This window comes from Streptomyces sp. NPDC048504, assembly GCF_043200035.1.
Classification (GTDB): domain Bacteria; phylum Actinomycetota; class Actinomycetes; order Streptomycetales; family Streptomycetaceae; genus Streptomyces.
The window spans coordinates 286706-342772 of record NZ_JBICXA010000010.1 but is presented as its reverse complement, the minus strand read 5'-3'; the positions used below and the strand labels follow the sequence as shown (position 1 = coordinate 342772).

The following is a 56067-nucleotide window of genomic DNA, read 5'->3' as shown; positions in this document are numbered from 1 at the left end:
CACGGAGCTGCCGGGTTCGGGGAAGAAGAAGTCCGCCCCGGTCTGCGCGCACAACGCCTCCTGCTGCCAGTCCAGGTCGGGCGAGGTGATCGTGTCGATGTGCATGGCCAGGATCGTGCCGCGCGGCGAAAAACGTTCGATCAACGCGGGATCAACGCCGCGCTCCGAGGCCTCCGGCCACCCCGATGGTGGCGCCGCGCCCGCACCGGCGCACGGCGGCGCGCGGAAACGGTAGGAAAACACGGAGAACTTCAGCGGTCACCGAGGGTAATCAACGCCATATCCGGGAACCGCTTCCGCGCCCCGGCAGCGATTGTCAGTGGGCGGTGCAAGACTTCGCAGTGCAGAGAACGGGACCCTTCAATGAGGAGGGCAATGATGCTCACCACCCGTTTCGTCAACGGCGCTCCCAACTGGCTGGACGTCGGCTCGCCCGACATCGACAGCGCCATCTCCTTCTACGGCGGTCTCTTCGGCTGGCGGTTCCAGTCGGCGGGACCCGAGGCCGGCGGCTACGGCTTCTTCCAGCTCGACGGCAGGACAGTCGCCGGCGGCATGCCACTGCAGCCGGAGCACGACTCGTCCGCCTGGACCGTGTACTTCCAGAGCCCGGACGCGGAGGCCACGGCCAAGGCGGTGGAGCAGGCGCACGGCGCGGTCCTGTTCCAGCCGATGGACGTGCTGGGCCAGGGTCACATGGCGATCCTCAGGGACCCCGCGGGCGCCGCGTTCGGCATCTGGCAGCCGGGCCGGATGAAGGGTGTTGACGTCGCGGGCGACCCCGGTTCGCTGACCTGGGTCGAGCTGTACACGCCGGATGTCGCCGCGGCGGCGGCGTTCTATGACGCCTCGCTCGGTCTGGAGACCTCCGCCGCCCCCATGCCGGGTGGCGACTACACCTGCCTCAACCCGTCCGGTGCCGGTGAGGACGCGATGTTCGGCGGTGTCGTCCCGCTCGACTTCGACCCGAACGGCGCGGCCTCGGGGGCGTACTGGCTGGCGTACTTCGAGGTGGCCGACGTGGACGCCACGGTGGCCAAGGCGCTGGAGACGGGCGGCAAGGTCACCATGCCGGCCACCAGCATGGAGGGCGTCGGCCGCATGGCCCAGCTCACCGACCCGCACGGCGCCCGCTTCGCGATCATCAAGAGCGAACCGCCGCAGAGCTGACGGCGCCCCGGGCCGGCGGGCCAGTCCTACGCGGACGGGCACGGCACCGCTCACGCGGAGGCGCGGTGGACCAGTGTGGTCGGCAGGATCACGCTGGACGGCGCGCCTCCGACGCCGTCCCGCACGCCCCGGCGGTCGAGGCCGCGCAGCAGCAGGCGGGCCATCAACCGGCCCATCTCCTCTATGTCCTGACGGACCGTCGTGAGCGGCGGGTCGGTCTGCTCGGCGACCGGAAGCATGTCGTCGAAGCCGATCACCGCCACGTCCTCGGGCACCCGCAGCCCCTCCTCGCGCAGCACCTTCAGGGCGCCGTAGGCGGTGAGGTCGTTGGCGGCGAACACGGCGTCCACGTCGGGGCAGTTGTCGAGGAGTTCCCGCATCGCGCGCTCACCGCCGCCCGGGGTGAAGTCGCTCTCGACGATCAGTCGCGGATCCACGTCGACCATGACGTCCCGGAACCCGTCGAGCCGGTCCACCGCTGAGGTCTGGTCGAGCGCACCGGTGATGTGCGCGATCCGGGTGCGGCCGAGCCCGACGAGATGCCGTACGGCCTCGCGGGCGCCGCCCCGGTTGTCGCAGTCGACGTAGACCGTGGGTCCGGAGGCGCGTGTCCCCTCGCTCCAGCAGGGCCGGCCGCCGAACACCGTCGGGACACCGGCCCGTTGGATCAGCCCGGGCAGCGGGTCGTCGAGGTGCAGGGAGAAGACGAGCGCGCCGTCCACATGGCCGCCGGCGAGATAGCGGCCGACGCGGGCGTGGTCGTCGCGGCCTTCCGTGAGGAGCAGCACGAGTTGGGAGTCGTGGGCGGTCAACTCCTTGCTGATACCCCGGAGTTGCATGGCGAAGAACGGGTCGGCGAAGACACGGGTCTCGGGTTCGGCGATCACCACGGCGATGGCGTCGTGCCGCTTCGTCACCAGGCTCCGGGCCGCCTGATTGGGGACGTACCCGAGTTCGTCCACGGCCTGCCGGACCCGCTCGACGAGCGATTCCCGCACCCCGTCCCCGCCGTTGACCACCCGGGAAACGGTGGCCCGGGACACCCCCGCCCGCGCGGCCACGGCCTCCAGCGTGGGACGCGGTGCTGTCTCGGTCACGTCTGGACCCCTCCTCGATGATGCGGATCAGGATAGCCGCGGCGGAACCGGACGGTGAGAGCGCTCCCACCGCGGAGTGCGCCCTCGTCGGCCTCGGCCGACCCCACCACACACGCCGACAGACCCACCGGCACTCACCTCCGCAGTCCCACCCGCGCCCTCACCCCAACAGATCCACCCGTCGCCCCACCCCGTCCCGCTCCGCCCGCTCATACGCCAGCCACGCCAGCGCCAGGTCCTGCCACGGCAGCCCGACCGGGGCGTAGACCGAACGCGCACCGGCATCGGTCCGCCCCGGATGGTCGCCGCGCAGTACGTCGCCGAGCGTCGTGTCGATGTCCGTCGAGGTCAACACGCCCACGGACTCGACCAGTTGGCGGTCGTCGACCACGACCAACGCCGCGTCCAGCAGGTCGGCGGCGAGTTCCCGCTTTCCCGGCTCGTCGGCGCCCAGGCTGGTGAGGTGCTGTCCCTCCCGGGTGTCCGCGAGGGACAGCAGCGGGGTGCGGGACCAGGTGGCCAGCAGGACGATGTCGGCGGCCGCGGCGATCTCCTTCGGCGAGCCCAGCACCCGGCCGCCGTGTCGGGCGGCGAACTCGGTCGCCCGGTCCAAGTCCGTGTCGTGGACGAGGAGTTCGCCGTGCGGCCGGAGCGCGCCCAGGCCCCGCACCATCAACTCGGCCTGCGCGCCCGAGCCGATGACCCCGATCACCGCATCCTCCGCCGCCCCCGCGAGGGCATACGTGCCCAGGGCGGCCGCGAGCCCCGTGCGCCACGCGGTCACCGTCGCCGAGTCCAGCAGGGCGAGCAACTCGCCGTCCACGCCGCTGTGCAGGCACAGCACGCCCCTCAACGCGGGCCGTGCGTCGGGGAACTTGGCGTTGACCTTCACGGTGTAGGCCTCGATGCCGGGCAGCAGTCCGGGCAGCAGGGCGGTGGCCGTTCCGGGGAACGGCAGGTCGGTGCGCACCCGTTGGCCCGGGATCGCCACCGGGGCCCCTACGGCGAGGAAGCCGGCCCGCAGCGCGGCGAGGCAGGCCGAGGGGTCCAACAGGGCGCCCAGGTCGCTCCGGGTCAGCAGGCGAGTCATGCGTTCATGATCCGTCAGAAGCGGAGTCGGGGGCGGAGTCGGCGGAGGCACCGGTCGCGGAGTCGGCGGCGGAATCTGCGGCCGCGGCGGCCTTCTTCGCCCGGCTCGGCTGCACCCTCTTCGGCTCCCCCGGCATCTTCGGGTACTCCGGCGGATAGGGCAGATCGCCCAGCCCGTGGTCGTGTTCGTCGCGGCGGGCGAGTTCGAGGAGGGCGTCAAGGGAGTAGCGGTGGTCGTCCATGTCGGCGTGCACGTCGCCGAGTTCGGCGAAACGGGCCGGCATGGTCGCGAGGTCGAAGTCCCGGGGGTGCGCGACGGGGACCTCGTCCCAGCGCAGGGGGGCCGAGACGGGGGCGTGCGGGCGGGGTCGTACGGAATAGGCGGAGGCGATGGTGCGGTCGCGGGCGGTCTGGTTGTAGTCGACGAAGATGCGCTCGCCGCGCTCCTCCTTCCACCACTTGACCGTCACCTGGTCCGGCATCCGGCGGGCCAGCTCGCGGCCGACCGCGATGGCCGCGCGGCGGACCTGGGTGAAGGTCCAGCGCGGTTCGATCGGCACGAAGACGTGCAGGCCGCGTCCGCCGGAGGTCTTGGGGAAGCCCTTCAGGCCGCCGAACTCGTCGAGTACGGCGCGGAGTTCGTGGGCGGCGCGGACCGCGTCGTCGTAGTCGGTGCCGGGCTGCGGGTCGAGGTCGATGCGGAGTTCGTCGGGGCTGTCGACGTCGTCGCGGCGGACCGGCCAAGGGTGGAAGGTGAGCGTGCCGTACTGGGCGGCCCACAGGACGGCGGCCTGCTCGGTGGGGCACATCTCGTCGGCGCTGCGTCCGCTGGGGAAGGTGATGTGGGCGGTCGGGATCCAGTCGGGCATGTTCTTGGGCGCCCGTTTCTGGAAGAAGTTCTCGCCCTCGACCCCGTCCGGATAGCGCTCCAGGGTGGTGGGTCGGTCGCGCAGTGCCCGGAGGATTCCGGGGCCGACCGCGATGTAGTACCGGGCGAGGTCCAGCTTGGTGAAGCCGCGCTCCGGGAAGAAGATCTTGCCTGGGCTGGACAGCCGTACGGTCCGGCCGCCCGCCTCCAGTTCCACCGCTTCGCCCATGCGAGCCACCGTAGGCCCGGCGCACAGACCTCGCACACCGGGCGGCGAGCGACGGACGAGCGCAGAATCGGGAGCATGGATCTGCCGGTGATGCCGCCCGTGAAGCCCATGCTCGCCAAGTCGGTGGCGAGGATTCCGCCGGGCATGCACTACGAGGCGAAGTGGGACGGCTTCCGGGCGATCGTGTTCCGTGACGGCGGAGAGGTCGAGCTGGGCAGCCGTACCGGAAAGCCGCTGACCAGGTATTTTCCCGAACTGGTCGAGGCGCTGACGGAGCGCGTCCCGGAGCGGTGCGTGCTGGACGGCGAGATCGTGATCGCCCGGGACGGACGGCTCGACTTCGACGCGCTGAGCGAGCGCATCCACCCGGCCGAGTCGCGGGTGCGGACGCTGGCCGAGCGGACCCCGGCCTCGTTCGTCGCCTTCGACCTGCTGGCCCTGGCCGACGAGTCACTGCTGGACGTCCCGCTCGGCGACCGTCGGGCGCTCCTCGAACGGGCACTTTCCGGCGCGACCGCACCCGTGCATCTGGCGCCCGCGACCACCGACATCGAGGTGGCGCGGCGGTGGTTCGAGCAGTACGAAGGCGCCGGGCTCGACGGTGTCGTGGCCAAGCCGCTGGACCTGCGCTACCGCCAGGACGAGCGCGCCATGTTCAAGATCAAGCACGAACGGACCGCGGACGCCGTCGTCGCGGGCTACCGCCTCCACAAGAGCGGCCCCGTCGTGGGCTCGCTCCTTCTCGGCCTCTACGACGATCAGGGCGCCCTGCAACACGTGGGAGTGTCCGCCGCCTTCACCATGAAGCGGCGCGCCGAGCTCATCGAGGAACTCGCGCCGCTGCGCATGAACGACCCGACCGGGCATCCCTGGGCGGCCTGGGCGGAGGAGGCCGCGCACGAGTCGGCCCGGCTGCCGGGCGCCCCGAGCCGCTGGTCCGGCAAGAAGGACCTCTCCTGGGTGCCGCTCAGACCGGAGCGGGTGGCCGAGGTGGCGTACGACCACATGGAGAACGGCGCGCGCTTCCGGCACACGGCGCGTTTCCGCCGCTGGCGCCCCGACCGCACGCCCGAGAGCTGCACGTACGCACAACTGGAGGAGCCGGTCCGCTACGACCTCGCGGAGATCCTCGGCCCGCAGGATCCGCCGGACTGACCCCTTCCGCATCTCGCAGTGGGCCGATCGGCGCAATCAGCGCGCACAATCACAACCAAACGGGTATGGCCATCAATGAACTTATAAGCGCACAATCGAAAACACAGACTGGTGGCCACGGTGGGCATGGGACAAAGGGCGCCTCGGCGGCGCGGCGCGACAAGAGCGGCGCTGCTGGCCGCCACGATGACGGCCTCCCTGGCGGTGGGCTGCACGGCACATCACGGCAGCTCCGCCGACGACGGGCGCGGACAGAGCCGGCCCCCAACGCAGACCCCGGCCCAGAGCCCGAGCGCTGACGGCACGGCCGCGCCCGCCGCCGGTCCACTGCTCGCGGTGAAGATCGACAATGTGCCCGCGGCCCGCCCCCAGACCGGTCTGGACTCGGCGGACATCGTGTACGCGGAGCAGGTGGAGGGCGGGCTGAGCCGGCTGATGGCGGTGTTCGCCACCAAGCTGCCCAAGTCCGTCGGCCCGGTCCGCAGCGCCCGCGTCTCCGACCTGGAACTGCTGCGCCAGTTCGACGACCCGACGCTCGCCTTCTCCGGTGCCCAGCACAAACTCCTCCCGCTGATCGCCAAGGCCCCGCTGCGATCGGCGTCGCCCGACGAGGTGTCCGGTGCCTACTACCGGGGCGTCGACAAGTCCGCCCCGCACAACCTCTACCTCCGCCCGGGCAAGCTGCTCTCCTCCGCCCCGGGTGCGGCGGCCCTGACGACCGGCTTCCACTACGGCGCGGCCCCTACGGGCGGCAAGCCCACCGCCTCCCGTACCGTGCGCTACCCGGCGGCCCGCTTCACCTTCACCTGGTCCGGGAGCAAGCACCGCTGGCAGGTCAGCGAGGACGGCACGCCCACCGTGTTGACCAGCGGCAAGCGGCTGGCTCCGGCGACGGTCGTCGTGCAGTACGTGAAGATCCGCAAGTCCAAGTACCACGACGTCCTCGGCAACAACACGCCCTACACGGAGACCGTCGGCTCCGGGAAGGCGGACGTCCTCCGTGACGGCCGTACCTTCAGCGTCAACTGGAAGCGGCAGAAGGCCACGGACGGAACGGAGTTCACGACGCCGGACGGAACACCGGTGAACTTCGCGAAGGGCCAGGTCTGGGTGGTGTTCGCGAAGGCGTGACGCGGGCTCATCTGTGGGCCGCGAGGGGCTCCCCTGGATTGCGGAGCCCCTCCGCCGCGTCCGAGACCCGTTGGATGAGGTCGAAGAAGACGGTCTGTTCCTCGGCGGAGAGCGGAGCCAGGAAGACCTGGTTCATCCGAGCCGTACGCACGACCAGCTTGCGGTGCACCCGCGTGCCGTCGCCGGTGAGCCGCAGCAGAAAACGCCGGCCGTCCTGCGGATCACGCACCTTGTCGAGCAACCCGCGCCTGATCAGCCGGCTGATCACCTCCGCGATGGTCGACCGGTCCAGGCCCACCCGCTCCCCCACCGTGCGCTGGTCGAGCCCGGGCTCGTCGGCGAGCGCGTTGAGCACCGCGAACTGCGGGGAGGTGATCTCCTCGGAGACCATGGTGTTCCACAGCAGATAGTGCGCCTGCTGGAGTCGCCGGGCGAGGTGCCCGGGGTGGGTGGTGAGGTCCACCGCGGCCATGTGCCCTCCTGACGTCATATTCATCCGTGCACTGAACGATACCTGGAGGCTCTGAGGGTGAGCCCAGTCTCGTGCGGCGACAGGTCTCCGCACTTGACCTCGCACGTCTCCCAGGTCTTGACGGCGGGCCCCCGCGGTGACAGCGTGAAGGAAACTTCACCGAAATGCTCAGTGCCCTGATTACCTGCTGACCGGGCGCTCGAACGGGACGGAGCTTCACGGATGGACAAGGTGGTCGCCACAGCCGACGAGGCCGTGGCCGATGTGCCGGACGGAGCAACGCTCTCCGTCGGCGGCTTCGGGCTGAGCGGTGTGCCGAACGTGCTGATCCAGGCCCTGTACGAGCGCGGTACGACCGGCCTCGGCGTGGTCTCCAACAACTGCGGGGCCATGGAGTCCGGCCTCGCCGTCCTCCTCTCCGCCGGGCGGATCGCGCGGGTGACCGGCTCCTACATCGGCGCCAACAAGGAGTTCGCCCGCCAGTACCTCGCCGGCGAACTGGAGGTCGAGATGATCCCTCAGGGCACCCTCGCGGAGCGGCTGCGCGCGGGCGGTGCGGGGATTCCCGCCTTCTACACCCCGGCAGGGGTCGGCACCCAGGTCGCCGAGGGCGGACTGCCCTGGCGCTACGACGGCTCCGGCGGCGTCACGCTCGCCTCGCCGCCGAAGGAGGTGCGGGAGTTCGACGGCACCGAGTACGTCCTGGAGCGCGGCATCCGCACCGACTTCGCCCTGGTCCGCGCCGCGAAGGGCGACCGGCACGGCAACCTCGTCTTCAACAAGTCCACCCGGAACTTCAACCCCCTCGCGGCGATGGCGGGCAAGGTGACCATCGCCGAGGTGGAGGAGCTGGTCGAGCCCGGCGAGATCGACCCGGACGCGGTGCACCTGCCCGGGATCTTCGTGCAGCGGGTGGTGGCCCTCACCCCCGAGCAGGCCGCCGACAAGCGGATCGAGCAGCGGACGGTGAGCAGCTGATGGCCTGGACACGCGAGGAGATGGCGGCCCGCGCGGCCCGCGAACTCCAGGACGGGCAGTACGTCAATCTCGGCATCGGGCTGCCGACCCTGATCCCCAACTACCTCCCGCCGGGCGTCGAGGTGATCCTGGAGTCGGAGAACGGCATCCTGGGCACCGGCCCGTACCCCACCGAGGACCAGGTCGACCCGGATCTCATCAACGCCGGCAAGGAGACCGTGACGGTCCTGCCGGGTGCCTCCTTCTTCGACTCGGCGCTCTCCTTCGGGATGATCCGGGGCGGGCACATAGACGTCGCCGTGCTGGGCGCGATGCAGGTGTCGGCGGGCGGTGACCTGGCGAACTGGGCGATCCCCGGCAAGATGATCACCGGGATCGGCGGGGCGATGGACCTCGTGCACGGCGCTCGCACAGTCATCGTCGTCATGACCCATGTGGCCAAGGACGGCTCCCCGAAGATCCTCGCGGAGTGCGCGCTGCCGCTCACAGGCAAGGCGTGTGTGAACCGAGTCATCACCGATCTCGGCGTGATCGACGTGTCACCCGAAGGTCTCGTGTTGATCGAGACCGCGCCCGGTGTGAGTGTCGAGGAGATCGTCGCCAAGACCGACGCGAAACTCACCGTCACGGAAGGCCTGCTGTGAACCCGGTTTACATCGTCGACGCCGTCCGCACCCCCATCGGCAGGTACAGCGGAGGGCTCGCCTCCGTCCGCCCCGACGACCTCGCCGCCCACGCCCTCCGCGAACTCCTCGCCCGCACCCCCGACTTGGACCCCTCCCACATCGAGGATGTCTACTTCGGCAACGCCAACGGCGCCGGCGAGGAGAACCGCAACGTGGGTCGCATGGCCGGCCTCCTCGCGGGCCTGCCCACCTCCGTACCGGGCGTGACGGTCAACCGGCTCTGCGCGTCCGGCCTCGAAGCGGTCATCCAGGCGGCCCGCGCGATCGCGGTCGGGGACGCCTCCATCGCCGTGGCGGGCGGGGTGGAGTCGATGACCCGGGCGCCGTACGTGCTGCCGAAGTCGGACCGGCCGTTCCCCGCCGGGCACACCGAGTTGTACTCGACCACGCTCGGCTGGCGCATGGTCAACCCGGCCATGAACCCGGAGTGGACCATCCCGCTCGGCGAGAGCGCGGAGCTGATCGCCGACAAGCACAAGATCAGCCGCGAGCAGCAGGACGAGTTCGCGCTCTCCAGTCACCGGAAGGCGGCCGAGGCGCAGGCCGCGGGGCTCTTCGACGGCGAGATCGCACCCGTGCCGATCCCGCAGCGCAAGGGCGACCCGGTCGTCTTCGGCGCGGACGAGTCCGTACGGGCGGACGCCTCCCTCGCCGCGATGGCCAAGCTCAAGCCGTCCTTCCGCACCGAGAACGGGACAGTGACCGCGGGCAACGCGTCGCCGCTCAACGACGGTGCCGCGGCACTGTTGTTGGTGGACGAGGAAGGGCTCAAGGCGACCGGCCGTCAGCCTCTCGCCCGCGTCTCCGCGACCGGTGTCTCGGCGATCGACCCGCAGTACTTCGGACTCGCCCCCGTCGAGGCGGTCAACCGCGCACTCACCAGGGCGGGCAAAGGATTTGACGACCTGTCAGTCCTGGAACTGAACGAGGCCTTCGCCGCGCAGGTGCTCGGATGTGTCGCCGAGTGGCCGGAGTTCGACCCGGCGATCCTCAATCCCCAGGGCGGTGCCATCGCGCTGGGCCACCCCCTCGGCGCCTCCGGTGCCCGGCTCGCCGGCACCGTCGCCCACCAACTCGCCCGCAAGGGCACGGGAGTTGGTGTCGCCACCCTCTGCATCGGCGTGGGCCAGGGCCTGGCCCTCGTCCTCGAACGGTAGGAACTCGAACGGCAGGAACCCCCATGGCTCTCACCCAGCACGACATCGACCTCGAAATAGCGGCCGAGCACGCCACGTACGAGAAGCGGGTCGCCGACGGCGCGCCGGTCGAGCACCACCCGCGCCGCGACTACGCCCCGTACCGTTCCTCGCTGCTGCGCCACCCGAAACAGCCGCCGGTCACCATCGACGTCTCGAAGGACCCGGAGCTGGTGGAGCTGGCCTCCCCCGCCTTCGGCCAACGGGACATCACGGAGATCGACAACGACCTGACCCGGCAGCACAACGGGGAGCCGATCGGTGAGCGGATCACCGTCTCCGGGCGGCTGTTGGACCGGTCCGGGCGGCCGGTCCGCGGTCAGCTGGTCGAGATCTGGCAGGCGAACTCGGCCGGCCGCTACGCGCACCAGCGCGAGCAGCACGACGCTCCGCTGGACCCCAACTTCACCGGTTTCGGGCGCACGTTGACCGACGACGAGGGCAACTACCGCTTCACGACGGTCCAGCCGGGCCCCTACCCCTGGCGCAACCACGTCAACGCCTGGCGCCCGGCACACATCCACTTCTCGATGTTCGGCACGGCGTTCACCCAACGGCTCGTGACGCAGATGTACTTCCCGAGCGACCCGCTGTTCCCGTACGACCCGATCATCCAGTCGGTGACGGACGACGCGGCCCGGCAGCGCCTCGTCGCGACGTACGACCACAGCCTGTCGGTGCCCGAGTTCTCGATGGGCTACCACTGGGACATCGTGCTCGACGGCCCGCACGCCACCTGGATCGAAGAAGGACGCTGACCCGCCATGACGAAGATCGACACGAGCCGCCCGGAGTCCGTGCTGCCGACCCCGTCGCACACGGTCGGCCCGTTCTACGGCTACGCGCTGCCGTTCCCCGGCGGCGGTGACATCGCGCCCGTCGGGCACCCGGACACGATCACCGTCCAGGGGTACGTCTACGACGGCGAGGGCAATCCGCTGCCGGACGCCTTCGTCGAGCTGTGGGGGCCCGACCCCGAGGGCAACGTCTCCACGACCGACGGCTCGATCCGGCGCGACCCGGCCGGCGGCGGCTATCTCGGCCGCAACGGCGTCGAGTTCACCGGCTGGGGCCGCGTCCAGACCGACGCCAACGGTCACTGGTACGCGCGGACGCTACGACCGGGCGCGCGCGGCCGGAACGCCCCGTACCTCAGCGCGTGCGTCTTCGCGCGCGGACTGCTGGTGCACCTCTTCACCCGGATCTACCTGCCGGGCGACGACCCCGCCCTCGCCGCGGACCCGCTGCTGTCCGGGCTGGACCCGGCGCGGCGCGACACGCTGATCGCGCAGGACGGCGGCAGGGGCACATACCGTTTCGACATCCGCCTTCAGGGCGAAGGCGAAACGGTCTTCCTGGAGTTCCAGTGACTGCTGCCGACCCGTCGGACGCCGGCCTGCTCGCCCCCGGGTGGGCCGGCTCCCACGCCGCGTCCGCGACGAGCGACACCGCGTATCTACGGGCCCTGCTCGACGCGGAGTCCGCACTCACCCGCGCCCAGGCCACCTTGGGTCTCGCACCCGCCGAGGCGGCGACGGCGGTGACGGCCGCGGCCGACGCGAACCGCTTCGACGTACGGTCCCTCGCGGAACGGTCCAAGGCCGGCGGGAACCCGGTGATCCCGCTGGTCGCGGATCTGACGAAGGCGGTCGGCGGGGAGTACGGCCCGTACGTCCACCGGGGCGCGACCAGCCAGGACATCATGGACACGGCGACGATGCTGGTCGCGTCCCGCACCCTGGACCTGGTCCTGACCGACCTGGCCCGCACGGAGCACGCGCTGGCCCAACTGGCGACCGCCCACCGCGACACCGCGATGCCGGGCCGGACCCTCACCCAGCACGCCGTACCGACGACGTTCGGACTGAAGGCCGCCGGATGGCGGTCGCTGGTGCTCGACGCGCGGGACAGGGCGCGTGCCGTCCGGGACGGGCTGCCTGTCCAACTCGGGGGCGCGGCAGGCACGTTGGCCGCCTTCACGGCGTACGGCGCCGAGGACGCGCTCGCGCTGCCGGACGCGTACGCCCGCGAACTCGGCCTGACGGCACCGCTGTTGCCCTGGCACACACTCCGGACGCCGGTCGCCGATCTCGCCGGGTGCCTGGGCTTCGCGGCGGGCGCGCTGGGCAAGGTCGCCGCCGACGTCCTCGTCCTGTGCCGTACGGAGATCGCCGAGGTCTCCGAGGGCAGCGGCGGCGGTTCGTCGGCCATGCCGCACAAGGCGAATCCCGTACGGTCCACGCTGATCGCCGCCGCCGCGCGCCGGGCACCGCAGCTCGCGGCCGTCCTCTACGGCTCGCTGGTCGCCGAGGACGAGCGGCCGGCCGGGGCCTGGCACGCCGAGTGGGAGCCGTTGCGGGAGCTGCTACGGCTGGTCGGCGGGGCGGCTCGCGCTGCCGCCGAGCTGACCGAGGGGCTGCGCGTGCATCCGGACGTGATGCGTGAACACCTGGATCTCACCCATGGGTTGATCGTCTCCGAGCGGCTGTCGGCCGAGCTGACACCGCTGCTGGGCCGGGCCCGGGCGAAGGAACTGCTCACGGAGGTAGCCCGGCGGGCGTACTCCGAGGGCCGTCCGCTGGCCGAACTGCTCGCCGGGGCACCGGAGTTGAAGGACGACCTCGACCTCTCCGCGCTGACCGACCCCGCCCGCTATACGGGTTCCGCCGGAGCCCTCACCGACCGCGCGTTGGAGCGACGTTGACCGAGAAACTCCTCAACTTCCGTGCCGAGGGCCCCGATTCCGCTCCCCCGCTGCTGCTCGGGCCCTCGCTGGGCACGTCGTACGCCCTGTGGGACAAGGTCGCGCCCGAACTGTCCGTCACCCACCGGGTGATCCGCTGGGACCTGCCCGGGCACGGTGGCTCGGCGCCCGGGTTGATCGGTCCCGGGGCGACCGTCGGAGACCTCGCCGCCCTGGTGCTCGCGCTCGCCGACTCCCTCGGGATCGAGCAATTCGCCTACGCGGGGGTGTCGTTGGGCGGTGCGGTCGGTCTGCACCTGGCCGTCCATCACCCCGGGCGGATCGCGTCGCTCGCCGTCATCTGCTCCTCGGCGCACTTCAACGGGGCGAAGCCATGGGAGGAACGGGCCGCGCGGGTACGGAGCGAGGGGGTGGGCTGGCTGGTGGAGAGCGCCGACTCCCGTTGGTTCACGCCCGGGTTCACCGTCCCGGAGCTGGTGGCCGACCAGGGCGCCGCCGACCCGGCCGCGTACGCCGCGTGCTGTGACGCGCTGGCCGCGTACGACCTGCGCGAGCGGCTTCCCGAGATCGGCGCGCGGACACTGGTGATCGCCGGTCGCGAGGACCCGGCGACCCCGCCCGCGCATCTGCGGGAGATCGCGGACGCGGTACCGGGCTCGGCCCTCGTGGAGATCCCGGGCGCCTCGCACCTCGCCCCCGCGCAGTGCCCGGAGGCGGTCCTCACGGCGCTGCGCGCGCACCTCGGCGGGAGTGCGCGGCGGGGGATGGAGGTACGGCGTGAGGTGCTCGGTGACGCCCACGTGGACCGGGCGCAGGCTCGGCAGACTCCGTTCACCGCGCGGTTCCAGGACTTCATCTCACGGTACGCGTGGGGGGAGATCTGGACCGATCCGACGTTGTCGCGGCGCGAGCGCAGCATGATCACACTCACCGCCTTGATCGCACATGGGCATGACGACGAGTTGGCCATGCATGTTCGGGCTGCTCGGCGGAATGGGCTCACGGCGGAGGAGATCGGGGCCGTGCTGTTGCAGAGTGCGGTGTATTGCGGGGTGCCTGCGGCCAACTCGGCGTTCGCTGTGGCGCAGCGGGTGTTGGACGAAGAGGGCGACTAAGGGGGCGGGGCGGCTCGTTGTGTGTCGACTGCGGCTGCGTCGTGGCTGGTCGCGCAGTTCCCCGCGCCCCTAAAGACACGGGCGCGCAGGTCCCCGCGCCCCTAAAGACGCGGGCTGGCCTGCGCTTTTAAGGGGCGCGGGGAACTGCGCGACCAGCCCCCACCGGCCCGCAGCCGAACAACAACTCACCGCAACCCCCTCCCCGTCTCCAACACCTCCCGAGCCTGATTCACCAAGCCGTCCGCCCCGCACGAACGCGCGAGCGTGAGGCCCCTGTTGATCTCCGCCACAGACCGCGCAGCGATCCCGTACTCGACCCGCGCCGCCGCATGCTCGTACTGACACGGCGAGGACTCCAGATAAGCAACGGCCTGCGCCGCGAGGCGCACTGCCCGCTGCCCCGTTTCCAGCGAAGCGGCACAGCGCAGGGCCTCGCCGATCGCCGTGTCCGTGCCGAAGTGTTCGGCCTGCCGGCGGGCGTCGGAGGCGAGCTGGGCCGCGCGGGTCGGGTCCTCGACGGCGAGGGCGCGGGCGAGGTCGACGGCCCAGGGGACGAGGACCGGGTTGTGGTGGCCGCGCAGGGTCGCCGCTTTCGCGGCCTGTTCCAGTTCGTTGATGCCGTCCTTCGTGCGGCCGACGGCGAGCAGCAGCCGGCCGCGTACGCAGCGCGGGTCGGGCAGCACGATGGTGGACGGGTACGGCGGTGCGAAGCCGTACTGTTCGGCGGTCGCCCAGGCCTCCTCGACATGGCCGCGGGCGAGCAGCGTGTCGACCAGGTTGCAGGTGGCCGACCAGTACAGGGGCAGTCCGCGGCCGACGCGCTCGGCGAGGCGGAGGGACTCGCGCAGCGAGGTCTCCGCGTCGCGGAGGCGGCCGCGCCTGCGGTGGCCGAGGCCGATGTAGGCGTGCGCCAGGGAGAGGTGGCCGCCGCTCCAGCCCGCAGACACGTAGGCGCGCAGGGCCTCGTTGTACAGGCTCTCCGCGCGGTCCAGGCGGTCGGTGTAGGCGTACGCGCTGGCGAGCATCATGAGGATCTCGATGCCCCACTCGGTGTCGGTCCAGCCGAGTCCGGGGGCGAGCCGTCCGTTGACGAGGGCGCGGTCGCAGACCTCGGCGACCTCCTCGGCGTTCTCGCCGTGGGTCATGGCGTCGAAGCCGCGCAGGATCAGCAGGGCCCGCTCGGAGTTGTCCCGGCCGGTGCAGGTGCCGGCGAGTGCGGCGAGCCGCTCGGAGCGTCCCGGGGAGATGCCCTCGCCCGCGTGGATGCCCTCCCACATGAACTGCACGGCCTGGAGCCGCATCCGGGCGGCGCCCGGTTCGTACCGGACGGCCTCCGCCTCGACGGTGCGGACGGCCTCCTCCAGTTGGTTGTTGTGGATCAGCGCCTGGGACAGCCGGAAAACGGCGTCCACGCGTGCGTGCCCGTCGAGGCCGGGCATGCCGAGGGCGGTCTGGAGGTGGCCGATGGTGGTGGCGGGCGCGGTGAGCAGGGTGGCGCAGCCCAGTTCGAAGAGCACGTGCGCGTGGGTCTCGGCGAGCGGCGGCTCCAGGAGAGCGCGCTCCAGACAGCGGCGGGCCGCGTCGGGGGCACCGATGGAGAGGTGTTCGCGGGCCGCCTCGCGCAGCTGCTCGACGAGTTCCTGGTCGTCGTCCGGGTGCACCTTGAGGAGGTGCCGTGAGGCGGAGGCCGCGCCGAGCCCGGAGTCGGTGACGACCTGCGCGGCGATGCCGTGCATGGCCGTGCGCACACCGCCCGGGATGGAGTCGTAGACGGCGCTGGCGATCAGCGGGTGGACGAACTCCAGCTCACCCGCGCCGGCTTGGGACGCGGCGGGGTCGGGTGCAGTGAGGATGCGGGCGGTGCGGAGCAGCTCGGCGCAGCGGCCCGCCTCGTCGCGGCTCATGGTGGCCAGCTTGGCGACCAGGCCCACGGAGATGCCGGTGCCGAGGATGGCGGCGGCCCAGGCGAACCGGGTGGCTTCGAAGCCCAGGTCGTCCAGGCGGGCGACCAGTCCGCCGCCGCGCGCGGAGCGGTTGAGTTCGCGCAGTTCGGTGGCCGCGTCCTCGACGGGTTCGAGGCCGCTGTCCTGCACCTTGGCGAGGAGTTCGACGGTCTCGTACGGGTTGCCGTCGGTGACCGCCCACACCTCGCGGCAGAACGCGCCGTCGGCGTGCGGGCCGAGGGTCGCGCGGGTGAGGCCCGCGGTGGCCCTCGGGGTGAGGGATTCCAGCACGGTGACCGGCGGGCCGGCCGCGGCAGCGATCGCGTCCAGGTAACGGGCGCTCTCGCCGCTGACCTCGCCGGGCCTGCGGGCGACCACGAGCAGGACGGACAGGTCGTCGAGGCGTTCGGCGAACGCGGCGAGCCAGCGCAGGGTCTCCTGGTCGGCCCAGTGGGCGTCGTCGACGATCAGGACCAGCGGCCAGTCGCGCTTGGCGAGCCGGCGCACCGCGGCGACCAGTCCGTCGCACACGCCCTGCGGGTCGGGCTGCCGCTCGCCGGGTTCGGTGACGCCGAGAGCGGGGCCCGCGATGTCGTACCAGTCGCCGAGGTACTCGCGGATCTCCTCGGGCATCAGCGAGATCAGGGCGGGCTGCAGCAACTGCCGTACGACGTTGAAGGGGACGGACTTGAGGGTCTCGCCGCCGCGGGCCTGCCAGACCGCGCAGCCGCGTGCCTCGGCGATACGGCGGGTCTCGGCCAGGAGCGCGGTCTTGCCGAACCCTGCCTCGCCGCGGACCATCAGCAGGCTGCCCGTGGACGACTCGTCGGCGCGCAGACGGTCGATCGCCTCCGCCACACCGGCGACCTCCTCGTCGCGCTCCCACAGGGAGGCCGAGGCGGCCTCCGGAGGCCGTTCCTCCGTCATCCCGATACCTCCCCAGTAGCCCGAACGACGTACAGCTCTTGAGCGTAGCCGTCCGGATGACGAAGTGGAGGCCGGTCCGGGGAGCTGTTGCCGCATCGGGTGACGGCTGGACTCACAGGCATGACGAGCAGTCACAAGGCGTCGAAACAAAGCCACTTCCGGTCAATCCCGTAACACTCCGGAGCATCGCCCACCAAGCCTGTGACTCAGCTCAAATCCGTGGTGGCCAGGCCCTGGGCGGTCACCCACCGGAAGGTGATCGAGTCACGCCCGCCGCCCGGGCGGGGGCGCTGCGGCCGGGTCCTCTCATCCCCCTTTCACCGACGCCTCATACGGTAGGGGCATGACGCAGGTGACTCCCCCCGGGTGGTACCCCGATCCCGGACAGACGAATGACGGTCCCGCCGCCGAGCGCTGGTGGGACGGCAAGGCATGGACGGACCGCACTCGGCCCGCCGGGTCGGGCGCCGAATGGGGTCCCCCGACGGAGCCGCCGTACGGCGGTGCGTACCCGGCGTATCCCGCCGCGCCCCCGGCCGCGCCGCGCCGCAATCTGCGCACGGGCATAGCCGTGGCGGTGGCCGTGGCGGTCCTCACGGCCATCGGTGTCGGTGCCTACGCGCTGTCCGACAACGGCAGCGGGAACGGAACCCAGGCCGGCAACCAGCAGGCGCCGAACGGGCAGGGCGGCGTCGGCGGCCAGGGCGGTCCCGAGGGGCAGGGCGGCACGGGCGGTTCCGGTGGCACCGGCGGGCAGACCGATCCCTTCGGCGGGTCCGGCGGGACGGGTGGTTCCGGTGGGACCGGTGGTGCGACGCCCGCTCCCAGCCAGTCGGCGGAGCCGAAGGTCAAGGCCGGCGGCACCGTGATCGACTCGCTCGACGGCATCAGCTTCACCGTGCCGTCCGACTGGTACGGCCAGGTCATCCAGGTCGGCGCATCGGTCACGTCGAACACGTCCTACAAGTGCCCCGGCAACACCTCCCAGACCTGCACCAACGGCGGGGCGTACTCGGCCCCCGCGGTGGTGCTGGGCACGGCGGGCACAACGGCGGAGGAGGTCGCGAAGGCGGACATAGCCGCCAACGCCAAGGAGTCCTACGGCGGCACGAGCTACGGCAGCATCACCTCGCACAAGGTGCTCGCCTCCAAGGCCGTGACCGTGGCCGGACAGAAGGGCTACCTGGTCCGCTGGCAGGCGGTCACCAGCAAGGGCGCCGACGGCTATGTCGAGTCGCTCGCGTTCCCGTCGCCGGCCAGCGCCAAGCAGATCGTCGTGGTCCGCTTCGGCGTCGACGTCGGCCAGAAGCAGTCCGTCATCGACGAGATCACCTCGGGCATCAAGGTGGCCTCGGGCGGCGGCGACGGCCAGACGATCTGACACACCCCGCACACCAGTCGGCCGGGTGGGGCGCCTCTCCGCTCAAGAGGAACCCCACCCGGCCGGGGGGTGCGCGCCGCCCCCGTCCCCACGGTGCGGCGCGATCAGGTCACCGTCCAGTCATCCCATGGACGGCGGCCTGGTTCTCAGGTGAGGCCGAGTGCGGGCAGCACCGCAGCCTCCACGAATCTGACCAAGTAGTCGGGGTCGGCGTAACAGCCCTCCAGGACCGGACGGGCCCGCAGGACGCCGAAGATCTGGGCGGGGACGTACGGCAGAGCCGGATGGTCGGCCGGGATCTCGCCGCGTTCCACACCGCGGCGCAGGATGTCCTCCAGCGCGGCGATCTCGGGATGCACGAGCGCCTCGCGTACCGCTTGGGCGAGTTCGCTGTCCTGGATGACGGCGTGGCCGAGCGCCGAGACGAGTTTCGTGTCCTTCGCCGACCAGGCGCCCGCCGCCCGCGCGGCCTGGCGCAGGTCCTCCGCGAGCGATCCCGTGTCGATGCCGGTGAAGTGCACCCGGCGGTTGGCGCGCAGCGCGGCGGCGACGAACTGGGGCTTGGTCCCCCACTGCCGGTACAGCGTGGACTTGCTGCACCGGGTGCTGCTGGCCACGCCGTCCATGCTGACGGAGTCGTAGCCGCATTCTCTGATCTGTTCGAGCACGGCGTCGAAGAACTCCCGCTCACGCTCAGGCGTGATCTTGGAGCGGCGCGAGGCGGTGACCGTGTCCGGTCCGTCCTCAGCCTGCGACGTCATGGCTCGTCTCCTCGCTCGTCCGCGGACTCGGGGCCCGCTCTCCAGTGTGTCTCGTTTCGCTATCGATACGCCAGTGTACCGGTACTCCGCCGTATCGGTACACGCGCGTATCGGTACACTGTCGTATCGGAACGAACTCGTACCGATGAATTCGGTCCGCCGGAAGGGTCACAAACCCAGCCAGCACCACCACACGCACCACCGTCAGCGAAGGGGCCGGGGGATGAATGCCCGAACCGAGCCTGCAGAGAAGGGGTCCAGCGCGATAGCGCGGCCCCCTCTCGTCCGTGAGCTCCTGCTCGTCGCAGGGCTCTTCCTCGTCTACAAGTTCGGCCGCCAGCTGGCGACGGGCCACACCGGTGAGGCCCTGCACAACGCCCGCCACGTGTGGGACCTGGAACGGACGCTGCATCTCCCGGGCGAGGGCTCGGTGCAGTCGGTGCTGCTGCACAGCGACACCCTCGTGCACATCGCGAACACCTTCTACGCGACCGTCCACTTCCCGGCCACCGTGGCCTTCCTGGTCTGGCTGTACCTGCGGCGCCCCGCGCACTACGTCTGGGCCCGCCGGGTCCTCGCGACGGTGACATCCGCCGCTCTGGTGCTGCCCTTCGTGTTCCCCCTCGCACCCCCGCGCATGCTGGCCGCGACGGGCCTGGTCGACACCGCCAAGGTCTACGGCCCCTCGGTGTACGGCCCGCCGACCAGCGACCACCTCTCGAACCAGTTCGCGGCGATGCCCTCGCTGCACTTCGGCTGGGCCCTGATGGTGGCGATCGGCCTGATCGTCGCGACCCGCTCGCGCCGGCGCTGGCTGTGGCTGCTGCACCCGCTGGTCACGCTGATCGTGATCGTGGGCACGGCGAACCACTACTGGCTCGACGCGATCGTGGCCACCGCCATGCTCGGCATCACCCTCGCGCTGATCCATCCGCCGCACCGGACGGCGACGACGGCCGGCCGTGGTCAGGCCCAACTCGTCCCCGAAGAACAGCCGGTCCTCGTCGGAGCCGGCCGATGAACGCCACCCTCGTCGCCGTCGTCCTGTCCCTCTTCTCGGCCGTCGCCTACGCGGCCGCGGCCGTGGCCCAGGAACGGCTGGCCTCCCGCAACTCCGACGCGGGCATGCTCCGACTGCTCGCCACCGGATCCTGGTGGTGGACGGTCGTCCTCAACGCGTCGGCCGCGCTGCTGCACGTCGTGGCCCTCAAGTACGGCCCGCTGACCGTCGTACAACCGCTGGGAGCTCTCACCCTCGTCGCCGCGGTACCGATGGGCGCACGCGTGGCCGGCCGTCGGGTCACCACGGTCGAGTGGCGCGGCACCGCCCTCACCCTGCTCGGCCTGTCCGCCCTGCTGGTCACGGCGTCGGGCCCGCAGCCCGACCAAGTGCTCACCGTTCCCCAGGCGTTGGCGGTCGCGGGCACGACGTCCGCCCTCATCGGCCTGCTGGCCCGCCGCGGCGCGAAGCCCGGTCTACGGCATGCCTCGGCGTCCGGTGTCGCCTCGGGTGTGGCCTCCGCGCTCACGCAGACCGTGACGGTCGCGGCGACGGACCGTTCGGGCCCGCTGCTGAGCATGCAGGTGGTCGGAGTCGCCCTGCTGGTCGCGGTGTTCGCGGCGGGCGGGCTGCTGCTCTCGCAGACCGCCTACCGGGGCGGCCTCGGCGCCCCGCTCGCGGTGGTGACCCTGGCGAACCCGGTGGCCGCCGCCGCTATCGGCCTCGCGCTGCTGGGCGAACGCCTCCAGGGCGGCGCGGCCGGCATCCTCCTCGCCCTGGCGGGAGCCGGAATCGCGTCCTGGGGTGTGGTCCTGCTGACCCGGGTGACACCCGCCGTACCGCTGACGCACGAGTACGACGACCACGATCACCCCGTGGCCGCCGTCCTGGCACTGGAGCCTCAATCGGCTTCGGCCGAACCGGCGTTGCTGCCCCGGCAGCCGGACCGGAAGTCCACGCCGGGGCATCTCACCGCACTGTGATCAGGGTCAGCCGAGGCCGCGCGAGTCCTGCTTGAGCGCGGTGTCCACGGTCAGGGCCGCCGACACCACCAGGCTCAACAGGGGCTCGGGCAGCTGGTAGTGGATCTGCAGGACGTAGTTGTCCGCGGTGGTGAACATCGTCTTGGCGAGGCCTTCCCAGGTCTTGGTGATCCGGGCGACCTCGTTGTCCGCGTGGTCGACGATCGCGAAGTTCCACGCCCGCCAGTTCTCCGCCTTGATCGCGCCGATCTGCTGACCGTTGGCGTTCAGCGCGAAGTTGATCTTCCCGATCATGTTCTGCTGCACGATCTCGCCCACCGGTGAGCCGTCCGGACGGGACACGATCACCTTGGACTTCATGATCTTCGCCGGCCGGGTCAGCACCAACTGCGGCTGCCCGTAGGCGTCCCGGATCTCCAGCCGGTGGGTCATGAACTGGTCGAGGCTGGAGACGAACCGCAGCGCCTTCTTCAGCGTGCTCTGGCCGACCTCGTCGACCGAGCCGATCACATTGCCGTTCTGATCCATGACCTTGTACTCGTTGGTCAGCTCGATCAGCTTGGCCTTCTGGTTCACCACGAGCACCGGCTCGGTGAACAGACTTCCGCCGCCGGGGCCGCCCCCGGCGACCCCGGCCTGCTGCTGCACCTGCTGCTGCACCTCGCGCTGGGCCCGCGGATCCGGCCCCGCCTGCTGCTGCGGCACGGCCTGCGGCTGCTGCTGGGCAGCCTGGCCCTGCTGGTCCGCGTTGGTGTGCTCGGTCCACTTCACGCCGTCCCAGTACCGGAGGGTCTGGGGTGCTCCGTGCGGATCCGGGTACCAGCCTGCAGGTGTGTTCGAATGCGTGGTCACCGGGGCACACTACCGCGAGTGCCCCGGAAAACAACCGGTCTCACAAAGCCCCTCAAGCGGTCGCGATCGCCGGGTCGCTGACCCCCGGCCGGCCGTTCTCGACATGTCCGGCGAATCGCCGCAGGAACGCCGCGTCGCCGTCGGAAGTGACCGTCAGGTCGTACCACCGCTTGCTCGCGCCCAGGTCGACGGTGTGCCGTACGGTGGCGCCCGCCCGCACCTTGAAGGTCTGGGAACGGCCGCCGTAGCCGTTGGCGACCTTCAACTGCACTGTCCCGGAGCCCTTGTTGGTGAAGGTCAGCTCGACGTCGTCGCCGCAGTTCCGCGCGGTGACCTCGGGTCCGGCGGTCTTGCCCGGGCCCTTGAAGACGCGCAGGAAGCCGTTCGGGCCGTGCACGGTCAGGTCGTACGAGCCGTTCGAGTACGCCGAGTTCCAGGCGTCCGAGACGGACTTGCCGGCCTCGGTGGTGTAACTCCAGGGCCCGTCCGTTCGGTTGGCCGAGGTCACGAGGAAGTTGGCGCCGGCCTTCGCGCCGGAGGCGAAGGTGAGCGTGAACTTCCCGGCCGCCGTGTCGGCCGAACCGTCCACCGTGGCCGCGTACTTGAGCGGCCGGGCCGGGCGCAGTCCGCGTTCCTGCTTGGGCAGCACCGGGTTGGCGGGCGGGGTCGGCACGTAGTCCGGGTGACGGTTCTTGTCCGGCGGCTGGTAGCCGTCGGTGTCCGGCAGCGGGACCTTCTTGACGTCCTTGTGGGAGAAGTCGAAGGCGCCGGTCAGGTCGCCGCAGATCGCGCGCCGCCACGGCGAGATGTTGGGCTCGTGGACACCGAAGCGGGTCTCCATGAAGCGGATGACCGAGGTGTGGTCGAAGGTCTCCGAGCAGACGTAACCGCCCTTGCTCCAGGGCGAGACGACGATCATCGGCACGCGCTGGCCCAGTCCGTAGGGACCGGCCGGGTGGCTGGCGTCGCCCTTGAAGAGGTCGGGGCCGACGTCGACGGTCGACTTGCCCTGCGCGGCCGAGCCCGGCGCGAACGGCGGGAGCAGGTGGTCGAAGAAGCCGTCGTTCTCGTCGTACGTGATGAACAGGGCCGTCTTCGCCCAGACCGTCGGGTCGGAGGTCAGCGCGTCCAGGACCTGGGCGACGTACCAAGCGCCGTAGTTCGCGGGCCAGTTGGGGTGCTCGGTGAAGGCCTCGGGGGCGACGATCCAGGAGATCTTCGGCAGCTTGCCGCCCTTGACGTCGGCCTTCAGCTGGTCGAAGAAGCCCTCACCCTTGCGGGCGTCGGTGCCGGTGCGGGCCTTGTCGTAGAGCGGGTCGCCGGGCTGGGCGTTCTGGAACTGCTTGAAGTACAGCAGCGAGTTGTCGCCGTAGTTGCCGCGGTACGCGTCCTGGATCCAGCCCCAACTGCCGTTCGCGTCGAGACCGTCGCCGACGTCCTGGTAGATCTTCCAGGAGACCCCGGCCTTCTCCAGACGCTCGGGGTACGTCGTCCAGCTGTAGCCGGCCTCGTCGTTGCCGAGGACCGGGCCGCCGCCGACGCCGTCGTTGCCGGTGTAACCCGTCCACATGTAGTAGCGGTTCGGGTCGGTCGAGCCGATGAACGAGCAGTGGTACGCGTCGCAGATCGTGAAGGAGTCGGCGAGCGCGTAGTGGAACGGGATGTCCTCACGGGTGAGGTACGCCATCGTCGTGGAGCCTTTGGACGGCACCCACTTGTCGTACTTGCCACCGTCGAACGCGGCGTGCCCGTCGTTCCAGCCGTGCGGGAGGTCCTGGATGAACTGCAGGCCCAGATCGTCGGCCTCGGGGCGGAAGGGGAGGATGTCCTTCGTGCCGTCCGACTGGTACCAGACCGGTTTTCCGTCCTGCCGGGTCACGACCGGACGCGGGTCGCCAAAGCCCCGGACGCCTCTGAGCGAGCCGAAGTAGTGGTCGAAGGACCGGTTCTCCTGCATCAGGACGACGATGTGCTCGACGTCCTCGATGCTCCCGGAACGGTGGTTCGCCGGGAGCGCGGCGGCACGCTCGATGCTGTTCGACAGTGCCGTGAAGGCCGTGGTGGCCCCCGCGAGCTGGAGAAAACGACGCCTGTTGACTTCGGACATGGGTGAGGCACCTCTCATCCTGACGCGCGGCCGGCCGGAACATGGCGAAATGCGCGCGGTGCGAGTGTTCCAAGAGCAACAAACGTCAGGGAAGGGTCTGGTGGCGCCTGTGTGAAACTCGCCCGTACGTGCGGGGGCGGAGCGTCACGTGGTGGCGAGGGCCTCCGTCGGGGTGAGGCGGGAGGCCCTGATGGAGGGGTAGACGCCGGCGGCCATGCCGATCAGGACGGCGCCGCCGAAGCCGCCGGCCACCGCCGGCAGCGGGATCACCGGCGGCCAGCCCTGGTAGGCGGAGTAGCCGACGGTCGCCAGGACGCCGAGGACGGTTCCGGCCAGGCCGCCGAGGCAGGACAGGGCCACCGACTCGGTGAGGAACTGCCCGCGGATCTGGCCCTTGTTGGCGCCCAGTGCCCGCCGCAGTCCGATCTCCTTGCGGCGTTCGAGAACCGAGATGACCATGGTGTTGGCCACCCCGATCCCGCCCACCAGGAGGGCCACCCCGGCCAGCCCGAGGAAGAGCGCGGAGAACGTCGTCTGCGTGGCGCGTTTCGCGGCGAGGGCGTCGGAGGGACGGCTGACCTGCACCATGCCGGGGAGTTCGGGGTAGATGGTCGGGGCGAGCACATTGCGGACGGCGTCGATGCCGTCCTCCCGGGCCTTGACGTAGATGACGGTCGGGTGGCCGGTGAAGCCCAGCTGGGTGCGCGCGGCCTCCCAGCCGACCAGGACCGCGCGGTCGATGTCGGGCGAGAGCGGAGTCTGCGCGAGGACGCCGATGACCGTGAACCAGCGGTGGTCGATGTAGATCTGCGGAGCGGCCTGCCCCGGCTCCACTTTCGCGATGCCCATCCGGGTGGCGGCCACCGAGCCGAGCACGGCCGTGGGGAACCGGTCGGTGGACGCGCTGAGGAAACGCCCCGACCGGACCTCGGCGTTGATCGCCCGCAGCAGGTTCGTCCTGCTGGCCAGCACGGCAAGACCCGCGTAGTCGTCGGCGTCGACGCGGTCGTTGCGGAACACCTCGGCGTGGGTGTTGGCGACCGCGCTGGCCACCGTGACCGGGCCGATGCGGCGGACCATGTCCACGGACTGGGGCGGCAGTTGGACCGGTGGTGTCTGGTTGGGCACGGGGACGGCCTGGAGCATGTTGGTGCCCAGTGCGGAGAGCTGGTTCATCAGCGCCTTCTGGCTGGACGCCGGAATTCCGGTCACCACGATCATCGTGGCGATGCCGATCGAGATGCCGAGCGCGGACAGTGCCGCCCGCATCCGGCGGGTGTGGATGCCGAGCAGCCCCAGGCGCAGGATGTCCAGCGGGGCCAGCCGTACCGGCCTGGTGTCGGCGACGGCCAGGGCGGCGGTCGGCTTCGGTGCGGTGGTGGTCATGACCGGCGTTCCCCATGGAGGTCGGTGAAGGTGTCCCTGCGGATGGCGAGGGTGTCGTCGGTGAGTTCGGCCATGTCTGTGGCCTGGGTGTCCTCGCCGGAGCCGGAACCGGAGCCGGAGTCCTCGCCGCGGACGTCGGCGACGAGCCGGCCGTCGAGGATCTCCACCCTGCGGGGCAGCCGTGCCGCGATGTCCCGGTCGTGGGTGATGATCGCGATGGTGGTGCCCTCGTCGTTCAGAGCGGTCAACAGCTCCAGTACGGCACGGCCGTTGGCGGTGTCCAGCGCGCCGGTGGGCTCGTCCGCGAGGACCAGGGCCGGGCGGTTGACCAACGCCCGCGCGATGGCGACCCGTTGGCGTTCGCCGCCGGAGAGCTGGTTCGGCAGATGCCCGGCGCGGCGCGCCAGACCGACCCGGGCCAGTGCCTCCCGGGCCAGCGGAACGCGCTGTCGGCGCGGAACTCCCGCGTAGAGCAGGCCGGTTGCGACGTTCTCGGCGGCGGTCAGTCCGTCGGTGAGGTGGAACTGCTGGAACACGAAGCCGAGTTGGCGTCCGCGCAGCGCGGAGAGTCTGCGGTCGGAGAGGGTCGCGACGTCGTGGCCGCCGATCTCGACGGTGCCGCTGGTCGGCCGGTCCAGGGTGCCCATGATGTTCAGCAGGGTCGACTTGCCGGACCCGGACGGGCCGACGATGGCGAGGAGTTCGCCCTCCTCGATGGCGAGCGAGACACCGTCCAGGGCCTTCACCCCGCCGGGATACTCCATGCCCGCGTCGATCACGGCCAGTACCGGTCGGCTCTTCACGAGGTGGTCTCCACCTTCAGCCCGGCCGTGACACCGGCGCCGCTGATCTCGACCAGACCCTTGGCGAACATCCCCGTCCTCACCGCGATCAGCCGGCCGCCGGGCAGCTGGACTGCGTAGCCGCCCTCGCTCAGCGCCAGTAGCGCGCCGACCGGTACGGCGAGGACACCCTTGTGGGTCTCCGAGGTGAAGGCCACCTGCACCGGGGCGGAGGTCAGCTTCCGGACCGCCCCGGTGTCGGGCACCGAGACGGTGACCGTGAGCTGCGCGGGGGCCGAACCGCTGGTGTCGCCTTGGGAGTTGTCGGTCGCGGCGGTGGAGCCGACCACGTCGATGGTCCCCCGCGCGGTGGAGTTGTCCGGCAGGGTCACCGTGACCCGGTCGCCCTGGGACATGGTGCCGACCTGGGTCGCGTCCACCGGTATGGACACCTTCTTGGTGGTGGAGCTGACCGTCATCAGGTCCCCGGTCGCGTCGTCGCCGCTCTGCGCCTGCACCGTGCCGACCCGCACCGCGCCGGTCTGCACCGACAAGTCCCCGATACCGAGCACCCCGGTGGCGGGCATCCCGACATGGGCCTGCCAGCGCCGGATCGCGGCCATCAGGTCGCCGGTGAGCACCCCGTCGCCCTTCTTGACCTCGACCGAGGTCGCGGTGCGGCTGGGCGTGGGAGTGGGAGTGGGGGCTGCGCTCGCAGAGGGGGCGGCCGTAGCGTCCGCCTTGTCGGAAGTGCCGGTGCCGGTCGGGTCCGTGCCGGTGCCGGTCGGGTTCGCGGTGGCCGGGTGCTGAGTGACCCAAGTCCCCGGCCCCGGCTGGACGCCGATGTCGTAGCCGAGCTTCTTGAGGTTGTCGGCGACCACCCGCACGTCGGGGCCGGTGGTGCCGCGCGCGTTCAGTGTGCGGTAGAGGGGGGTGCCGCCGTAGAACACCGGGACGGGGACGTTGTCCACCTTGTACAGGGTGCGGCCCCGGGCGACCGTCGCTCCGGGGGCGGGCAGCCAGGTGACCAGTCCGGGTCTGGCGCCCTTGACCGGTGCGGCCTTGCCGTAGCCGAGGGTTCCGCTCAGGGTCTGGTTGTCGGACAGGTCGGTCTTCGTCACCGTCGCGGTGCCGACCCGTGCCGAGTCGGCGGCCGTCGTGCTCGGCTTCGTGTTCCCGTCCTGCCATACGGTGACGCCGAGCGCGGTCGCCGTGACGCCGGCCAGCGCCACGGCCCCGATCCGCAGACGGCGCTTCCCGTGCCGGGGGCGGGCGTCGTCGTCGCTGGTCGTCGTCACTTGTACGCCTTCACTTCGCAGTCCTTGTCGAGTTTGCTCCGCTGGGCCTCGGTCAGGGAGCTCTCGCCGTCGAAGTTCCAACCGGAGCCGTCGGCAAGGCCCTTGACCTTCAGACCGCCGTCGTTCAGGCACTTGATGTACGTGCGGAAGTCGTCCATGTAGTGCGGGTTCGTCGCCGGGTCCTCCTCGGGCGGCTCGATCGGGCGCTTCGAGACACACGCGTTCATGGCCGCCGGGTACTTGCCGGGCGACGCGGCGAGGGACCATTCGGTCGAGCCCGGCTTGTGTCCGGCGGGGACACCGTGGTCGTGCAGGCAGTTCGTCCAGATCTGGTACAGCCGTGTGCGCTCCTCGTCGGTGCTGTCCACCCGCAGCTGCGGACGGCCCGACTCCTTGGCGGCGCTCGCCGACGCCGACGCGCCGCTCGCGCTCGGGCTGTCGATCGAGGCGACGCCCTTGCCCTTGGACGCGCTGCTGTCGCCGCCGCTGTCCGAGCCGCCGCAGGCCACCAGGAGGGAGAGTGCCGCCGCCGCGCCGAGCCCGGCGAGAACGGCGGACCGGTTTCGATGAGTGAGTTTCGACATGGCGGAACCGTGACCGGAGGATATGAAGATCCTGTCAGGCCACCATCAGAGTCCTGTCTGCCGTCACGGTGGCGACCTTAGAGTGAGCCGCGTGAACGCATATGTCCTGGTGGCCGAGGACGACGCCAAACAGGCCGAGGTGATCCGGCGCTATCTGGAGCGCGAGGGCCACTCCTCCCTGGTCGTCCACGACGGGCGCGCGGCCATCGACGAGGTACGGCGCCGGCAGCCGGATCTGCTCGTCCTCGACGTGATGATGCCCCTGGTCGACGGGCTGGACGTGTGCCGTGTGCTGCGCCGGGAGTGCGAGGTGCCGGTGCTGATGCTGACCGCGCGCAGCACGGAGGAGGACCTCCTGCTCGGCCTGGACCTCGGCGCCGACGACTACATGACCAAGCCGTACAGCCCACGGGAGTTGATGGCCCGCATCCGCACCCTGCTGCGGCGGACGCGGGGCGCGACGGCGGCGCCGGACGACCCCGTGCTGCGGATCGGCGCGCTCGCCGTCGACCCGGTCCGCCGCACCGTCGCCCTCGATGGACGCCAAGTGGTGTGCACGCCCGGGGAGTTCGAGATCCTCGCGGCCATGGCCGCCGAACCGGAACGGGTCTTCACCCGCCGCCAACTCCTCGCCCTGACCCGGGGATTCGACCGCTACATAACGGAGCGGACCATCGACGTGCACATCCTCAACCTGCGCAAGAAGATCGAGGCCGTCCCCCGTCGACCCGCCTATCTGCAGACCGTGTACGGCGTCGGCTACAAGCTCATGGACGGAACTCGTGCGCGCTGAAGCGGAGTTGGGGACAGCGGGAGACAACGGCACGAAGTACAGGGCACGCGTCCGCGCCAAAGTGCCGCCGCACAGGAGCCTGTTGGTCCGCCTGCTCGCCACCTCCGTGATGATCGCCGTCTGCTCGGTCGCCGCCACCGCCTGGCTGGCCGCCCGCACCACCAGCAGCGCCATCCAGCAGGAGCAGGGCCAACTCCTCTCCTCCGACACCGAGATCTACGACACCCTGGTCGGCTACGCCGCCGTCCACCCGGACTGGAACGGCGTCGCCCCCACCCTGCGCCGCCTCGCCGAACGCACCGGCCGCCGGATCACCCTGACCACGCAGAGCCGCCGTACCATCGCCGCGTCGGCCGCCCGTACCGGATCCGCCCTGCCCGCCAGGGCATCGGCTGTCGTCGACCCCCTGCACACTGACCCGGCTCTGCTGCCGGACGTCGGGGCGAACCGCATCGACCCCCGTGCCGTGGGCCCTTACAAGCTGACCGCCGCCGAGCGCGAGACCCTGCGCGGCCTGGCGGACAAACTCCTGACCTGCCTGGGCGACAGGAAGGGCGTCGCCTCACTCCTCGTCGGTCCCAGCGGTCGCCCCTCCATCAAACTCGCCGACAGCGCCCTGGACGGAGTCGCCTGGGACCGCGGCTGCGGCCTGGCCGCACTCGGATTCACCGTCCCGACCGAGCGCAAGCCGTTGTCCCAGCTCAACGCCATGGTCAACGACTGTCTGCGGAGCCAGCGTCTGGAGCCCGTGAAGTTCGGCATCGACTTCGTCATCGGCTACGGCGGCCCGCCCGCCCAGACCTGCCTGGACACTGCCCGCCGCGACCAGCTCACCCCGTACGTCGCACCGGCCGCCCTCCTCTTCGTCGCCACCCCGACCGGCTCGCCCACCGCCCCCGCCTTCCACTTCACCTCCGCCAACACCGGCCGTATCGCCGGTGTCGCCGGCCTCGTGCTGCTGATCACCGTGGCCGTCACCGTCGTCGTCGGCACCCGACTGGTGAGGCCGCTGCGCGCCCTGGCCGACGCGGCCCGCCGCCCGGTGGAGGAACACCAGCGCGTACCGGTCACCACCAACGACGAGATCGGCTATCTCGCCGCCGCCTTCAACGACCTCACCGAGCGCCGCGAACGCATGGAGGGGCAGCGCAAGGCGATGGTCAGCGACGTCGCCCATGAACTGCGCACCCCGCTCAGCACCATCCGCAGCTGGCTCGAAGCCGTGCAGGACGGTATCGCCACCTCCGACCAGGCACTCGTGGACTCCCTCCTCGAAGAGGCGCTGCTGCTCCAGCACATCGTCGACGACCTCCAGGACCTCGCCGAGGCGGACGCCGGCCAGCTGCGCATCCACCCCGAACCCCTCTTCGTACGCGACCTCCTCGACCACGTCGCGACCGCCCACCTCGGCCGCGCCGAGACCGCGGGCGTCACCCTCGCCACCCGCACCGACGGCGACCCCGAACTGTCCGGCGATCCCGTACGGCTGCGGCAGGTCGTCGGCAACCTGGTCTCCAACGCGCTACGGCACACCCCGCCCGGCGGCACCGTCACCCTCCGCGCCCACCGGACCGCGGGCCACGTCACGATCGAGGTCGCCGACACCGGCACCGGCATCCCCGCCGAGGATCTGCCCCGGGTCTTCGACCGCTTCTGGCGCGCGGAGAAGTCACGCAGCCGGCGCACCGGCGGCAGCGGTCTGGGCCTCGCCATCGTGCGCCGGCTGACCGAGGCGCACGGCGGGACGGTGACGGTGACCAGCACGGTCGGCGCCGGCACGGTCTTCACCGTCCGCCTGCCCGCGTGACCTACTCGGCGGCGGGCGGCAGGCGCATCCCCGCGAGGTCCGCCGGGACCGGGGTGTCCGGGCGGAAGAACGGTTCCGAGGGGCCGTCCTGGGCGTTGGCGGGGGCGTCCGTGAGCCGGAACCGGTCGCGCAGCCGACCGTAGAAATCCGTCGGGCGCAGGCGGACGAGGCGGACGCGCTGGGGGGCTCGGAAGACGCCGATCCAGTCGCCGGGGTCCAGGACGCCGCGGAGTTGGCCGTCGACGGTGACGATGGCCTGGCCGGAGTGGGGCAGGACGCGCAGGCCGACCGGTTCGTCGGGGGCGGCGATCACGCTGCGGTTGAACGTCATGTGCGGGGCGATCGGGGTGAAGACGACGGCGTCCATGTGGGGTGAGAGGACGGGTCCGCCGGCGGCGAAGCTGTAGGCCGTGGAGCCGGTCGGGGTGGCGACGGCGAGCGCGTCGGCGGAGTAGGTGGCCAGCAGGCGTCCGGCCAGGTAGACGCCGACGCCGACCTGCCGGTCGCGGGCGAGTTTCTCCAGGACGACGTCGTTGAGCGCGGTGACGTCCAGCGCGCAGCCCCAGCCGCCGCCCTCCGTGGTCTCGGGCCGGACCTGCGGCGGCGGCAGGGCGGGGCCGCGGCCGTAGCGCAGCAGGGCCTCCATCTCCTCGGGGATGTCCAGCGGGCGGGAGGCACGCATGGTCAGCGTCATGCGCTCCTCCACGATGGCCCGCCCCTCGTGCACGGCGTCGAGGGCCTCGTCGATGTCGCAGGCCGGGACCTCGGTGAGGAAGCCGACCTTGCCGAGATCGACGCCGAGGACGTCGGCCCCGCTCTTGACGGCGATGCGGGCGCCGCGCAGGAAGGTGCCGTCGCCGCCGAGGGTGACGACGAGGTCGGGGTTGCCCGCGGCCTCGGCCTCCTCGCGTCCGGTACGGCGGTGGTGGTCCTTGGCCCACACGTCGATCTCCGTGCAGCGGACGTCGTGCGCCTCGCTCCAGGCGTGCACGGCGGCCGCCGCGTCCCGGGCGGTCTCGCGTCCCTGGTGGACGACGAGACCGATACGGCGTACGGGCATGGGGTCCTCCGTGGAGTGCGGTCGGGGCGTCAGGCGTGTGGTGCGGAGCGGTCGTCGGGCGGGACCAGGCTGAGCACGATCTTTCCCCGCGTGTGCCGCCGCTGCACCTGCCGGTAGGCCTCCTGGACCTGTTCGAGCGGGTAGACCTTGCTGATGGGGACGGCGAGTTGTCCCTTGGAGACCAGTTCGGCCAGTTCGGCGACCAGTTGAGGGGTGAAGACGTCCTCCTGGGCCCTGCTGCGGACGCCGTAGCGGGCTACGGCCCGGCCGTCGGCGAGGGTGTTGATCCGGTGCGGGGGCACGCCCAGCGCGATGGCGATGTCGACGTTGCCCTGGCCGAAGGTGTCGACGAACGCGTCGATCCCGTCGGGTGCCGCGGCCTTCAGCCGGTCGGCGAGGCCGGGGCCGTGCTCGACGGGGACGACGCCGAGCGAGCGCAGGAAGTCGGCGTTGTGCGGTCCGGCGGTGCCGATGACCGTCGCGCCGCGCAGCCGCGCGAGCTGCACGGCGAGGGAGCCGACCCCGCCGGCCGCGCCGGACACCACGACCGTGTCCCCGGCCGTCGGTTCCACGGCGTCTACGGCGGCCCATGCCGTGACCCCGACCGCGGACAGGGGAGCGGCGGCTTCCCAGCTGATGTCGGCGGGCTTGGGGGCGAGGAGGCCGGCGGGCGAGACGACGTAGTCGGCCTGCGCGGCGCGCGGCATATAGCCGATGACCTCGTCACCGACGGCGAACTCGCCCACACCGTCGCCGAGTTCGGCGACCCAGCCCGCGAAGTCGTTGCCCTGTCCCTCGGGGAACACGGCCGGCCACATGTCCGCGAAGACACCCTGCCGGATGCCGGCCTCACCGGGATTGACTCCGGCGACGACGACCCGGACGAGGACTTCCCCGGGGCCCGCCTCGGGTCGCGGCACCTCGACGACCTCCAGCACCTCCGGGCCGCCGTAGCGCGAGAATGTCACTGCTCGGGGCATGGTCGAGTCTCCAGTGTCCAGGGGATCCGGTGGCTTGCAGAAGGTTCCGCGGGCTTACAGAAGGTACTGCCACTTGGTCATGCGTCCTTGAGATCGACGGTCGGGTCGTCGAGCGTGAAGGTGCCGTCGCCGCGGTGGTGGAACAGGCGCGGGGCGGGCTGCGACGGGTCGGTCCAGGCGCGGACCGGCTCCAGGAGGAACAGGCTGTAGGGGGCGACAAGGGTCGTGTCGGCAACCCCGCACTCGATGTTGGCGAAGCACTCCGCGACGACCGTGGCCGCCATCTCCGCCGTCGGGACGGAGACGACGCACTCGCCGGTCTCGACGAGCGCCTCGTAGTGCGGAGCGCGTCCCTGCGGCGGGGCCGGCGCGCTGTCTGTCGCTTCGAGTCTCGGTAGACGGTGCGCCGGTATGAAGGCCGCGGTGTTCCTGGGTGCGGGAGGACCAGCCTCGGCTTGCGTGCTTGCGTTCGTCCAGGCCTACGTGTTCGCGTTCGCGCCGGCCTTCTTCGGCGCGGTGGCCATCGACCTCAGCGTCTCGAAGGCGGCCGCGGTCGGACTGGCCGGTTCGGCCTGGTAGACGACGAGTTGCTGATGCGGGGCGCCGTTGACCGTGAACGCGGCGAAGGCGATGTGCAGGTCGCCGACGTCCGGGTGCTTGAGGTGTTTGCCTTCCTGGGACTTGCTCTTGACGTCGTGCAGCCGCCAGAGCCCCGCGAACTCCTCGCTCTCCGTGGAGAGTTCATCGACTACCTCGGCGATACGGGCCGATTCGGGATCGTGCCCGTAGGCGGCCCGGAGTTCGGCGACACAGGAGTGCGCGGCCCGGTCCCATTCCTGATAGAACTCGCGCCCCGCCGGATCGACGAACACATTGCGGGCGAGGTTGTCGAACGCGTCGAACCCGCTGTGCAGCGCCGTGGCAAGGGAGTTGCCCGCGAGGATGTCGAGCGCCGGGCCGAGCACGAACGCCGGAGTGTGCTCCCACCCGTCCATCAACTGCAGTAGCTGCGGGCTGACATCGGCCTGACCCCAGTCGTGCGGCCGCTGCGAGGGCGTCAGACAAAGGCGGTTGAGATGGTCGGCGGACTCCGCGTCCAGCTTCAACGCCTGCGCCACGGCCTCCAGGACCTGCGGCGAGGGGCTGTTCTCGCGTCCCTGCTCCAGCCTGATGTAGTAGTCGGAGCTGACTCCGGCGAGCAGTGCGACCTCCTCCCTGCGCAGTCCCGGCACCCGGCGTCGGCCGTACTCGGGCAGACCGACGTCCTGGGGCTTGAGGGCCTCGCGGCGGGCCCGGAGGAAATCACCCAAAGGGGTCCCATTGCTCATGCGGCAAGACTAGATGCTTTTCGATCGTTGAGAAGGGCCGCTCGTGCACAAATGCACCAGGTTCCACACGCTTCACACACCGTGATGTGCCACCCGGCGACCTGCCTTGCAGATCCTCCGTGCCACCCCGGGAGCCATGATCCTGGGTGCAACGCACCCACCGTCGGCAGAACTTCGCCGGGCGTTTTCCGCCTAGCCTCGACGGTATGTACAACGACGACGTGCGCCCCGACCCGGTGGAAGGGCTGGGTCAGTTCCTCCGCTCCCGCCGGGAGCGCGTCAGCCCCGCCGACGTGGGGCTGGCCGGCTCCGGCCGGCGACGGGTGCCCGGGCTACGCCGCGACGAGGTCGCCGCGCTCGCCGGGGTCAGCCCGAGCTACTACAGCAGACTTGAGCAGGGACGTGAACTCAGCCCGTCCGTAAGGGTGTTGGAGGCCATGGCCCGTGTGCTGCGGCTGCCCGAGGAGGACCGGCTTGAGTTGTTCCGGCTGGCGCGACCCACAAGCCGTCGTACGAAGTCGCCGTCCCGCGTCGAGCGGGTGCGCCCGCACCTGCGGCAGCTGATCGAGAGCTGGACCAGGACGCCGGCCTTCATCATCGGTCACGCCCAGGACCTGCTGGCGGCCAACGCCCTGGCCGACGCCCTCTACCGCGACTTCACCCAGCACGACAACGTGCTGCGCATGCTCTTCCTGGACCCGGCGGCGAAGACGTTCTACCGGAACCCGGAGCGGGCGAAGAACCGCGCCGTCGCCGATCTCCAGCAGTCCGCCGCGAGCACGCCCGAGGATCCCCGCATCCTGGAACTCGTCGGCGAACTGTCCGTGCGCAGCCCCGAGTTCCGCTCGCTGTGGGCCCGCGAGTACACCCGGGTCCCGCCCTACGAGGTCAAGCAGATGCGCCATTCCGTGGTGGGCGACCTGGAGCTGCGGCACGAGGCGCTCAACATCCGCAGCGCGCCCGGACAGCAGCTCATCATCCTACAGGCGGAGCCGGACTCGCCCTCGGCGGAGGGCCTGGCCCTGCTGGGTTCGCTCAGCGCGCCCGAGGTGCAGGACGCGCAGCAATAACCCGAGGTTACGAATTACCGGGAATCCCGCTCGACCGCTCCCAGTATTCGGTCCAGGAAGTCACCGAAAAGGCGCACCTCGTCCGAGGTGAGCGGGTCGAAGAAAAGCCGCCGCACGTTCTCCACATGCGTGGGTGCGGCGGCATCGATCATTTCCCGGCCCTTTTCCGTGAGCCGCACCATCGAACCGCGGGCATCGTCCACACAGGCCTCGCGCGTGACGAGCCCGCGCTTCTCCATGCGGCTGATCTGATGGGACAGCCGACTGCGCTCCCAGTCGACCTCGGCGCCGAGGTCCCGCGCGCGCAGGACTCCGTCGGCGGATTCCGACAGGGGTGCCAGGAGGGCGTAGTCGGCGGCCGAGAGTCCCGAGTCGCGCTGTAGCTGCTGGTCCTGGGCGCGTTGCAGCTCGCGGCGCACTCTCCGGTACTTCGCCCAGACGTCGGCCTGGTCGGGGGTGAGCCATCGCGGTTCGGACATGGCCCCACGGTACCAGGTTGTTGACATGTCACCGACTTCGCCGGCCGACGCCCGTTCCTGGGTGTGGGACTCCCAGGAAAACCGCTGCCTTCATAGCTCCGTGCGAGAGGGACAGACTCGTACTCGTCAACAAGAAATCCCCCCACAAGGGGAAACGACGAAAGAGGTTTTCCCCATGGCTACGTGGTTTGTCACGGGCGCCTCCCGCGGAATCGGCGCGGAAATCGCCCGGGCCGCACTGGCAGGCGGTAACAATGTCGTGGTCGCCGTACGGAATCCGGAGCGGGTGCCCGACGACCTAAAGAAGTCCGACAACGTGTTCGCCGTCGCCCTGGACGTCACGGACAACGACAGCATCCCGCAGGCGGTCGAGGCCGCGGTGGAGCGCTTCGGCGGTATCGACGTCCTGGTGAACAACGCCGGCCGCGGTCTGCTCGGCGCGCTGGAGGAGATCACCGACGCGGAGGCGCGGTCGCTGTTCGACCTCAACGTCTTCGGCCTCATCAACGTCACCCGCGCCGTCCTGCCCGTCATGCGCGAGCAGGGCTCCGGCAAGCTGGTGCACATCGGTTCCCGCTCGGGCTTCGAGGGCGAGCCCGGGGTCAGCCTGTACTCCGCGTCGAAGTTCGCGGTCGCCGGCATCAGCGAGGCGCTCTCCGCCGAGATGGCGCCGTTCGGAATCCAGTCGATGGTGGTCGAACCGGGCGTCTTCCGCACCGACTTCCTCGACTCCAGCTCCCTCTCGGTCGCCGCGAACCGCATCGCCGACTACGACGACACCCCGGCGCACGTGACGCTCGACTGGATCGACCGGGCCAACCACGCCCAGCTCGGTGACCCCGTCCTGGGCGCCGCCCTCATCGTCGAGGTCACCGGCACCGAGAAGCTGCCGACGCACCTCTACCTCGGCCGCGACACGCTGGAGCGGCTGGAGGTCAAGTACCGGCAGGTCCAGGACGACCTGGCCCCGTGGCGCGAGAAGTCCGCGGCCACCGGGCACGACGACGCCGCCTGACGCACAACGGGCGCCCGGGCCCCAGGAGTTCGGGCGCCCGTGCCCCCGACGAGTTCGGGCACCCGCACCGGCCACCACCAGACACACCTGACGCACCCCCACCTGGCATGCCATCAAACACCGTCCCCATCAGAGTGATTGAGGTTCTGTGATGTCTGCTTCCACCCTGCTCACCGGTACCCCCCTCTCCGGCCGTGTCGCCGTCGTCTCCGGCGCCTCCAGCGGCATGGGTGCCGTCACCGCCGAACGGCTCGCCGAACTCGGTGCCACCGTGGTCGTGTTGGCCCGCCGCAAGGAGCGTCTGGAAGGTGTGGTCAAGAACATCGAGGCCGCCGGCGGCACCGCGTTCGCCCTGGCCGTCGACGTCACGGACCGCGCCGCCGTCCAGGCCGCCGCCGACCAGGTCGCCGAGCGCTTCGGCAAGGCCGACCTGGTGTTCAACAACGCCGGTGTCCAACTCATCTCCGGTATCGAGGAGTTGAAGGTCGACGACTGGCAGCGCCAGATCGACCTCAACATCAGCGGGCTGATGAACGTGATCGCCGCGTTCCTCCCCCATCTGACGGAGTCCGCCGCCGCGGGCAAGCCGGCCGACCTGATCAACACCTCGTCGATCGCGGCCACCCGCATCCTGACGAAGTTCTCGATCTACTCCGGCACCAAGGCGTACATCAGCCACCTCACCCGGCTCCTCCGCGTGGAACTCGGCCCGAAGATGGTCCGCGTGGCCACCATCGAGCCCGGCATGGTCGACACCGAGCTCCCCGACCACGTCACCGACCCCGACGCGTCCAAGCTGATGGCCGACCTCATCCACGACATCGACGTCCTCCAGGGCGCCGACGTCGCCGAGACCGTCGCCTTCATGGCCGCCGTACCGCGCCACGTCAACCTCACCGAGATCACCATCCTGCCCACCGCGCAGGCCGTCTGAGACCCCTCATCCCCTCAGGGCGGGGGAGGAACAGCACTCGCTGCTCCTCCCCCGCCCCGGCAGCATTGGTTGACACGACAACATCAGTGGTGTTTTGTTGATACGTCAACGAGGACTGGGAACCCCAGGCAGACCGGAGGCCGACATGAACATCACGGTGATCGGACGAGGACACGTGGGCGGCGGCCTGGCCCGCCTGTGGGAGAAGGCCGGGCACGAGGTCAGGGCGCTGGGCCGGGACGGCGGTGACGCCTCGGACGCGGATGTGGTGGTCGTGGCCGTCCCCGGCAACCAGATCGCCGAGGCGCTGAGCGGCGTGACCGGGCTGAACGGCCAGGTGACCATCGACGCGACCAACCTCTACTCGGAGCGCGACCCCGCCTTCCCCTCCCTCGCGCACCAGGTGAAGTCGATCGTCGGCGGCCCGACCGCGAAGTCCTTCAACACGGTGTTCGCCTCCGCGTACGACCGGATCGGCACCCAGCGAGTCACCCCGAGCAACCTCTTCGCCGCCGAACCGGCCGCGAAGGACATCACCGCGCAGCTCATCACCGACGCCGGCTTCGACCCGCTCTACGTCGGCGACCTCGACCCGGGCGCGCGACTCCTGGAGGACAGCTCGGGCCTGACCCGCGCGCTGGCCGGTCAGATCGGCGGCCCCTTCTTCTACCGGTACGGGCGGCCCGGGGAGCTGTAAGTACAGGGCGGGCAGGGGCAGTTCAGGGTGCCGAGTGCGCCGGCCTGCTCACCGGCACTGATACGAACCGCGCGTCACACCACCCGCCGCCCGAGTCGCCTTGACCTTGTCGCAACGTCAGGGTTTCTACTGAACGCATGCGAATCGGCGGGATCGCCGCCCTGATCGGGGTCACCCCTCGGGCCGTGCGGCACTACCACCATCTCGGGCTGCTGCCCGAACCGGTACGGCGGAGCAACGGCTCTCGCGAGTACGGCATCCGGGACGCCGTCCTGCTGGCCCGGATCCGGCGTCTGACCGAGCTGGGCCTCGGTCTCGACGAGGTGCGGGACGTCCTCGCGGACGACGAGGGCCGCGAACTGGTGGACGTCCTTCAGGAGTTGGACGAGGACCTGGGCAGGCAGGAAGCGGTCATCCGGGAGCGGCGTCTACGGCTCGCCGCGCTGCTGGCCGAGGCGCGGGGCGGGCGGCTGACCGCCGAAGCGCCGCTGTCGCCGCAGCTCACGGAGCTGCTGGCGGGCCTCGGCGAGCTGCCCGACTCCCCCATGGCCGTGAAGGACCGCGAGATCCTGGCCCTCCTCGACACCGTGGCCCCCGCGGCGGACCGGGTCCGGTTGATGGAGACGCTGCGGGGAATGGCTGAGCACGCCGGCGAGATGTACGGCCTGCTGGACGCCCTCGCCGACAAGGAGACGGACGACCCAGGGGTGACCCACGCCGCCGCCGCACTGGCGGCCCTCCTGCCCGACGACCTGGCCGTACGATTCCCCGACAAACCCGACGAGGGTCTCACCGCCGCCCTCTTCGCGGACCTGGCACCGGCCCAGTCGGCGGCGGTGCGCCGCGCGATCGAACTCGCGAAGCACCGACAGTGCGCGAAGCACGGCCAGGAAGCTCCGTCAGACCGACAGGAAGACCCGTCATGACGACGACGTCGGAGATCCAGACGCCCCTCCCCCAGCCCGAAGTCCCCGCCCGTGGACCGGCCCTGCGCACGCTGCGCGCCGTCGCGGTGCCAGCCCAACTTGCCCTGGTCGTCTGCCTGTTCAGCGGAGTTCCGGTGCCCGACGCCGTCGTGCTCGGCGGCAAGCCGCTCCTGTTGGTGCTTCTCGGCGCCGAGGTCTACGTCTGGCTGCGGCTACGGCGGCTCGGGCTGTCCCGGCGGCAAGCGCTCGCGCGGCTCGTGCCCGAGCGTGTGGCGCGGTCCGTGGCGCACGAGGCGCGGATCCTGGCGAGCCTGGTCCGGTGGATCGCACGCCGTCCGCACGGTGTCGGCGAGGCCGACGGGGTCTTCCCGCACGCCCGTGACCAGGCCGCCATGATGTACGGCCTCACGTTCGTGTGCGTGGCAGAGACGGTCGCCCTGTCGTTCCTGCTCTCCAGGTGGCCCGTCGTCCACGCCGTCCTGCTGGTCGTCGACGTCTACACCGTCCTGTTCGTCCTCGGTATGCACGCGGCCGCCGTCACCCGGCCGCACGTCCTCGCCGGAGGTGTCCTGCGCGTCCGGCAGCCGGCCCACGTCGACATCCGCATCCCCGTCGCCCTGATCGCCTCCGTCCGGCGCGAGTCGCTGTTCACGCACACGAAGAAGGACGGCGAACTGAACCTCCCCATCGGCTCCCAGACCTCCCTCGCCCTCGAACTGACCGAACCGGTCAACGCGCCGAAGCTCCTCGGCGCGCCTCGCCCGGTACGGGTGGTCAGGCTGCACGCCGACGATCCGAAGTCCCTCTACGACGCTGTCAGCAGGGCGCGAACCACACCCGCACCCGCACCTCAGGACGCCGACTGAATGTCCCCCCGCGTGGACGCCGCGATCGTGTCCCGGTGGGCGAAGTCACCCGGGGGGATGCCGGGATGGTGGCCGAGCGGGGTCGACGGGACCGTCACCGAGGGGCCGAGGGTGAGGCGGGAGACGATGCGGTAGCGGTCGCCCCGGTAGATCGAGTGGACGTATTCGACGGGCCGGCCCGTGGTGTCCGACGTCAGCCGCTCGAAGAGCAGGGCCGGGGAGAGTTCCGGGACGTCGAGGAGTTGGGCCTCGGCGCGGGTGACGACGGTCGGTTCGATCGCCTGGACCGCCTCCTGGACGTGGACGCCGTGCTGTTCCCGGAGGTGTTCGTACAGGTCCCCTGCCTCCAACTCCCGTGCGGACAGGGCCGGTACGAGGTCGGCCCTGATGTGCAGGTGCTCGATGGCCATCGGGGCGCCGTCGACCAGGCGCAGCCGGGCCACGTACACGATCTCGGCGGCGGGCGAGAGGCGCAGCCGGCGGCCCACGCGGGCGCCGGCCGGGACGGTGGTGAACTCCAGCAGGCGGCTCGACCAGGCGCCGGAGGCCTGAGGTGCCGTCATGGTCTGTTCGCCGGAGACGAGTTCCTGGGTGATCTTCTCGGGTGCCACGAACATGCCGCGCCCGTGCTCCCGCACCAGCAGCCCCGCGGCGACGAGTTCGTCCACCGCCGCGCGCAAGGTCGGGCGGGACACGCCGAGTTGGGCACAGAGGACGCGCTCGGAGGGGATCGCGTCCCCCGGGTGGTGCGACTCGACGAGGTCGAGGATGAAGTCGCGGACCCGCTCCCGTTTGAGTACCGCACCTGGCGCGTCGGCCTTCATGTCGCACTCCTCATGTGCGGAGTCCCTGGTTGACCACCTGACCAGTTGACCAACGGTAGCCCGCAATCGCCCTGCTGACCCGGGCAGTCTAACCACCACCGGGCGATGATCCTTCCGGTCCGTACCGACCCGCACGCCAAGTCCCCTTGCGGCGGGAGGGGTTGACGCCCGCATTGGTCTATGCCACCTTCATCCCCACATCGAGAGGTGAGCTGTCCAGTGGACTTCACTGGTCAGGTGGTCAAATGTCCGTTCGTGCATGCCACCCAGGTGAACCTCCCCCACACGCCCCGCCCGTCCCGGAGACGCCCCATGCCCGCACAGCGTTCCGTGCTCTCCCTCGTCCCCAGACCCACCAAGTCGGCTGTCCGGCCGGGGCAGTTCACGCTCGACGCCGACACCGCCCTGCACATCGGCGCGGGCGCCGAACCGGCCGCGGACCTGCTGCGCACCCTGCTCGCCCCCGCCACCGGGCTGCCTCTGCCGTCCTCCCCCGAGGGCCAGTTGACCCTCACGCTCGACCCCGGCCTCGCCGGACTGGCCGGTCTCGGCGAGGAGGGATACGGACTCACCGTCGCCCCGCACGCCGTACTGCTGCGTGCCGCGCACCTCACCGGTCTGCTGCGCGGTCTCCAGACGATCCGCCAACTCCTGCCCCCGCAGGCCCTGTCGGAGTCACCGCAGCCCGACACGGAGTGGCTTTTGCCGTGTGTCGAGATCACAGACCTCCCCCGTCACCCCTGGCGCGGCGCGATGCTCGACGTGGCCCGGCACTTCCAGCCCGTCTCCTATCTGCGCCGGTACGTCGACCTGTTGGCGCTGCACAAGATCAGCGTGTTCCATCTGCACCTCACGGACGACCAGGGCTGGCGCATGCCGGTGTCCGCCTACCCGAAGCTCACCGAGATCGGCGGTCACCGCGCCGAGTCCCAAGTGGGCCCCGCCGGAAGCGACTTGTACGACGGTGTCCCGCACGGAGGCTCGTACACACGGGCCGAACTCGGCGACCTGGTGAGCCATGCGGCCGCTCGCGGAGTCACCGTCATGCCGGAGACAGAGATGCCCGGGCATGTACGGGCCGCCCTCGCCGCCTGTCCCGAACTGGGCAACAACCCCGAGCGCACCCTGGACGTCTGGACCCGCTGGGGCGTGTGCGACACCGTCCTAGGCGTCCACGACGAGGTCCTCGACTTCTGCCGTACGGTCCTCGACGAGGTCATGGACGTCTTCCCCTCCCCGTACATCCATGTCGGCGGCGAGGAGTGCCCCACCGCTGAGTGGACGCACAGTGTCGACGCCCGCGAACGGGCCGCAGAACAGGGCCTGTCGAGTCCCGCGGACCTGCACGGCTGGTTCCTCGGGCAGATCGGCGACTTCCTCGTCCGACACGGACGGCGTCCGGTCGGCTGGGCCGAGACGGGGGCCGAACTGCCCCTGGGTTTCACGGTGATGACGTGGCGCGACTCGGCGCACACCCTGGCGGCGGCGCGCCGCGGCCACCCCGTGATCAGCGCCTACCACCGGGCGACCTATCTCGACTACGCCCAGTCCGAGGACCCGGGTGAGCCCCCGGCCCAGCCCGGCGGCGTCGTCGATCTGCGCGCCGTCCACACGCACGACCCTGTACCTGAAGGCGCCGAACGGAGCGCGGCCGAGCGGGTGTTGGGCACGCAGGCGCAGCTGTGGACCGAGTTCGTCAGGACGCCCGAGCGCATCGAGTACCTCACCTACCCCCGCCTGTGCGCCCTCGCCGACCGTGCCTGGGGCGGCGCGACCGACTGGGTGGACTTCCGTTCCCGGCTCGACGACCACACGGCCCGCCTGGACGCGCTCGGGGTCCCGTACCGCCCCTGAGCCGTCCCCCCTCCCACTGCCACCCCCTCAAGTACCGCCCCTCACCTGTCCGTTCCGGAATCACCCCACCTTTCTGGAGAGGCACGACATGAGACTCGACAAGAGGTTCGCGAAGAACAGACTGCGCGCCGCCGCGTCCGCCGCCGTCGCGGTGGCCATGGGCGCCGCCGCGCTCACCGCGATGCCGTCCACCGCGAGCGCGGCGGGCGACGGGCTGAGCGTCCAGTACCGCACCAGCGCCACGGGAGCCACGGCCGACCAGTCCGAGCCCTGGTTCAAGGTGAAGAACACCGGCTCCAGCACAGTGCAGTTGGCGAGCGTCAAGCTCCGTTACTACTTCAAGGCGGACTCGGCGAGCGCGAGTTACCGCTTCGCGTGTTCCTGGGCCGTCAAGGGCTGTGCCAACGTCACGGGCACCTTCGGCACACTCGCCAACCCGACGGCCACGGCGGACCGTTACCTGGAGATCGGCTTCACCTCCGGCGCGGGCACGCTCGCGCCGGGCGCCGACACCGGTGACATGCAGCTGCGCTTCTACCAGTCGACGTGGCAGACGCTGAACCAGAGCGACGACTACTCCTTCGGCGCCTCGCAGACGTCGTACGCCGACTGGTCCAAGGTCACCGCACAGCTGTCCGGCGCCACGTTGTGGGGCACCGCCCCCGCGGGCAACGACCCGACGAACCCGCCCACCGACCCGCCGACAGATCCCCCGGCCACCGGCGCCGCGCTGTTCGACGACTTCAACTACAGCGCCTACAACGACCCGAAGATCTCCTCGCACGGCTGGAGCGTGCGGTCCAGCTCCGGCGGTCCCGGTGTCTCCGGCGCCACCTGGGCGCCCGAGAACGTCACGTTCGCCAGCACGAGCGGCAACTCCGTGATGAATCTGGAGACGTCGACGTCCGGCACCGGCGAGAGCACCAAGCAGACCGAAGTCGTCACCAACACACGGAAGTTCAAGAACGGCACCTACGCGGCCCGGGTCAAGTTCAACGACGCGCCCAAGTCGGGACCGGACGGCGACCACCTCGTCCAGACGTTCTTCACCATCAACGACCTGACGGCCCCGTTGGCGGACGACTACTCCGAGTACGACTTCGAGTACCTCCCCAACGGCGGCTGGGGCGAGACGTCCAACATCCTCTACACGACGTCCTGGGAGACCTACCAGGCCGACCCGTGGATCGCGGTCAACCAGCACACCGAGGGCCGGCAGAGCTACAACGGCTGGCACGACCTGGTGCTGACCATCGACAACAGCAGCATCAAGTACTACATCGACGGCCAGCTCTTCGGCACCCACGACGCCGCGTACCTCCCGGAGCGGCCGATGTCGATCAACTTCAACCAGTGGCTGATCGACTTCGGCGGCCTCACCAGCTCCACCCCACGCGCCTACGACGAGCAGGTCGACTACGTCCTGCACGTCAAGGACCAGGTCCTCACGCCGGCGCAGGTGGCCGCCAAGGTCGCGGCGTACCGGGGCGCGGGCACCACGTTCGAGGACACCGTGCCCAGCAATTGATCACTCAGGGCGGCGGGCCGCGCACTCGGCGTACGGCATCCGGGAGCACGGCCCGACGTCGCCTAAGCTCCGGCCCATGCGCGTAATGGTCTTGGAGGACGACCCCGAGCTGGGGCCCGTCGTCGCTGCTCAGCTGCGTGACGCGGGGTTCGCGGTGGACCTCGCGCGCACGCTGGCCGAGGCGGATATCAAGCTGTCCGTCCATCGCTACGACTGTGTCGTGGCCGACCGCTCGGTCCCGGACGGCGACTCCCTCACGCTGCTCGCCGCACACCGGCGGGCGGGATCGGCGCTGCCCTTCCTACTGCTGACGGCAATGGACGCGGTGAGCGACCGGGTGGCCGGCTTCGAGCACGGGGCGGACGATTATCTGGTGAAGCCGTTCGCCTTCGCCGAACTGGTCGTACGGGTAAGGGCGTTGTGCCGCAGGGAGCAGCCCGCGCGGCCGTCCGTGCTGCGCACGGGCGACCTTGAACTCGACCTTCCGCGTCGGCGGGTCACCCGGTCCGGAGTGCTGCTCAGCCTCTCCGCCAAGGAGTTCGCGGTGCTCGAACTGCTGATGCTGCGCGCGGGCGAAGTGGTGACCCGCAGCGAGCTCATCGAGAGCTGCTGGGACGAGGCGAGCGAGCCGATGTCGAACGTGGTGGACGTCCTGATCGGCCAGTTGCGCAGACGCCTCGGCCCGCCCGACCCGATCGCGACGGTGCGCGGAGTCGGCTACCGCCTGGGCGGCGAGGCATGAGCCGCCGCGGCACCTCACCCGCCGTGGCCCGACTCCGGCGCACCCGCCGCCTGATGACCCTCCTGTTCGCCTCGACGACCGCGGCCTGTCTCGTCGTACTCGCCGTGGTCGCCATCCGGATCGATTCCGCCTCCCGCCGCTCCGGCCTGGACCACGAGGTCGGCAGCCGCGCGGCGGGGCTGTCGCGGGCGGTCTGGTTCGACGCGGGTGTCCTGCACCTGGAGCCGCTGCGCGAGGACGAACTCGCCCAGGGCGCCCAGGTGTTGGCGGTGTTGCAGGCGGCACCGGGGAAGACGCCGACCGTGCGGAACGTCGTACCCGGACGGTCGGCGCTGCCCGACACGGACCAGCTGGACGAGGTCTGGCACAGCGTCCTGGAGGAGCAGGGAACGGTCCAAGTCAGCGCGTCCGCCACCAAGGGCGGGCGGCTGCGGTGGGCGGCGGCACCGGTCTGGGACGGGGACCGGATCGGGGCAGCGGTACTCGTCGGCACGGAACTGGCGCGCAGCGAACACGATCACGACCTCCTCGTGCGCTGGCTGGCCCTCGGCTGCACGGCGCTGGTCTGCTGCGCGGCGGCCGTAGGACATCTGCTGTCCGGGCGGGCCATGCGTCCCGCGCTTCGGGGGCTGGGCCAGCAGGAGCAGTTCCTGGCCGAGGCGGCGCACGAGCTGCGGACGCCGCTCGCGACGCTGCGCCTTGTCGTGGAGCGGAACGGGTCGTCCGACGAGACGCTACGGCTGGTCGACCGGCTGAGCCGGCTGGTCACCGGGCTGCTCGCCAGGGCGCGGCTTGAGTCCGGGGCGCAGCGGGTCGAGCTGGTGCCGTTGCGGCTGGACCAGTTGGTGGAGACCACGGTCGAGGAACTGCCGGACCACGAGAGCGTGACGGTGACGGCCGAGCCGGTGGTGGTGCGCGGCGATCCGGATCTGCTGACGCAGGCGGTGCGGAATCTGGTGGAGAACGCTCAGCGGCACGGGGGCCCCGCCGGTTCGCCGGTGGAGGTCACCGTCGCTCCGGGGCTGGTCACGGTCCGCGACCACGGGGACGGCGTACCGCTCGCGGATCGGGAACGCGTGTTCGCGCGCGGAGTCACCAGGACCGGTCCAGGCACGGGCGCGGGCCTCGCCATCGTCCGCTGGGTCGCCGGTCTGCACCACGGCACCGCCCGTCTCGCGGACGCCCCCGGCGGCGGCCTGCTCGCCGAACTCCGGCTCCCGACGGACGCACCCCCGGCATCCTCATCCTCATCTCATGAAGGTCCCGGCACCGTGGGCGCATGAACGTATCGCGCAGCCCAGTCATGCTGGTCACCACCACCGCCGTGAGCATCGGCGCCGTGCTCGTCGGTCTGAATGTCTACGGCGAGGCCGCCACCCCTTCCGCCACCCATGTGGCCGTCCGCGTCGACCAGGTCGGCTACGTGCGCGGCGAGACGAAACAGGCGTATGTGATGGGGCCCACGAAGGCGCTCGCGGGGGCGCGCTTCAAGGTCGTCGACGCGAAGGACAAGGTGGTCACGGCGGGTCGCCTCGGTACCGTCACCGGTCACTGGAACGCCAAGTTCCCGTCTGTGCGGACCGTCGACCTCTCCGCGCTGGACAAGCCCGGCACGTACCGCATCGTCCTGTCCGGCAGCGCGGCCGGCCGCTCCCCCGCCTTCCGGATCGCCGACGCGAGCGAGCTGATGACCCCGCTCGTCCGGGACAACGTCCGCTTCCTGCAGGCGCAGCGCGACGGCGCCGACGTGGTGTCCGGAGGTCTGTCCCACGGTCCGTCCCATCTCGCCGACGAGGAGGCGACCGTCTACGCCGACCCGCACTACGACGAGGCGGGCGAGGAACTGCTCGACGAGCACCTGACCCCGACGGGGGACACGGCCGATGTCGCGGGCGGCTGGTTCGACGCGGGCGACTTCCTCAAGTTCACCGGCACCTCCTCCTACTCCACCGCCGAACTCCTGCTCGCCGAACGGGACTTGCCGGACATGGAGTCGCTGTCCGCCGAGGCCGAGCACGGTCTGGAGTGGGTGGACAAGATGTGGGACGGGGACAGCGAGACGCTCTACGCCCAGGTCGGCATCGGCGCGGGCAACGACGCCGTACGGACGGATCACGACGTGTGGCGGCTGCCGGAGGCCGACGACCGGCTCGACGTGGAGCCCGGTGACCCGGACTACACGATCAAGCACCGGCCGGTGTTCCGCGCCAACAAGCCGGGCGAGCCGATCACTCCGAGCCTGGCGGGACGGGTGGCCGCGGTGTTCGCCCTTGCCGCGCAGCGCACGGCCGACAGCGACCCGGACGAGGCGCGGGAGTGGCTGGAGAAGGCCGCCGCCGTCTACGACCTGGCCGACACCGACCACGACCCCGACGAGCCGATCGTCACCGCCTTCCCGAGCGCCTTCTATCCCGAGGACTCCTGGCAGGACGACATGGAGTTCGCGGGTGCCGAACTGGCCCTGGCCGCAGGGGACTTGGGGGACGGCCGGGAGGCCGACTGGACCGGCGAGGCGGCCCACTGGGCCAAGGCCTACCTGGACTCCGACGTCAAGGGCACCCTCAACGTCGCGGACGTCAGCGCCCTGGCCCACGTCGACCTGACCACCGCTCTGGACGGCGCCCGCAGCAACGGAGTTGGGGCTGCGGACCTGAACAAGGATCTGCGCCGCCAGTTGGAGGACGGGGTGGATCACGCCGAGCACGACCCGTTCGGTGCCGGTGCGGTCTACGACGACTTCGACGCCGTACCGCACGCCTTCGGCCTGGTGGCCACCGCCCGCCTCTACGCCAAGGCCACCGGGGACACCCGCTACGACGCGTTCGCCGGCCGGCAGCGGGGCTGGGCGCTCGGCGCCAACCCCTGGGGCACCAGCTTCATGATCGGCGCGGGCGAGGTCTACCCGCACTGCCCGGAACACCAGTTGGCCAACCTCCGCGGCAGCCTCGACGGCAAGGGCGCGATCCTGCGGGGCGCGGTGGTCAACGGCCCCAACGCGGCTGACAGACTGACCGAGTTGAACCGCTTCCCCACCATGAAGAAGTGCACCGCCGCCCCGCCGTCGGGAGCCTGGACCGACTTCGACGGCAAGGGCTCGCGGTACATGGACGACGTGGGCGCCTGGCAGACGGTGGAGCCCTCGCTGGACTTCACCACGACGGCCCTGCTGGCCTTCGCGTCGACCGCGCGGGACGAGGACGCGTAGCCGAGTCTCTGAGTCTCCTCAAGTCGCTTGGCGCGCACGGGACATGACGGTCAGGCTGAGCCCCATGACTGGAATCACGGGACTGAGCAAGAAGAACACCTTCGTGCTGACCATCCGGGACGCCGACGTGGTCGCGACGGCCCTGCGCCAGGCACTGGCCGGGGCCTCTCCCGGGGAGCGCCCCGGTCTGGAACGCGCCGTCGCACTCGTCGAGTCCACCGCCGCCGCCAACGACAGCCGGCTGCGCGGCCGTTGGGTCAGGTCCCGGCTGACCGCCGTCGGCTTCGACGGGGACATCACCTCCGTCGCGGCGGTGCGTGCGCTGCGCCAGGCGGAGCCGCGACTGAGCCTGCTGGCCGCTGTGCACCTGCAGAAGGAGGCAGTGGCCCATCCGGAGTGATCCGGCAGCCTCCGGTCACGCGGGGAGTGGAGGCTGCCGGATGCGTGGGGCCGCTCAGGACGTGAGGTAACAGGACTTGCTCACGTTCGGCAGCGGGTCGGAACCGAAGGCCGCCGTCGTGCAGCTCGCGCCGCCGCTGAAGGCCTTGTAGAGGAAGCGGCCCCGGGCGCCGTAGGCGACGGTCTGCTGCCCGCTGAAGGCACAAGTGCCGCCTTCCGCCGAGCAGTTGGTGGCGTAGCCGACCGGGCCGCCGGTCGCGGTGTAACAGGCCTTCGACTCACCGGAGATGGGGTCGCCGAACGTGGCGTCGGTGCACGCGGTGTCGCCGGTGGCGGTGGCCGTGGTGAACGCCCCGTAGGCGCCGTACATCACCGGCTGTCCCGCCGCTGCCGCACAAGTGCCGTTCTGGTCCGCGCACTTGGTCCAGCCACCGGCCGGGGCACCGGCGGGCGGCAGGTAGCAGGACTTCGCGACGCCGTCGATGGGATCGCCGAAGTGGGCGTTGGTGCAGGCGACGGAGCCGTTGGTGACCTGGTGGACGAAGTTGCCGTTGGCGCCGTAGGCCACGTCACGGTTGTAACCGGGCACGCCGCAGGTGCCGTTCTCGGCCGCGCAGGCGGTGTATCCGGGCGGGCCGCCGACGTCGGCGACGTAGCAGGACTTGACGAGGTTGGCCGCCGGGTCGCCGCCGAAGGAGTCGTTCGAGCAGGCGGCGCTGCCGGCCGCCGTCTTGTACGTGTACGTCCCGGCGCCGTAGGCCACCGAGCGGGTGCCGGTGAAGGAGCAGGTGCCGCCCTCGCCCGCGCACCGGGTGTAGCCCGCGCGCAGGGCGCCGGTGCCGGGTTCGGCGGGCGGTGCCGGATTGCCGAGGCCGGTGGCGGAGACGGTGTAGCTGCCGGGGGCGACGCCGGTGAGGTAGACGTAGGTGTCGTCCTGGCTGCCGCCGGTGATGCCGGCGGCGGGCGTGAAGGTTCCGTTGCTCCAGACGGTCGCGCCGTTCACGGTCACCGTGATGTTGCCGCCGAGCTTCGGCACGCCGATGCGGCCGGTGCTGCCGGACGGGCTGGAGAGGGTGGCCGAGTAGGTGCCGGCCGACGGGTCGCGGGACCAGGACGCGTTGATGGCGCCCTGGGGCATGGTGATGCGGCCCTGGGCGCTGGTCAGGTCGCCGGGGTGCGGGACGAAGCGGTAGGCGCCGGTCGCCGACTCGGGCGCGGTGCCGAGCACGTCGAAGGTGAGCGTGGAGGTGGGCGCGGTGGACCAGCCGTGCGCGAGGCTCATGAACGAACCGCCGTACGCGAGGCCGCCGTCGGACTGGATGCCCTCCCAGAACGTGCTCTTCGTGCCGATGTCACTGTCGAGCATGTGACCCCAGGTGCGGCGGATCTGGTCCAGGGCGGTGAAGTCGTCGTTGGCGGTGAAGCGGGCGTTCAGCTCCATGCCGCCGGCGAACGGCGAGACGTTGCCGCCCCATTCGGGCGTGGTCGGGCCGTAGATGCCCCAGTTGTTGCCGAGCCCGGTGATGATGCTCTTCGACTTGGCCGCGGAGTCGCTCAACCCGTACCAGACGGCCAGGGAGTTGCCGTCCTGCGGATACAGACCGCTGCTCGGGTTGTCCTTGTACATGCCCTTGGAGGCGTCCCACAGCAGGGAGTTGGCGGCGGACTTGATCGCGGCGGCCCTGCTGTTCCAGCTCGCGGCAAGGGCGCTGTCGCCCTCGACCGTGGCGAGGGTGGCGCCGCCCTTGAGGGCGCCGTACAGCAGCGCGTTGGCGGAGATGTTCTCGCCGCCCTGGCCGACCCGGGCCCAGTCCTGGGTGCGGGTCACGTCGAGGAGGTTGTTGCCGTCGATCTTGTTGGTGATGAAGGCCATCCCCCGCTTGTAGTTGGACCATTCGGAGTCCAGCCACGACCGGTCGCCGGTGTACGTGTAGTACGTGGACGTCCCCAGCAGCGTCCACGTGTGGTAGGTGTCCGAGCCGGTGAGGTTGAACGGCGGCCCGGACCAAGGGATTTCGCCCGCGGACGACTGCGCGTTGTACATCGTGGTGAGCGCGTTGCGGGTCGAGGTGAGGTCGTTGGAGTACGCGTACTGCGTGGGGACGGCGATGCCCATGTCGCCGGGCCACACCGTGCGGTCCCGCTTCGCGCCGTCGACCAGCACGGAGTCGCCGACACCGACGGTGGCGCTGTTGTCCCAGGCCGAGGAGGGCGGGGGCCAGGCGCGGCCCTGGTTGGAGGCGATGGTGTTCAACTGCACGGTGTAGGCCCCGGCGTACCAGATGCGGTTGAGCAACTCGTCGCTGGAGGTGAAGTAGTTGGCGTAGTCGGCCGGGTTGGACTTCCCCGGTGCGGCCGTGAAGTTGAGGCTGACGCCGTTGAGGTCCACCCAGCCCGAGCTGTCGAGGAAGACCGTCAAGTAGCGGAATCCGCCTCGTAGTTGAGCGGTGGGCACGGTGTAGGCGCCGTTGGCGGAGGGTGTGGTGTAGAGGGCGCCGTCCTCGCCGTCGCGGCCGCTGCTGCGGTCGCTGTTGTTGCCCACGTACAGGGACGACTCGCTGAAGGCCAGGCCGACGCGTTGACCGCTGGAGCTGGTACTGCCGAATGACAACGTTACCAAGCCGCCGACTTCTTTCCCGAAGTCGAGCGTGATGGCCGACTGGGAGCCGGAGATCCGGGTCGCCTGCCCGTTGAGGACGCTCGTCGGGTTCGCGACACTGCCGGACGTGCGGTAGACGGCGGTCGGCTTGAGGGTGCGGGAGGTCGGCGAGTAGTTCACGGCGTCGAGTGCCGCCTTGGGAGCCGGCGTTGCGCTGGTCGGCGCCGCCCCGGCGGACAGGGCCGGGGTCACGGCCAGCGCGGCGGCCACCGTCATGGTGAGCCCAACTAGGCGCCCTGGTCTGGGCTTTCGGTTCTGCGGTGGCCTGCGGCGGCGCATGAGTGCCTCCCGGATCGGTGGGGGAACCAGCCGCTCAACTGGGCAACCAGGCATGTGAATCGATTCAAACAGATCGACCGCGAGGGCCTGGAAGGGGAAGAGCAACGGGTACGCGAGATGACTCGCCGAAGTTCGCACCGATGATGGGCGCCGGGCGAGCGGGTGTCAACCCATCACGACAGCCCTCAACTCCCGCGAAAAAAGCGCACCTTACGACATTGACAGGGTCGCACCAAGCCGGTTCACTGCGTCGAGGACGGGTAGAGGTATGGACCATTGATCCAGAGGCTGAATCCATTCACACCCAGCGCCCCCCATCGTGAAATCGAGGCGAGTTCCGGTGTCCCTACATGATGTCGACATCGTTGTCAGACCACGGTTCCTCAGCTTTCTGCTGACGGCCGCTCTCGCGTTCGTGGCGCTGGTCCCGGTCGCGTCGCCGGCGTCCGCCGCCACCCAGGTGTGCGTCCTGGCCTGTGACACGCTCGACCCGTCGCAGGCGAGACAGGAAACGTTTCCAGTTCCGGACAAGACCCTCAACGGGCGGGTCGTCCGGCTCCATGTGTCCGACGCCGACGACATGGCATGGGCCAGCATCGACAACGGTACGAGCGGCGACGCGGTGTGGTTGGACCGGTCCTGGGACGGTGGCGCCACCTGGGACGGTCTGCTCGGCAAGGCGAGCATCCCGAGCACCTGGACCGGTACAAGGACGCTGATGTACAACATCACCGACCCGCGCGACCACAAGCGCGGCCTCGTCCGGGCCTGCGGCGACGCGGCCGGCGTCGGCTGCACGAACTGGGTCTACCCGACCGTCTGCGACGCGGTCTGCGACGGTACGAGCGCGGGCCAGGCAGCGGGTGACGACCAGCCGGTCCCCTCGACCACCCTGTACGGCCGCACCATTCGGCTGCACGTGGACCAGAAGAACTCCATGGCCTGGGGAAGCATCGACACCGGTGGCTCCGGTGACGAGATCTGGTTGGACCGTTCCTGGGACGGCGGCTCGACCTGGCCGGACGGTTCCTCCCTCGGCCGGACGAGCACCCCGTCCGGAGCGACCACGACCCGCACCGCGATGTACGCCGCCCGCGATCCGCGCGGTCTCCTCTACGGCGGCGCGGTCCGCGCCTGCGGCCGGGAGGCGAGCCACAACGAGGGCAGCTGCACGGCGTGGTACCGGCCCGTGCCGACGAAGGCGCGTGCCGCGGCGGACGCGCTGATGACGTCGTACGACCCCTACAACGGCTGGTGGCCCAGCAGTTGGTGGAACTCGGCGGCGACCCTCACCTCCGTCATCGACTTCGCGAAGACGACCGGCACGCACGACTACGACTGGATCATCGCCCGCACCTTCGACCAGAACAAGGGCGTCTTCCCGGCCGGGACGCGCAGTTCGGACGCGATCGAGGGCGACTTCATCAGCCGGTCGATCGACGACTCGGGCTGGTGGGCGATCGCGTGGATCGACGCGTACGACTACACGCACGACGCGCGCTATCTCAACGAGGCCGTCACTATTGCCAATTACGTCCAGCAGTACTGGGACACCAGTACCTGCGGCGGCGGTGTGTGGTGGGACCGCGAGCGGACCTACAAGAACGCGGTGACGAACGGGCAGTACCTGTGGCTGACCACCGCGCTGCACCAGCGCGTCGCCGGTGACACGGTCTGGCTGCAGCGGGCGAAGACGTCGGCCGCCTGGTACAAGACCAGCGGGATGATCAACTCCGCGGGTCTGGTGAACGACGGGCTCTCCTCGTCCTGCGCCAACAACGGTTCCACCGTGTGGAGTTACAACCAGGGCCTGGCCATCGGCGCCTTCACGGAACTGTGGAGGACGACCGGCGACAGCTCGATGCTGACCACGGCCCGGACGCTGGCGGACGCGGCGATGAGCAGCTCGCAGCTGACGGTGGGCGGAGTCCTGACGGAGTCCTGCGATGTCGGCTCGGCGTCCTGCGACGACAACCAGAAGCAGTTCAAGGGCATCTTCATGCGGAACTTCGCCGACCTGGCGAAGGCGACCGGTTCGACCACCTACCAGGCCTACATCCAGAAACAGGCCGACACCCTGTGGGCGCTGGACCGGTCCACGCTCAACGCCCTCGGTGAACGCTGGGCGGGCACCAGCCCGAACCAGACCGACTGGCGCACGCAGGCCAGCGCGCTCGGAGCGCTCACGGCGGCTGCGGGCTGAGTGGCAAGGTGGGTGCGTGACACCTGGGTGAAGGGCAGCCTGGTTGCGTTCCTCAGGCGCGACCAGGCTGTCCGTGCAGCACCACCTGGAGACCCACCCGAGGAGCGGACGATGAGCGTCACCCACACGGAGACCGGCACGGAAGCCGACACGGACACCGTGACCTGGAACAGTAATGCCTTCGACGAGATCGCCGCGAACGACTCGGGCCGCCCGGTCCTGTTCACCAACGCCCGGGTCCTGACCATGGACCCGCTGATCGGAACCCTGCGCGGGGCCGATGTCCTGCTCGTCGGCGCCCTGCTGGTGGGCGTCGGCCCGGGCATCATCACGGCAGCGGGGGACGACAACGCCATCGTCGTCGACTGCACGGGCATGACGGTGGTTCCGGCGATGGTGGACACGATCGCGCTCGTCGGCGGACGGGGCCAACGCGCGGAGTACGTAGGGACGTTGACGCCGGGGAACACGGGCGACCTGCTGGTCGTACCGGACGAGTTCGCCCCGGATGCGCAGGGTGCGGTGGCCACATTGCTCACCCGCCCGGAGAAGGTCCGCGCCCTGATAGCGGCCGGCAAGCCGGTCCTCTGGTCCGGCACGCACGCTCCCGGCCGCGCGACCGCCCCCGAGGCGGGCATCCCGGCCGCCCAGGACCTGACCGGCAGCCCGCGCATCGGCGTCTGGATCGACGAAAACGACTTCCTGCACCAGGAGTTGACCGCCGACGGCCGCTACGACGAGACCCGGGGCGGCCGGCCGCACGCCTACGAGGGCCGGTACTGGATCGACGGCGACCGCATCGACTACCTCGACGACCTCGGGTTCTGGGCGTTCGGTGAGTTCCGGGGCGAGGAGCTGCATCATGCGGGGTATGCGATGCGGCTCGGACCGCGGGCATAGCGATGGCTCGGGACGGTCACTCCGGTGTGCCCGCCAGTTCCACCGCCCTGCGGCGCAGGGCGAGGGCGGCCGGGGCGACCGCCGAGATCACGGCGAGTACCGCGCAGATGGCCACGGTCCAACCGAGCGTCGCCCAGGGGATCTCGATCGGCGTCCACACTGCGTGCAGGCCCAACGCGCCCCACATTCCTGCCAGGTTGAGCCCGGCGACCAGCGCTCCCAGCACACCACCGACCACTACGACCATCAGCGCCTCGGCGGCCACCAGCCGCAGCACCTGCCACCTGGTGGCCCCGGCCAGGCGCAGCACGGCCAGGTCGCGGACCCGGTCGGAGGTCGCCATGACCATGGCGTTGGCCAGCGAGATGCCGGTGTACAGCAGGGCGATGCCCAGGACCAGCAGGAGGCCCGCCCGGGTCGTCCGGTCGGTCTCGGGGTACGTCGACCGCACCCACTGCCTGGCGGTGAGCACCGTCGCGCCCGACGCCCGTACCGCGTCGCGCAGTTCGGCGGCTACGGCGGTCGCGTCGGCGCCGTGCGCGAGGCGTACGTCGACGCGGTCGACAGGTGCGTCCGGGGCGTTGCGCGGTGTGACGTAGACGCCGTTGTCGCCGGTGCCGGTCGTCATGACGGCGGCTATCCTCAGGGACTTTCTCCTGCCGTCGCCGAGCCACACGTCCACCCGCTCGCCCACGGTGTGCTTCTCCCACTCCTTGTTGACGATGATCGAGTCGTCGTCGAGATCGCTCAACCTCCCTTCGACGAGCGGCAGTTCGGTGGTGCCGGCGAGCAGACGGGGGTCGGCGGCGCGGGCCTCGGAGCGGATGAGCGCCGCGCCGTCCTCCAGGACGTACACGGCACTCGCCGAGGACGCGGAGACCTCCGCGTCGGGCACAGTGCGCAGCTTCTGCAGCGTCGCGTCGTCGAAGCCCGCGTCGCCCACGGCGGTGATCACGAAATCGGCGGCGGTCCGCGCGCGGACCTCGGTGACCTTCGCCTCGGCGAGGGTGGCCGTGGCGCCCAGCAGCGATCCCGCCAGCGCGACCGTGACCAGCACGGGCGCCGCGACAGCGGCCGTGACCAGCACGGGCGCCGCGACAGCGGCCGTGCGCCGGACGCCGGCGGCGGCGTTCTCCCGCACCAACATCCCCGTGGCGCCCGGCAGCTGGGCCGGCAGCCAGGCGATCAGCCGGATCAGCGGGGGTACCAACACCGGCGCGAGCAGTGCCACCGCGGTGATCAACAGCATCGGACGGCTCACATAGGTCTTGCGGTGCAGCAGGCCGCTCGGATCGTTCACCAGGGCCAGGACCAACGTCACCACGGCGGTCAGCAGGAGGGCCGAGCCGACCAGCCGGCGCCCCCACGTCATCGTCCGGGTGTCCACGGACGCCTCGCGCAGCGCCTCGGTGGGACCGGTGGACCCCGCTCGCCAGGACGCGGCCAGCGCTCCGGCCTGCGCGACGAACAGACCTGTCCAGAAGGCCAGTTGGTAGGGCCAGGTGGAGTCGCCGATGGTGAACCAGCGGGGCGCCAGGCCCTCGTCGACCGTCCACGCGGCGAGCATCGGCGCGCCGTAGGAGCCGAGCACGCAGCCTGTCGCCGAGGCCAGCACACCGATCAGG

The 56067-nt window shown here is 70.8% G+C and carries 50 protein-coding genes (2 of these 50 only partly in view); 29 read left to right on the top strand and 21 right to left on the bottom strand.

The annotated features are described in order from the left end of the window. Window positions 1-105: the 5' portion of a WhiB family transcriptional regulator gene (locus ACGFY9_RS26110; protein ID WP_393757939.1), read on the bottom strand. Its footprint begins 162 nt before the window's first position; 105 of the gene's 267 nt are visible here — the first part of the coding sequence; the start codon lies at window positions 103-105; its stop codon lies beyond the left edge, outside the window. 273 nt (window positions 106-378) lie between these two features. Here ACGFY9_RS26110 and ACGFY9_RS26105 point away from each other — a divergent pair, with 273 nt between their 5' ends. Further along, entirely contained in the window at window positions 379-1170 is a 792-nt protein-coding gene (locus ACGFY9_RS26105) for a VOC family protein (RefSeq protein ID WP_393757937.1), read from the top strand. A 50-nt stretch (window positions 1171-1220) separates the two neighbouring features. Here the strand turns inward: ACGFY9_RS26105 and ACGFY9_RS26100 are convergent, their stop codons facing one another. From ACGFY9_RS26100 to ligD, 3 genes are all read right to left on the bottom strand, one after another. Further along, entirely contained in the window at window positions 1221-2267 is a 1047-nt protein-coding gene (locus ACGFY9_RS26100; RefSeq protein ID WP_393757935.1) for a LacI family DNA-binding transcriptional regulator, read from the bottom strand. Window positions 2268-2427: 160 nt separating this feature from the next. Further along, the gene (locus ACGFY9_RS26095; protein WP_393757933.1) at window positions 2428-3357 is read right to left on the bottom strand and encodes an ornithine cyclodeaminase family protein; all 930 of its coding nucleotides are present in this window, start codon (window positions 3355-3357) and stop codon (window positions 2428-2430) included. A gap of 4 nt (window positions 3358-3361) precedes the next feature. Then, window positions 3362-4453: a non-homologous end-joining DNA ligase gene (gene ligD, locus ACGFY9_RS26090; protein WP_393757931.1), complete on the bottom strand. Its 1092-nt coding sequence runs from the start codon at window positions 4451-4453 to the stop codon at window positions 3362-3364. A gap of 75 nt (window positions 4454-4528) precedes the next feature. Between ligD and ACGFY9_RS26085 the strand changes: the two genes are divergently transcribed. Continuing rightward, on the top strand, window positions 4529-5608 hold the full coding sequence (locus ACGFY9_RS26085; RefSeq protein ID WP_393757929.1) for an ATP-dependent DNA ligase: 1080 nt from the start codon (window positions 4529-4531) through the stop codon (window positions 5606-5608). Between the two features lie 126 nt (window positions 5609-5734). Next, window positions 5735-6739 (top strand): DUF3048 domain-containing protein, encoded by a 1005-nt coding sequence (locus ACGFY9_RS26080; protein ID WP_393757927.1) that lies wholly within the window; start codon window positions 5735-5737, stop codon window positions 6737-6739. A 7-nt stretch (window positions 6740-6746) separates the two neighbouring features. On the opposite strand, the gene ACGFY9_RS26075 is transcribed toward ACGFY9_RS26080, so the two are convergent. Then, entirely contained in the window at window positions 6747-7211 is a 465-nt protein-coding gene (locus ACGFY9_RS26075; protein ID WP_393757925.1) for a MarR family winged helix-turn-helix transcriptional regulator, read from the bottom strand. 222 nt (window positions 7212-7433) lie between these two features. Between ACGFY9_RS26075 and ACGFY9_RS26070 the strand changes: the two genes are divergently transcribed. Genes ACGFY9_RS26070 through pcaD form a run of 7 tightly spaced genes read left to right on the top strand, consistent with a single transcriptional unit; the run spans window position 7434 to window position 13890 of the window. After that, window positions 7434-8189: a CoA transferase subunit A gene (locus ACGFY9_RS26070; RefSeq protein ID WP_393757923.1), complete on the top strand. Its 756-nt coding sequence runs from the start codon at window positions 7434-7436 to the stop codon at window positions 8187-8189. Next, entirely contained in the window at window positions 8189-8833 is a 645-nt protein-coding gene (locus tag ACGFY9_RS26065) for a CoA transferase subunit B (RefSeq protein ID WP_026150726.1), read from the top strand. Before ACGFY9_RS26070 ends, ACGFY9_RS26065 begins: the two co-directional genes overlap by 1 nt. Continuing rightward, the gene (locus ACGFY9_RS26060; RefSeq protein ID WP_393757921.1) at window positions 8830-10032 is read left to right on the top strand and encodes a thiolase family protein; all 1203 of its coding nucleotides are present in this window, start codon (window positions 8830-8832) and stop codon (window positions 10030-10032) included. The genes ACGFY9_RS26065 and ACGFY9_RS26060 overlap by 4 nt, the downstream gene beginning before the upstream one ends. Before the next feature lie 23 nt (window positions 10033-10055). Then, window positions 10056-10829, top strand: coding sequence for a protocatechuate 3,4-dioxygenase subunit beta (gene pcaH, locus ACGFY9_RS26055; RefSeq protein ID WP_393757919.1), 774 nt, complete (start codon window positions 10056-10058; stop codon window positions 10827-10829). Window positions 10830-10835: 6 nt separating this feature from the next. Further along, the gene (pcaG, locus tag ACGFY9_RS26050; RefSeq protein WP_393757917.1) at window positions 10836-11441 is read left to right on the top strand and encodes a protocatechuate 3,4-dioxygenase subunit alpha; all 606 of its coding nucleotides are present in this window, start codon (window positions 10836-10838) and stop codon (window positions 11439-11441) included. Then, window positions 11438-12775 carry a 3-carboxy-cis,cis-muconate cycloisomerase gene (gene pcaB, locus ACGFY9_RS26045; protein WP_393757915.1) on the top strand — a complete coding sequence of 446 codons (1338 nt, stop codon included), beginning with the start codon at window positions 11438-11440 and terminating at the stop codon, window positions 12773-12775. Before pcaG ends, pcaB begins: the two co-directional genes overlap by 4 nt. After that, window positions 12772-13890 (top strand): 3-oxoadipate enol-lactonase, encoded by a 1119-nt coding sequence (pcaD, locus tag ACGFY9_RS26040; RefSeq protein WP_393757914.1) that lies wholly within the window; start codon window positions 12772-12774, stop codon window positions 13888-13890. The genes pcaB and pcaD overlap by 4 nt, the downstream gene beginning before the upstream one ends. Window positions 13891-14075: 185 nt before the next feature. On the opposite strand, the gene ACGFY9_RS26035 is transcribed toward pcaD, so the two are convergent. Then, window positions 14076-16760: an ATP-binding protein gene (locus ACGFY9_RS26035; RefSeq protein ID WP_393757912.1), complete on the bottom strand. Its 2685-nt coding sequence runs from the start codon at window positions 16758-16760 to the stop codon at window positions 14076-14078. A 343-nt stretch (window positions 16761-17103) separates the two neighbouring features. Here ACGFY9_RS26035 and ACGFY9_RS26030 point away from each other — a divergent pair, with 343 nt between their 5' ends. Next, window positions 17104-18141 carry a DUF2510 domain-containing protein gene (locus tag ACGFY9_RS26030; RefSeq protein WP_393757910.1) on the top strand — a complete coding sequence of 346 codons (1038 nt, stop codon included), beginning with the start codon at window positions 17104-17106 and terminating at the stop codon, window positions 18139-18141. 146 nt (window positions 18142-18287) lie between these two features. Here ACGFY9_RS26030 and ACGFY9_RS26025 read toward each other — a convergent pair whose 3' ends face one another. Further along, window positions 18288-18902: a TetR/AcrR family transcriptional regulator C-terminal ligand-binding domain-containing protein gene (locus tag ACGFY9_RS26025; RefSeq protein ID WP_393757908.1), complete on the bottom strand. Its 615-nt coding sequence runs from the start codon at window positions 18900-18902 to the stop codon at window positions 18288-18290. Window positions 18903-19125: 223 nt separating this feature from the next. On the opposite strand from ACGFY9_RS26025, the gene ACGFY9_RS26020 reads away from it, so the two are divergent. Together ACGFY9_RS26020 and ACGFY9_RS26015 are read left to right on the top strand one after the other, a co-directional pair. Continuing rightward, on the top strand, window positions 19126-19923 hold the full coding sequence (locus tag ACGFY9_RS26020) for a phosphatase PAP2 family protein (protein WP_393757906.1): 798 nt from the start codon (window positions 19126-19128) through the stop codon (window positions 19921-19923). Beyond that, window positions 19920-20885, top strand: coding sequence for a hypothetical protein (locus tag ACGFY9_RS26015; RefSeq protein ID WP_393757904.1), 966 nt, complete (start codon window positions 19920-19922; stop codon window positions 20883-20885). Before ACGFY9_RS26020 ends, ACGFY9_RS26015 begins: the two co-directional genes overlap by 4 nt. 6 nt (window positions 20886-20891) lie before the next feature. Here the strand turns inward: ACGFY9_RS26015 and ACGFY9_RS26010 are convergent, their stop codons facing one another. The 6 genes from ACGFY9_RS26010 to ACGFY9_RS25985 all read right to left on the bottom strand — a co-directional run bounded on the left by ACGFY9_RS26010 (window position 20892) and on the right by ACGFY9_RS25985 (window position 27894). Continuing rightward, the gene (locus ACGFY9_RS26010) at window positions 20892-21737 is read right to left on the bottom strand and encodes a phospholipid scramblase-related protein (RefSeq protein WP_393757903.1); all 846 of its coding nucleotides are present in this window, start codon (window positions 21735-21737) and stop codon (window positions 20892-20894) included. Window positions 21738-21789: 52 nt separating this feature from the next. Then, on the bottom strand, window positions 21790-23844 hold the full coding sequence (locus ACGFY9_RS26005; RefSeq protein WP_393757901.1) for a phosphocholine-specific phospholipase C: 2055 nt from the start codon (window positions 23842-23844) through the stop codon (window positions 21790-21792). A gap of 144 nt (window positions 23845-23988) precedes the next feature. Beyond that, a complete protein-coding gene (locus ACGFY9_RS26000) occupies window positions 23989-25230 on the bottom strand; it encodes an ABC transporter permease (RefSeq protein ID WP_393757899.1) in 1242 nt (413 codons plus the stop codon). Beyond that, window positions 25227-25994 carry an ABC transporter ATP-binding protein gene (locus ACGFY9_RS25995; protein ID WP_393758000.1) on the bottom strand — a complete coding sequence of 256 codons (768 nt, stop codon included), beginning with the start codon at window positions 25992-25994 and terminating at the stop codon, window positions 25227-25229. Before ACGFY9_RS25995 ends, ACGFY9_RS26000 begins: the two co-directional genes overlap by 4 nt. A 35-nt stretch (window positions 25995-26029) precedes the next feature. Next, a complete protein-coding gene (locus tag ACGFY9_RS25990) occupies window positions 26030-27310 on the bottom strand; it encodes a hypothetical protein (protein WP_393757897.1) in 1281 nt (426 codons plus the stop codon). Further along, on the bottom strand, window positions 27307-27894 hold the full coding sequence (locus tag ACGFY9_RS25985) for a hypothetical protein (protein ID WP_393757896.1): 588 nt from the start codon (window positions 27892-27894) through the stop codon (window positions 27307-27309). Before ACGFY9_RS25985 ends, ACGFY9_RS25990 begins: the two co-directional genes overlap by 4 nt. A gap of 91 nt (window positions 27895-27985) precedes the next feature. On the opposite strand from ACGFY9_RS25985, the gene ACGFY9_RS25980 reads away from it, so the two are divergent. Together ACGFY9_RS25980 and ACGFY9_RS25975 are read left to right on the top strand one after the other, a co-directional pair. After that, a complete protein-coding gene (locus ACGFY9_RS25980; protein WP_393757894.1) occupies window positions 27986-28687 on the top strand; it encodes a response regulator transcription factor in 702 nt (233 codons plus the stop codon). Then, window positions 28677-30494, top strand: coding sequence for a sensor histidine kinase (locus tag ACGFY9_RS25975; protein ID WP_393757892.1), 1818 nt, complete (start codon window positions 28677-28679; stop codon window positions 30492-30494). Before ACGFY9_RS25980 ends, ACGFY9_RS25975 begins: the two co-directional genes overlap by 11 nt. 1 nt (window position 30495) lies before the next feature. Here the strand turns inward: ACGFY9_RS25975 and ACGFY9_RS25970 are convergent, their stop codons facing one another. From ACGFY9_RS25970 to ACGFY9_RS25955, 4 genes are all read right to left on the bottom strand, one after another. Next, window positions 30496-31554: an NAD(+)/NADH kinase gene (locus ACGFY9_RS25970; protein ID WP_393757890.1), complete on the bottom strand. Its 1059-nt coding sequence runs from the start codon at window positions 31552-31554 to the stop codon at window positions 30496-30498. 29 nt (window positions 31555-31583) lie between these two features. Beyond that, window positions 31584-32534, bottom strand: a complete 951-nt coding sequence (locus tag ACGFY9_RS25965; protein ID WP_393757888.1) for an NADP-dependent oxidoreductase — start codon at window positions 32532-32534, stop codon at window positions 31584-31586. Window positions 32535-32611: 77 nt separating this feature from the next. Further along, window positions 32612-32818 (bottom strand): hypothetical protein, encoded by a 207-nt coding sequence (locus ACGFY9_RS25960; protein WP_393757886.1) that lies wholly within the window; start codon window positions 32816-32818, stop codon window positions 32612-32614. Window positions 32819-33013: 195 nt separating this feature from the next. After that, window positions 33014-33862 (bottom strand): helix-turn-helix transcriptional regulator, encoded by an 849-nt coding sequence (locus ACGFY9_RS25955; RefSeq protein ID WP_393757884.1) that lies wholly within the window; start codon window positions 33860-33862, stop codon window positions 33014-33016. Window positions 33863-34068: 206 nt separating this feature from the next. On the opposite strand from ACGFY9_RS25955, the gene ACGFY9_RS25950 reads away from it, so the two are divergent. After that, window positions 34069-34932, top strand: a complete 864-nt coding sequence (locus ACGFY9_RS25950) for a helix-turn-helix transcriptional regulator (RefSeq protein ID WP_393757882.1) — start codon at window positions 34069-34071, stop codon at window positions 34930-34932. Between the two features lie 14 nt (window positions 34933-34946). Here ACGFY9_RS25950 and ACGFY9_RS25945 read toward each other — a convergent pair whose 3' ends face one another. Next, window positions 34947-35411: a MarR family winged helix-turn-helix transcriptional regulator gene (locus ACGFY9_RS25945; RefSeq protein WP_393757880.1), complete on the bottom strand. Its 465-nt coding sequence runs from the start codon at window positions 35409-35411 to the stop codon at window positions 34947-34949. Between the two features lie 175 nt (window positions 35412-35586). Here ACGFY9_RS25945 and ACGFY9_RS25940 point away from each other — a divergent pair, with 175 nt between their 5' ends. From ACGFY9_RS25940 to ACGFY9_RS25920, 5 genes are all read left to right on the top strand, one after another. Beyond that, entirely contained in the window at window positions 35587-36426 is an 840-nt protein-coding gene (locus ACGFY9_RS25940) for an SDR family NAD(P)-dependent oxidoreductase (protein ID WP_393757878.1), read from the top strand. A 151-nt stretch (window positions 36427-36577) separates the two neighbouring features. Next, a complete protein-coding gene (locus ACGFY9_RS25935; protein WP_393757876.1) occupies window positions 36578-37360 on the top strand; it encodes an SDR family oxidoreductase in 783 nt (260 codons plus the stop codon). 145 nt (window positions 37361-37505) lie between these two features. Beyond that, the gene (locus tag ACGFY9_RS25930) at window positions 37506-38057 is read left to right on the top strand and encodes a dinucleotide-binding protein (protein ID WP_393757874.1); all 552 of its coding nucleotides are present in this window, start codon (window positions 37506-37508) and stop codon (window positions 38055-38057) included. Window positions 38058-38194: 137 nt separating this feature from the next. Then, window positions 38195-38983 (top strand): MerR family transcriptional regulator, encoded by a 789-nt coding sequence (locus ACGFY9_RS25925; protein WP_393757872.1) that lies wholly within the window; start codon window positions 38195-38197, stop codon window positions 38981-38983. Then, window positions 38980-39849: a hypothetical protein gene (locus tag ACGFY9_RS25920; RefSeq protein ID WP_393757870.1), complete on the top strand. Its 870-nt coding sequence runs from the start codon at window positions 38980-38982 to the stop codon at window positions 39847-39849. Before ACGFY9_RS25925 ends, ACGFY9_RS25920 begins: the two co-directional genes overlap by 4 nt. On the opposite strand, the gene ACGFY9_RS25915 is transcribed toward ACGFY9_RS25920, so the two are convergent. Next, window positions 39834-40673, bottom strand: coding sequence for a GntR family transcriptional regulator (locus ACGFY9_RS25915; RefSeq protein WP_393757868.1), 840 nt, complete (start codon window positions 40671-40673; stop codon window positions 39834-39836). The genes ACGFY9_RS25920 and ACGFY9_RS25915 overlap by 16 nt on opposite strands. Before the next feature lie 312 nt (window positions 40674-40985). On the opposite strand from ACGFY9_RS25915, the gene ACGFY9_RS25910 reads away from it, so the two are divergent. The 6 genes from ACGFY9_RS25910 (at window position 40986) to ACGFY9_RS25885 (ending at window position 48402) form a co-directional block, all read left to right on the top strand. Beyond that, a complete protein-coding gene (locus tag ACGFY9_RS25910) occupies window positions 40986-42527 on the top strand; it encodes a beta-N-acetylhexosaminidase (protein ID WP_393757866.1) in 1542 nt (513 codons plus the stop codon). 88 nt (window positions 42528-42615) lie between these two features. Next, window positions 42616-44055 carry a cellulose binding domain-containing protein gene (locus tag ACGFY9_RS25905; RefSeq protein WP_393757864.1) on the top strand — a complete coding sequence of 480 codons (1440 nt, stop codon included), beginning with the start codon at window positions 42616-42618 and terminating at the stop codon, window positions 44053-44055. A 76-nt stretch (window positions 44056-44131) separates the two neighbouring features. Next, window positions 44132-44797 carry a winged helix-turn-helix domain-containing protein gene (locus ACGFY9_RS25900; protein WP_393757862.1) on the top strand — a complete coding sequence of 222 codons (666 nt, stop codon included), beginning with the start codon at window positions 44132-44134 and terminating at the stop codon, window positions 44795-44797. After that, complete coding sequence (locus tag ACGFY9_RS25895; protein WP_393757860.1) at window positions 44794-46080, top strand: sensor histidine kinase; 1287 nt, start codon at window positions 44794-44796, stop codon at window positions 46078-46080. Before ACGFY9_RS25900 ends, ACGFY9_RS25895 begins: the two co-directional genes overlap by 4 nt. Beyond that, the gene (locus tag ACGFY9_RS25890) at window positions 46077-48002 is read left to right on the top strand and encodes a glycoside hydrolase family 9 protein (RefSeq protein WP_393757858.1); all 1926 of its coding nucleotides are present in this window, start codon (window positions 46077-46079) and stop codon (window positions 48000-48002) included. Before ACGFY9_RS25895 ends, ACGFY9_RS25890 begins: the two co-directional genes overlap by 4 nt. Window positions 48003-48066: 64 nt before the next feature. Continuing rightward, window positions 48067-48402 (top strand): hypothetical protein, encoded by a 336-nt coding sequence (locus ACGFY9_RS25885; protein WP_393757856.1) that lies wholly within the window; start codon window positions 48067-48069, stop codon window positions 48400-48402. 54 nt (window positions 48403-48456) lie between these two features. Here the strand turns inward: ACGFY9_RS25885 and ACGFY9_RS25880 are convergent, their stop codons facing one another. Further along, window positions 48457-51276, bottom strand: a complete 2820-nt coding sequence (locus ACGFY9_RS25880; RefSeq protein WP_393757855.1) for a trehalase family glycosidase — start codon at window positions 51274-51276, stop codon at window positions 48457-48459. Window positions 51277-51679: 403 nt separating this feature from the next. Here ACGFY9_RS25880 and ACGFY9_RS25875 point away from each other — a divergent pair, with 403 nt between their 5' ends. Both ACGFY9_RS25875 and ACGFY9_RS25870 read left to right on the top strand, forming a co-directional pair. Then, window positions 51680-53542 carry a glycoside hydrolase family 76 protein gene (locus ACGFY9_RS25875; protein ID WP_393757853.1) on the top strand — a complete coding sequence of 621 codons (1863 nt, stop codon included), beginning with the start codon at window positions 51680-51682 and terminating at the stop codon, window positions 53540-53542. 111 nt (window positions 53543-53653) lie between these two features. Further along, complete coding sequence (locus ACGFY9_RS25870; RefSeq protein WP_393757851.1) at window positions 53654-54442, top strand: Atu4866 domain-containing protein; 789 nt, start codon at window positions 53654-53656, stop codon at window positions 54440-54442. A 16-nt stretch (window positions 54443-54458) separates the two neighbouring features. Here the strand turns inward: ACGFY9_RS25870 and ACGFY9_RS25865 are convergent, their stop codons facing one another. Then, a protein-coding gene (locus tag ACGFY9_RS25865; RefSeq protein WP_393757849.1) for an ABC transporter permease crosses the window boundary here: on the bottom strand, window positions 54459-56067 show its 3' portion. It continues 878 nt past the right edge of the window; 1609 of the gene's 2487 nt are visible here — the last part of the coding sequence; its start codon lies off the right edge, out of view; it ends in the stop codon at window positions 54459-54461.

What these genes read in the sequence shown, in the direction of transcription:
- ACGFY9_RS26105 (WP_393757937.1), top strand. Translation starts at nt 379, where the DNA reads ATGCTCACCACCCGTTTCGTCAACGGCGCTCCCAACTGGCTGGACGTC.
- ACGFY9_RS26095 (WP_393757933.1), bottom strand. Translation starts at nt 3,357, where the DNA reads ATGACTCGCCTGCTGACCCGGAGCGACCTGGGCGCCCTGTTGGACCCC.
- ligD (WP_393757931.1), bottom strand. Translation starts at nt 4,453, where the DNA reads ATGGGCGAAGCGGTGGAACTGGAGGCGGGCGGCCGGACCGTACGGCTG.
- ACGFY9_RS26085 (WP_393757929.1), top strand. Translation starts at nt 4,529, where the DNA reads ATGGATCTGCCGGTGATGCCGCCCGTGAAGCCCATGCTCGCCAAGTCG.
- ACGFY9_RS26080 (WP_393757927.1), top strand. Translation starts at nt 5,735, where the DNA reads ATGGGACAAAGGGCGCCTCGGCGGCGCGGCGCGACAAGAGCGGCGCTG.
- ACGFY9_RS26075 (WP_393757925.1), bottom strand. Translation starts at nt 7,211, where the DNA reads ATGGCCGCGGTGGACCTCACCACCCACCCCGGGCACCTCGCCCGGCGA.
- ACGFY9_RS26070 (WP_393757923.1), top strand. Translation starts at nt 7,434, where the DNA reads ATGGACAAGGTGGTCGCCACAGCCGACGAGGCCGTGGCCGATGTGCCG.
- ACGFY9_RS26065 (WP_026150726.1), top strand. Translation starts at nt 8,189, where the DNA reads ATGGCCTGGACACGCGAGGAGATGGCGGCCCGCGCGGCCCGCGAACTC.
- pcaH (WP_393757919.1), top strand. Translation starts at nt 10,056, where the DNA reads ATGGCTCTCACCCAGCACGACATCGACCTCGAAATAGCGGCCGAGCAC.
- pcaG (WP_393757917.1), top strand. Translation starts at nt 10,836, where the DNA reads ATGACGAAGATCGACACGAGCCGCCCGGAGTCCGTGCTGCCGACCCCG.
- ACGFY9_RS26035 (WP_393757912.1), bottom strand. Translation starts at nt 16,760, where the DNA reads ATGACGGAGGAACGGCCTCCGGAGGCCGCCTCGGCCTCCCTGTGGGAG.
- ACGFY9_RS26030 (WP_393757910.1), top strand. Translation starts at nt 17,104, where the DNA reads ATGACGCAGGTGACTCCCCCCGGGTGGTACCCCGATCCCGGACAGACG.
- ACGFY9_RS26025 (WP_393757908.1), bottom strand. Translation starts at nt 18,902, where the DNA reads ATGACGTCGCAGGCTGAGGACGGACCGGACACGGTCACCGCCTCGCGC.
- ACGFY9_RS26020 (WP_393757906.1), top strand. Translation starts at nt 19,126, where the DNA reads ATGAATGCCCGAACCGAGCCTGCAGAGAAGGGGTCCAGCGCGATAGCG.
- ACGFY9_RS26015 (WP_393757904.1), top strand. Translation starts at nt 19,920, where the DNA reads ATGAACGCCACCCTCGTCGCCGTCGTCCTGTCCCTCTTCTCGGCCGTC.
- ACGFY9_RS26005 (WP_393757901.1), bottom strand. Translation starts at nt 23,844, where the DNA reads ATGTCCGAAGTCAACAGGCGTCGTTTTCTCCAGCTCGCGGGGGCCACC.
- ACGFY9_RS26000 (WP_393757899.1), bottom strand. Translation starts at nt 25,230, where the DNA reads ATGACCACCACCGCACCGAAGCCGACCGCCGCCCTGGCCGTCGCCGAC.
- ACGFY9_RS25995 (WP_393758000.1), bottom strand. Translation starts at nt 25,994, where the DNA reads ATGGAGTATCCCGGCGGGGTGAAGGCCCTGGACGGTGTCTCGCTCGCC.
- ACGFY9_RS25985 (WP_393757896.1), bottom strand. Translation starts at nt 27,894, where the DNA reads ATGTCGAAACTCACTCATCGAAACCGGTCCGCCGTTCTCGCCGGGCTC.
- ACGFY9_RS25970 (WP_393757890.1), bottom strand. Translation starts at nt 31,554, where the DNA reads ATGCCCGTACGCCGTATCGGTCTCGTCGTCCACCAGGGACGCGAGACC.
- ACGFY9_RS25965 (WP_393757888.1), bottom strand. Translation starts at nt 32,534, where the DNA reads ATGCCCCGAGCAGTGACATTCTCGCGCTACGGCGGCCCGGAGGTGCTG.
- ACGFY9_RS25960 (WP_393757886.1), bottom strand. Translation starts at nt 32,818, where the DNA reads ATGGCGGCCACGGTCGTCGCGGAGTGCTTCGCCAACATCGAGTGCGGG.
- ACGFY9_RS25955 (WP_393757884.1), bottom strand. Translation starts at nt 33,862, where the DNA reads ATGAGCAATGGGACCCCTTTGGGTGATTTCCTCCGGGCCCGCCGCGAG.
- ACGFY9_RS25950 (WP_393757882.1), top strand. Translation starts at nt 34,069, where the DNA reads ATGTACAACGACGACGTGCGCCCCGACCCGGTGGAAGGGCTGGGTCAG.
- ACGFY9_RS25945 (WP_393757880.1), bottom strand. Translation starts at nt 35,411, where the DNA reads ATGTCCGAACCGCGATGGCTCACCCCCGACCAGGCCGACGTCTGGGCG.
- ACGFY9_RS25940 (WP_393757878.1), top strand. Translation starts at nt 35,587, where the DNA reads ATGGCTACGTGGTTTGTCACGGGCGCCTCCCGCGGAATCGGCGCGGAA.
- ACGFY9_RS25935 (WP_393757876.1), top strand. Translation starts at nt 36,578, where the DNA reads ATGTCTGCTTCCACCCTGCTCACCGGTACCCCCCTCTCCGGCCGTGTC.
- ACGFY9_RS25930 (WP_393757874.1), top strand. Translation starts at nt 37,506, where the DNA reads ATGAACATCACGGTGATCGGACGAGGACACGTGGGCGGCGGCCTGGCC.
- ACGFY9_RS25925 (WP_393757872.1), top strand. Translation starts at nt 38,195, where the DNA reads ATGCGAATCGGCGGGATCGCCGCCCTGATCGGGGTCACCCCTCGGGCC.
- ACGFY9_RS25920 (WP_393757870.1), top strand. Translation starts at nt 38,980, where the DNA reads ATGACGACGACGTCGGAGATCCAGACGCCCCTCCCCCAGCCCGAAGTC.
- ACGFY9_RS25915 (WP_393757868.1), bottom strand. Translation starts at nt 40,673, where the DNA reads ATGAAGGCCGACGCGCCAGGTGCGGTACTCAAACGGGAGCGGGTCCGC.
- ACGFY9_RS25910 (WP_393757866.1), top strand. Translation starts at nt 40,986, where the DNA reads ATGCCCGCACAGCGTTCCGTGCTCTCCCTCGTCCCCAGACCCACCAAG.
- ACGFY9_RS25905 (WP_393757864.1), top strand. Translation starts at nt 42,616, where the DNA reads ATGAGACTCGACAAGAGGTTCGCGAAGAACAGACTGCGCGCCGCCGCG.
- ACGFY9_RS25900 (WP_393757862.1), top strand. Translation starts at nt 44,132, where the DNA reads ATGCGCGTAATGGTCTTGGAGGACGACCCCGAGCTGGGGCCCGTCGTC.
- ACGFY9_RS25895 (WP_393757860.1), top strand. Translation starts at nt 44,794, where the DNA reads ATGAGCCGCCGCGGCACCTCACCCGCCGTGGCCCGACTCCGGCGCACC.
- ACGFY9_RS25890 (WP_393757858.1), top strand. Translation starts at nt 46,077, where the DNA reads ATGAACGTATCGCGCAGCCCAGTCATGCTGGTCACCACCACCGCCGTG.
- ACGFY9_RS25885 (WP_393757856.1), top strand. Translation starts at nt 48,067, where the DNA reads ATGACTGGAATCACGGGACTGAGCAAGAAGAACACCTTCGTGCTGACC.
- ACGFY9_RS25880 (WP_393757855.1), bottom strand. Translation starts at nt 51,276, where the DNA reads ATGACGGTGGCCGCCGCGCTGGCCGTGACCCCGGCCCTGTCCGCCGGG.
- ACGFY9_RS25870 (WP_393757851.1), top strand. Translation starts at nt 53,654, where the DNA reads ATGAGCGTCACCCACACGGAGACCGGCACGGAAGCCGACACGGACACC.